This is a genomic window from Gemmobacter serpentinus (assembly GCF_008973825.1).
GTDB lineage: Bacteria > Pseudomonadota > Alphaproteobacteria > Rhodobacterales > Rhodobacteraceae > Gemmobacter > Gemmobacter serpentinus.
Window position 1 is genome coordinate 56468 of record NZ_WCHR01000007.1, and the last position, 57671, is coordinate 114138.

Annotated in this window: 48 protein-coding genes (2 of these 48 running past the window's edge); 18 read left to right on the plus strand and 30 right to left on the minus strand. The window is 64.9% G+C overall.

Annotated elements, in window-relative coordinates:
- From GBJ34_RS04960 to GBJ34_RS04970, 3 genes are all read right to left on the minus strand, one after another.
- A protein-coding gene (locus GBJ34_RS04960; RefSeq protein ID WP_151718166.1) for a tripartite tricarboxylate transporter substrate-binding protein crosses the window boundary here: on the minus strand, positions 1 to 813 show its 5' portion. 174 nt of this gene lie to the left of the window's left edge; only the first 813 of its 987 coding nucleotides appear in the window; it begins with the start codon at positions 811 to 813; the stop codon falls past the left edge of the window.
- 194 nt (positions 814 to 1007) lie between these two features.
- On the minus strand, positions 1008 to 2357 hold the full coding sequence (locus GBJ34_RS04965) for a sigma-54-dependent transcriptional regulator (RefSeq protein ID WP_151718357.1): 1350 nt from the start codon (positions 2355 to 2357) through the stop codon (positions 1008 to 1010).
- Positions 2358 to 2368: 11 nt separating this feature from the next.
- Positions 2369 to 4258 (minus strand): sensor histidine kinase, encoded by a 1890-nt coding sequence (locus GBJ34_RS04970; protein ID WP_151718167.1) that lies wholly within the window; start codon positions 4256 to 4258, stop codon positions 2369 to 2371.
- Positions 4259 to 4350: 92 nt separating this feature from the next.
- Between GBJ34_RS04970 and arfB the strand changes: the two genes are divergently transcribed.
- Positions 4351 to 4770 carry an alternative ribosome rescue aminoacyl-tRNA hydrolase ArfB gene (gene arfB / locus GBJ34_RS04975; RefSeq protein WP_151718168.1) on the plus strand — a complete coding sequence of 140 codons (420 nt, stop codon included), beginning with the start codon at positions 4351 to 4353 and terminating at the stop codon, positions 4768 to 4770.
- Complete coding sequence (locus GBJ34_RS04980; RefSeq protein WP_151718169.1) at positions 4767 to 5708, plus strand: phosphotransferase enzyme family protein; 942 nt, start codon at positions 4767 to 4769, stop codon at positions 5706 to 5708. Before arfB ends, GBJ34_RS04980 begins: the two co-directional genes overlap by 4 nt.
- A 4-nt stretch (positions 5709 to 5712) precedes the next feature.
- Here GBJ34_RS04980 and pncB read toward each other — a convergent pair whose 3' ends face one another.
- From pncB to pncA, 3 genes are all read right to left on the minus strand, one after another.
- On the minus strand, positions 5713 to 7002 hold the full coding sequence (pncB, locus tag GBJ34_RS04985) for a nicotinate phosphoribosyltransferase (protein ID WP_151718170.1): 1290 nt from the start codon (positions 7000 to 7002) through the stop codon (positions 5713 to 5715).
- Positions 6936 to 9371 (minus strand): hybrid sensor histidine kinase/response regulator, encoded by a 2436-nt coding sequence (locus GBJ34_RS04990; protein WP_151718171.1) that lies wholly within the window; start codon positions 9369 to 9371, stop codon positions 6936 to 6938. The genes pncB and GBJ34_RS04990 overlap by 67 nt, the downstream gene beginning before the upstream one ends.
- 119 nt (positions 9372 to 9490) lie before the next feature.
- Positions 9491 to 10096: a bifunctional nicotinamidase/pyrazinamidase gene (gene pncA, locus GBJ34_RS04995; RefSeq protein WP_151718172.1), complete on the minus strand. Its 606-nt coding sequence runs from the start codon at positions 10094 to 10096 to the stop codon at positions 9491 to 9493.
- A 97-nt stretch (positions 10097 to 10193) separates the two neighbouring features.
- Here pncA and trhO point away from each other — a divergent pair, with 97 nt between their 5' ends.
- Positions 10194 to 11096, plus strand: a complete 903-nt coding sequence (trhO, locus tag GBJ34_RS05000) for an oxygen-dependent tRNA uridine(34) hydroxylase TrhO (RefSeq protein ID WP_151718173.1) — start codon at positions 10194 to 10196, stop codon at positions 11094 to 11096.
- A 12-nt stretch (positions 11097 to 11108) separates the two neighbouring features.
- Here trhO and GBJ34_RS05005 read toward each other — a convergent pair whose 3' ends face one another.
- The 3 genes from GBJ34_RS05005 to GBJ34_RS05015 form a co-directional block, all read right to left on the minus strand.
- Positions 11109 to 11981 (minus strand): DMT family transporter, encoded by an 873-nt coding sequence (locus GBJ34_RS05005; RefSeq protein WP_151718174.1) that lies wholly within the window; start codon positions 11979 to 11981, stop codon positions 11109 to 11111.
- Positions 11982 to 12108: 127 nt separating this feature from the next.
- Entirely contained in the window at positions 12109 to 12396 is a 288-nt protein-coding gene (locus GBJ34_RS05010; protein WP_151718175.1) for an HU family DNA-binding protein, read from the minus strand.
- Between the two features lie 158 nt (positions 12397 to 12554).
- Positions 12555 to 14033 (minus strand): AMP nucleosidase, encoded by a 1479-nt coding sequence (locus tag GBJ34_RS05015; RefSeq protein ID WP_151718176.1) that lies wholly within the window; start codon positions 14031 to 14033, stop codon positions 12555 to 12557.
- Between the two features lie 176 nt (positions 14034 to 14209).
- On the opposite strand from GBJ34_RS05015, the gene GBJ34_RS05020 reads away from it, so the two are divergent.
- Both GBJ34_RS05020 and GBJ34_RS05025 read left to right on the plus strand, forming a co-directional pair.
- Positions 14210 to 15058 carry an SDR family oxidoreductase gene (locus GBJ34_RS05020; RefSeq protein ID WP_151718177.1) on the plus strand — a complete coding sequence of 283 codons (849 nt, stop codon included), beginning with the start codon at positions 14210 to 14212 and terminating at the stop codon, positions 15056 to 15058.
- A 198-nt stretch (positions 15059 to 15256) separates the two neighbouring features.
- A complete protein-coding gene (locus GBJ34_RS05025) occupies positions 15257 to 15916 on the plus strand; it encodes an exopolysaccharide biosynthesis protein (protein WP_151718178.1) in 660 nt (219 codons plus the stop codon).
- A 133-nt stretch (positions 15917 to 16049) separates the two neighbouring features.
- On the opposite strand, the gene dxs is transcribed toward GBJ34_RS05025, so the two are convergent.
- The 5 genes from dxs to GBJ34_RS05050 all read right to left on the minus strand — a co-directional run bounded on the left by dxs (position 16050) and on the right by GBJ34_RS05050 (position 20905).
- Entirely contained in the window at positions 16050 to 17978 is a 1929-nt protein-coding gene (dxs, locus tag GBJ34_RS05030) for a 1-deoxy-D-xylulose-5-phosphate synthase (protein WP_151718179.1), read from the minus strand.
- A 20-nt stretch (positions 17979 to 17998) separates the two neighbouring features.
- Complete coding sequence (locus GBJ34_RS05035; protein ID WP_151718180.1) at positions 17999 to 18868, minus strand: polyprenyl synthetase family protein; 870 nt, start codon at positions 18866 to 18868, stop codon at positions 17999 to 18001.
- Entirely contained in the window at positions 18865 to 19104 is a 240-nt protein-coding gene (locus GBJ34_RS05040) for an exodeoxyribonuclease VII small subunit (protein WP_151718181.1), read from the minus strand. The genes GBJ34_RS05035 and GBJ34_RS05040 overlap by 4 nt, the downstream gene beginning before the upstream one ends.
- 85 nt (positions 19105 to 19189) lie before the next feature.
- Positions 19190 to 20287, minus strand: coding sequence for a CobW family GTP-binding protein (locus GBJ34_RS05045; RefSeq protein WP_151718182.1), 1098 nt, complete (start codon positions 20285 to 20287; stop codon positions 19190 to 19192).
- A 150-nt stretch (positions 20288 to 20437) separates the two neighbouring features.
- Positions 20438 to 20905 carry an RrF2 family transcriptional regulator gene (locus GBJ34_RS05050; RefSeq protein WP_151718183.1) on the minus strand — a complete coding sequence of 156 codons (468 nt, stop codon included), beginning with the start codon at positions 20903 to 20905 and terminating at the stop codon, positions 20438 to 20440.
- A gap of 293 nt (positions 20906 to 21198) precedes the next feature.
- Between GBJ34_RS05050 and GBJ34_RS05055 the strand changes: the two genes are divergently transcribed.
- The 9 genes from GBJ34_RS05055 (at position 21199) to GBJ34_RS05095 (ending at position 31327) form a co-directional block, all read left to right on the plus strand.
- Positions 21199 to 22626 carry a UbiA family prenyltransferase gene (locus tag GBJ34_RS05055; protein WP_151718184.1) on the plus strand — a complete coding sequence of 476 codons (1428 nt, stop codon included), beginning with the start codon at positions 21199 to 21201 and terminating at the stop codon, positions 22624 to 22626.
- Positions 22623 to 23879 carry a glycosyltransferase family 39 protein gene (locus GBJ34_RS05060; RefSeq protein WP_151718185.1) on the plus strand — a complete coding sequence of 419 codons (1257 nt, stop codon included), beginning with the start codon at positions 22623 to 22625 and terminating at the stop codon, positions 23877 to 23879. The genes GBJ34_RS05055 and GBJ34_RS05060 overlap by 4 nt, the downstream gene beginning before the upstream one ends.
- On the plus strand, positions 23876 to 24229 hold the full coding sequence (locus tag GBJ34_RS05065; RefSeq protein WP_151718186.1) for a hypothetical protein: 354 nt from the start codon (positions 23876 to 23878) through the stop codon (positions 24227 to 24229). Before GBJ34_RS05060 ends, GBJ34_RS05065 begins: the two co-directional genes overlap by 4 nt.
- A 303-nt stretch (positions 24230 to 24532) precedes the next feature.
- Positions 24533 to 26827, plus strand: a complete 2295-nt coding sequence (locus tag GBJ34_RS05070) for an O-linked N-acetylglucosamine transferase family protein (protein ID WP_151718187.1) — start codon at positions 24533 to 24535, stop codon at positions 26825 to 26827.
- Entirely contained in the window at positions 26824 to 27594 is a 771-nt protein-coding gene (rfbF, locus tag GBJ34_RS05075; protein WP_151718188.1) for a glucose-1-phosphate cytidylyltransferase, read from the plus strand. The genes GBJ34_RS05070 and rfbF overlap by 4 nt, the downstream gene beginning before the upstream one ends.
- The gene (gene rfbG, locus GBJ34_RS05080; protein ID WP_226341061.1) at positions 27588 to 28667 is read left to right on the plus strand and encodes a CDP-glucose 4,6-dehydratase; all 1080 of its coding nucleotides are present in this window, start codon (positions 27588 to 27590) and stop codon (positions 28665 to 28667) included. Before rfbF ends, rfbG begins: the two co-directional genes overlap by 7 nt.
- Complete coding sequence (locus GBJ34_RS05085; RefSeq protein WP_151718189.1) at positions 28664 to 29896, plus strand: class I SAM-dependent methyltransferase; 1233 nt, start codon at positions 28664 to 28666, stop codon at positions 29894 to 29896. The genes rfbG and GBJ34_RS05085 overlap by 4 nt, the downstream gene beginning before the upstream one ends.
- A complete protein-coding gene (locus GBJ34_RS05090; protein WP_151718190.1) occupies positions 29896 to 30441 on the plus strand; it encodes a dTDP-4-dehydrorhamnose 3,5-epimerase family protein in 546 nt (181 codons plus the stop codon). Before GBJ34_RS05085 ends, GBJ34_RS05090 begins: the two co-directional genes overlap by 1 nt.
- On the plus strand, positions 30434 to 31327 hold the full coding sequence (locus tag GBJ34_RS05095) for an NAD-dependent epimerase/dehydratase family protein (protein ID WP_151718191.1): 894 nt from the start codon (positions 30434 to 30436) through the stop codon (positions 31325 to 31327). Before GBJ34_RS05090 ends, GBJ34_RS05095 begins: the two co-directional genes overlap by 8 nt.
- Here the strand turns inward: GBJ34_RS05095 and trmD are convergent.
- From trmD to GBJ34_RS05145, 10 genes are all read right to left on the minus strand, one after another.
- Complete coding sequence (gene trmD / locus GBJ34_RS05100; RefSeq protein ID WP_226341062.1) at positions 31306 to 32040, minus strand: tRNA (guanosine(37)-N1)-methyltransferase TrmD; 735 nt, start codon at positions 32038 to 32040, stop codon at positions 31306 to 31308. The genes GBJ34_RS05095 and trmD overlap by 22 nt on opposite strands.
- A gap of 165 nt (positions 32041 to 32205) precedes the next feature.
- On the minus strand, positions 32206 to 32988 hold the full coding sequence (locus GBJ34_RS05105; protein ID WP_151718192.1) for a hypothetical protein: 783 nt from the start codon (positions 32986 to 32988) through the stop codon (positions 32206 to 32208).
- Between the two features lie 7 nt (positions 32989 to 32995).
- Entirely contained in the window at positions 32996 to 33910 is a 915-nt protein-coding gene (locus GBJ34_RS05110) for a hypothetical protein (RefSeq protein ID WP_151718193.1), read from the minus strand.
- Positions 33911 to 33975: 65 nt separating this feature from the next.
- On the minus strand, positions 33976 to 34482 hold the full coding sequence (gene rimM / locus GBJ34_RS05115; protein WP_151718194.1) for a ribosome maturation factor RimM: 507 nt from the start codon (positions 34480 to 34482) through the stop codon (positions 33976 to 33978).
- A gap of 180 nt (positions 34483 to 34662) precedes the next feature.
- A complete protein-coding gene (gene rpsP / locus GBJ34_RS05120) occupies positions 34663 to 35016 on the minus strand; it encodes a 30S ribosomal protein S16 (RefSeq protein WP_151718195.1) in 354 nt (117 codons plus the stop codon).
- Positions 35017 to 35115: 99 nt separating this feature from the next.
- A complete protein-coding gene (locus tag GBJ34_RS05125; RefSeq protein ID WP_151718196.1) occupies positions 35116 to 35412 on the minus strand; it encodes a chorismate mutase in 297 nt (98 codons plus the stop codon).
- A complete protein-coding gene (locus GBJ34_RS05130) occupies positions 35409 to 35987 on the minus strand; it encodes a GNAT family N-acetyltransferase (protein ID WP_226341047.1) in 579 nt (192 codons plus the stop codon). The genes GBJ34_RS05125 and GBJ34_RS05130 overlap by 4 nt, the downstream gene beginning before the upstream one ends.
- Positions 35984 to 37492: a signal recognition particle protein gene (gene ffh / locus GBJ34_RS05135; protein WP_151718197.1), complete on the minus strand. Its 1509-nt coding sequence runs from the start codon at positions 37490 to 37492 to the stop codon at positions 35984 to 35986. The genes GBJ34_RS05130 and ffh overlap by 4 nt, the downstream gene beginning before the upstream one ends.
- A 189-nt stretch (positions 37493 to 37681) precedes the next feature.
- Entirely contained in the window at positions 37682 to 39352 is a 1671-nt protein-coding gene (locus tag GBJ34_RS05140; RefSeq protein ID WP_151718198.1) for an alpha/beta hydrolase, read from the minus strand.
- 161 nt (positions 39353 to 39513) lie between these two features.
- Positions 39514 to 40020, minus strand: a complete 507-nt coding sequence (locus GBJ34_RS05145; protein WP_151718199.1) for a hypothetical protein — start codon at positions 40018 to 40020, stop codon at positions 39514 to 39516.
- 487 nt (positions 40021 to 40507) lie between these two features.
- Here GBJ34_RS05145 and GBJ34_RS05150 point away from each other — a divergent pair, with 487 nt between their 5' ends.
- Positions 40508 to 41248: a metallophosphoesterase gene (locus GBJ34_RS05150; RefSeq protein ID WP_151718200.1), complete on the plus strand. Its 741-nt coding sequence runs from the start codon at positions 40508 to 40510 to the stop codon at positions 41246 to 41248.
- A 94-nt stretch (positions 41249 to 41342) separates the two neighbouring features.
- Positions 41343 to 41903, plus strand: a complete 561-nt coding sequence (locus tag GBJ34_RS05155; protein WP_151718201.1) for a DUF2585 domain-containing protein — start codon at positions 41343 to 41345, stop codon at positions 41901 to 41903.
- A gap of 17 nt (positions 41904 to 41920) precedes the next feature.
- Here GBJ34_RS05155 and GBJ34_RS05160 read toward each other — a convergent pair whose 3' ends face one another.
- Complete coding sequence (locus GBJ34_RS05160) at positions 41921 to 43042, minus strand: MFS transporter (protein WP_192931114.1); 1122 nt, start codon at positions 43040 to 43042, stop codon at positions 41921 to 41923.
- 177 nt (positions 43043 to 43219) lie between these two features.
- Here GBJ34_RS05160 and bktB point away from each other — a divergent pair, with 177 nt between their 5' ends.
- Positions 43220 to 44395 (plus strand): beta-ketothiolase BktB, encoded by a 1176-nt coding sequence (bktB, locus tag GBJ34_RS05165; RefSeq protein WP_151718203.1) that lies wholly within the window; start codon positions 43220 to 43222, stop codon positions 44393 to 44395.
- Positions 44396 to 44513: 118 nt separating this feature from the next.
- Here bktB and pbpC read toward each other — a convergent pair whose 3' ends face one another.
- Positions 44514 to 46550 (minus strand): penicillin-binding protein 1C, encoded by a 2037-nt coding sequence (gene pbpC / locus GBJ34_RS05170; RefSeq protein WP_192931119.1) that lies wholly within the window; start codon positions 46548 to 46550, stop codon positions 44514 to 44516.
- A gap of 12 nt (positions 46551 to 46562) precedes the next feature.
- Entirely contained in the window at positions 46563 to 51998 is a 5436-nt protein-coding gene (locus tag GBJ34_RS05175) for an alpha-2-macroglobulin family protein (protein ID WP_151718205.1), read from the minus strand.
- Between the two features lie 162 nt (positions 51999 to 52160).
- Here GBJ34_RS05175 and GBJ34_RS05180 point away from each other — a divergent pair, with 162 nt between their 5' ends.
- Positions 52161 to 54743 (plus strand): response regulator, encoded by a 2583-nt coding sequence (locus tag GBJ34_RS05180; protein WP_151718206.1) that lies wholly within the window; start codon positions 52161 to 52163, stop codon positions 54741 to 54743.
- Here the strand turns inward: GBJ34_RS05180 and yaaA are convergent.
- The 3 genes in view from yaaA to GBJ34_RS05195 are tightly spaced (at most 33 nt apart) and all read right to left on the minus strand, a layout consistent with a single transcriptional unit that may run on beyond the window.
- Positions 54719 to 55504, minus strand: a complete 786-nt coding sequence (yaaA, locus tag GBJ34_RS05185) for a peroxide stress protein YaaA (protein ID WP_151718207.1) — start codon at positions 55502 to 55504, stop codon at positions 54719 to 54721. The two genes, GBJ34_RS05180 and yaaA, sit on opposite strands and share 25 nt — an antisense overlap.
- 33 nt (positions 55505 to 55537) lie before the next feature.
- Entirely contained in the window at positions 55538 to 57595 is a 2058-nt protein-coding gene (gene recQ, locus GBJ34_RS05190; RefSeq protein ID WP_151718208.1) for a DNA helicase RecQ, read from the minus strand.
- Between the two features lie 3 nt (positions 57596 to 57598).
- Positions 57599 to 57671 carry the final stretch of a YggT family protein gene (locus GBJ34_RS05195; RefSeq protein ID WP_151718209.1) on the minus strand. 215 nt of this gene lie beyond the right edge of the window, so 73 of the gene's 288 nt are visible here — the last part of the coding sequence; its start codon lies beyond the right edge, outside the window — the gene reads right to left on this strand; its stop codon occupies positions 57599 to 57601.

Below are 57671 nucleotides of genomic sequence, written 5' to 3' on the forward strand. Positions count from 1 at the left end.
GGACAGGCGCGTGGTCACCTCTTCCGATGTGCCCTTGGGGGCGTAGATGCCGTGCCAGATGCCAACCTCCATCTGCGGCACACCGGCTTCGGCCACGGTCGGCAGATCGGGGAAGATCGCCAGACGTTCGGGCGAGGTTGCGGCATAGGCCTTTACCGTGCCGCCCGCGATCTGCTGGCTGGTATTGGTGGTCTGGTCACACATGAAATCGACCTGACCACCCAGCAGATCGGTCATCGCCGGGCCTGTGCCCTTGTAGGGCACGGTCACGAATTGGGTTTCAATCGCCGACTGAAACAACATGCCGCACAAATGGCTAGCCGCGCCGATCCCGGCATTGGCCATGGTGACGGTATCGGCATTCTCCTTCACATAGGCGATGAAGCCTGGGAAATCGACCGGCTCGAAATCCTTGCGCGCCACCATGACCATTGGCACTTCGGTCACAAGACCCACATATTCAAAGGCGTTGGTCGTGTCATAGGGCAGGCTGCGATACAGCGTGGCCGCCGTCGCCATACCGATATGGTGCAGAAGGATGGTGTAACCATCGGCATCCGCCTCGGCCACACGGCCAGCGCCCAGCGTGCCCCCCGCGCCGCCGACATTCTCGACAATGATCTGCTGCCCCAGATCGCCCGACATCTTTTCGGCGACCAGGCGCGCGACCGTATCGGTCGGCCCGCCCGCCGCAAAGGGCACCACCATGGTGATCTGGCGTTCAGGATAGCCCTGCGCGAAGCCTGCGCCCGTAAGCGCGCAAGACAGGACGGCCGCGGCGCTGACAGCGCCGAGAAGGTGACGGATGACCATGGTTTCCTCCCAGAAACGGATGTTGCCTACCCGCTCTCCCGTGCGGGCAGTTGATCCAATCAGAGCGGCTTGCCGGCAGTCACGCAAATGTCATGCAGCGGTCGGGATGATTTTCCCGAGGGCATTTTTGGTGCAATGGGCGGAAAGCGGAACATGCGGCGGTTTCGATGGGTGGATTTCCACCCATAGGCGACTCACCCGTCGTCGCCATCCCCTGCATCACGGATCAACCTTCGGTCGAGACCATGCTTCTGCATCTTCTCGTAAAGGGTCTTGCGGCTGATTCCCAAGGTCTCATAGACCGCTTTCAGCCGCCCGCCATGGGCCGAGATCGCGCCGGCGATCTGGCTGCGCTCGAACTCCGCCATCCGTTCGGCCAGACGGCTTTCCGGTGGGGATGGAGCGCCTTCGGCCATATCGAGCCCCAGCACGAAACGTTCGGCCTGATTGCGCAGCTCGCGCACATTGCCCGGCCAGTCGCGCGCCGCCAGCGCCGACAGATGCGCAGGCGGCACCTCACGTTCCGCCACGCCGTGACGGGCTGCAGATTCCCGCGCCAGATGCAGGAACAGCAGCGGAATATCCTCGCGCCGCGCCGAAAGCGGTGGCACATGCAGCACCGCAACATTCAGACGCCAATACAGATCCTCGCGGAAGGCCCCGCGCGCCACCGCCGCCGCAAGATCGGTCTTGGAGGTGGCGATGAAACGCAGGTTCAGCGGCACCGGCTCATTCGCGCCAAGCCGGGTGATCATCCGTTCTTGCAACACCCGCAGCAGCTTGGCCTGCAATTCCAGCGGCATCTGGCCGATTTCATCCAGCAAGATGGTGCCGCCGCGCGCATGTTCGAACTTGCCAAAGCGCGGCCGTAAAGCCCCGGGAAAGGCCCCCGCCTCATGGCCGAAAAGTTCGGATTCAATCAGTGCCTCGGGCAAGGCCGCGCAATTTATCGCAACGAAGGGCTTGCCCGCGCGGGGCGAGATGTCGTGCAAGGCCCGCGCCAGAACCTCTTTGCCCGCCCCGGTCGGACCGATCACCAGCGTATCCGCATCCGATGCCCCGATGGCGCGCAGCCGGTGGCGCAGATCGACCATGACCTGCGTGCGTCCGGGCATCCTCGCCTCGATATCGTCGCGCTTGCCCGCCACCGCACGCAAACGCCGATTCTCCACCACAAGGCCGCGATGGTCGACCGCGCGGCGCAGCACCGCCAGCAGATCCTGAACCACAAAGGGTTTCTCGATGAACTCATAGGCCCCACGCCGGATCGCGGCGACCGCCAGCGGCACATCGGCATGGCCGGTGACCAGGATCACCGGGATCTCGGCATCGATCTCGTGCAGGGCCGACAGCAGCGTCATCCCGTCCATCCCCGGCATCCGGATGTCGGAGATCACCGCCCCATTGAATCCTGGCGAGGCCAGCGCCAGCGCCGCCTCTGCTGAGGCAAAGGTCTCGACGCTGAACCCGGCAAGTTCCAACGCCTGTGCGGTGGAATGGCGCATCGTCTCATCATCATCGACCAGCAAGATGCGGGGCGGCATCTGGGGTGGTGTCATGCGGCGACCTCATGCGGGCGGGCAGCGGCAAGGGTCAGGTTGAATTCCGCCCCCGGATGCGCGTCGCGCAAGGTGATCTGCCCCCCAAAGTCGCGGATGATGTTATAGCTGATCGAAAGGCCAAGACCCAACCCGTTGCCGGCCGGTTTGGTGGTGAAGAACGGGTCAAAGATCCGCTCGGCAATCGCGCCAGGCACGCCCGGACCGCGGTCGCGGACGCGGATCACCACGCGCTCGCCCTGCTGGCTGGCCGATACGGTGATGCGGCGATCCTCGGTGCCTTCGACCGCATCGGCGGCATTGGTAATCAGGTTGACCAGCACCTGTTGCAGCCGCGTCGCACCGGCCCGCACCGGCGGCAAGCCGGGCGGCAGATCAATCTCCAGCCGTGCCCCCACCGCTGCCAGACGCCCGCCGACAATGATCCGGGTTTCCTCCAGCAGCGCGGGCAACTGGATCGCGGCCAGTTGCTCATTCGGCTTGCGCCCTGCATTGCGCAGATGCCGTCCGATCGCCGCCATCCGGTCAATCAGTGACAGGATATGGCCGATATTCTGCCGAGCCCGCCCGATATCGCCGCGTTCCAGCAGCACATCGGCACTATCGGCATAATTGCGGGCGGCGGCCAGCGGCTGATTGATCTCATGGCTCAGCGCCGCTGACATCTGCCCAAGCGCCGCCAGCTTGCCAACCTGCACCAGATTGGCCTGTGCCCGGCGCAGCTCCACTTCGGTGGCGCGGCGTTCGACAATCTCCTGCTCCAGATGGCTGTTCACGCGGGCCAGATCGGCGGTGCGTTCCTCCACCCGACGCTCCAGCTCGTCACGAGCGCGCGCCTCGATCGCCAGCCGCTCCGCGATGCGGGCGCGACGCTGGACCAGAACTGCCACGGCCGAAAGACCCGCGCAAAGCAGCAAGAAGACGGTGATCGTGACCACCCGCGCCTGCATCCGCGCCCCGGCAGTATCCAGCAGGACATGCACGGTCCAGCCCGCCTCATCCATCACCTGTTCGGCGATCAGGAACTGCCCACCCGCCGCCGCACCATCCCCCGAGGCACGACCAATAGCGGGCAGATGGACCTGCGCCACCCCGTCAATCTGCGCGCGCTGAAACGGCAGGTCATGCAGCGCCACATCGGCATAGCGGCGCGAGGCCTCGGTCCGGGCCACACGCTCTGCCGTGCGCGGCAGCGTGGCACCATAAAGCCAATGCGGCACCGAAGACATGAAGACGATCCCCTCAGGGTCGGTGACCAGCACGCGATATTCATTGCCACGCCAGGCCGCCTCGATCCGGTCCACCCCGATCTTCACAGCCAGCACCGCCGCAATCCGGCCCTGCATGTCACGCACCGGCGCCGAAAAGAAATAGCCGCGCAGCCCGGATGTGGTGCCCACCCCGTAGAACCGCGCCGGATGGCCCTGAAGCGCGTCGTGGAAATACGGCCGATAGCGGAAATTCTGCCCGACAAAAGTGCCCGGCTGACCCTGATTGGAGGCCGCGACCGTCTCGCCATCGGCGCGCATGATGTAGATATCCGACGATTGCAACATGGTGTTGCGCGCCAACATCAGCGCGTCGATCTGGCCGCGCCGCTGCGCATTGTCGGGCTCGCTGGCCAGATGGCGGATCGCATCCAGATCGGCCAGCAATTGCGGCACCACCTCATAGCGCGCCAGATCGCCTTCCAGCGCGTTGATGGTCAGCCGCATCGCGGTTTCGGCACGCGCCGCATCGGTTGCCAGATAATAGCGCAGCGCCAGCCGGTCGGCTTGCCAGACAGCAAGCCCGATGCCCAATCCGATGCCAAGCGCGGCAAATGCCGCTTTGCGATGAAACCGCAACGACAGGCTGATATCCCCCCGATCCTCTTCTGCGGGCATGATGGCAGGGCAAAGATCAATCTGAAAGGCATATTCTCCGCTTGCCCCGCCCGCCCCTTCCATGGCGGGGAAAATCCGCTAATCTTCGCCCCATGCTGCGCATCAACGACACGATCTCCATTGCCGATTGGGAACTGAGCGAGACTTTCTCGCGATCTTCCGGGCCGGGCGGGCAGAATGTGAACAAGGTCGAGACGGCGGTCGAGCTGCGGTTCGAGGCCGAACGCTCACCGCATCTCACACCCGCCGTGAAGGCGCGGCTGAAGCGGCTGGCCGGACGGCGCTGGACAACCGAGGGCGCGATTGTCATCCGCGCCGAGGAAACCCGCAGCCAGATCCGCAACCGTGCCCTGGCCGAAGAGCGGCTGGTGGAGATGATCCGTCAGGCGCTGATCGCGCCCAAGCGGCGCATTGCGACCAAGCCCACCCTTGGCAGCCAGCGGCGGCGGCTGGCTGCCAAGGCGGTGCGCGCGGAGGTCAAGTCGCTGCGCGGCAAGGTGGAGGACGAATGACCGAAGCAGAAGAGGCCGCAGGTTTCTGGGGCGCATCCCTCACCCAGACGCTGCGCAATCGCGAAAATGCGGTTCACGCGATCCGGCTACCCGATGGCCGCCCCGCGGCCTTGCGGCTGCACCGGCAGGGCTATCAGTCGGAGGCGGCGATCCGGTCAGAATTATGGTGGTGCGGTGCATTGGCCGAGGCCGGGCTGCCGGTGCCCGCGCCGATCCCGACGCGGGACGGGGTGCCGCTTGCACGACTGGCATCTGGGCGTCTCGCCTCAAGCCTCACCTGGATCGAGGGACATGCCTTGGGCGAGGCGGGCCATCCCCTGCCCGGCAGCCCCTCAGAACGCCATGCCCGCCATCATGCGCTTGGGGCCCTGCTGGCGCAGATCCATAACGCGACCGACCGCCTGACGCTGCCCGATGACTTCAATCGCCCCGCCTGGGATATTGCAGGTCTTGTGGGCGAGACCCCGTTCTGGGGGCGGTTCTGGGACCATCCGCTGCTGACACCGGCAGAGCAGGATCTGTTGATCGCCGCACGCGCGCATTTGCGGGACCGGCTTGTCGCCCATGCCAAGGATCACCCGCTGGGTCCGATCCATGCCGATGTGCTGCGCGAGAATGTCATGGTGAGGCCGGATGGTGGCCTCGCCCTGATCGATTTCGACGATAGCGGCATCGGCTTTCGGCATTACGATCTGGGCACGGTGCTGTCGCAGGATCTCTACGAGCCCGACCGCCCGGCATTGCAGGCAGCATTGATCGCGGGCTATGGCGCGCATCGCCCGATCGATCCTGCCATGGTGCCGGTCTTCACGCTGGCGCGGGTGCTGGCCTCGGTCGGGTGGGTGATGACCCGGCTGCCGCTGGATCATCCCGTTCACAAATCCCATATCGCCCGTGCCACGATGTGGGCGCGGCATGTGCTATCGGATGGCCGTTAGGCTATCACACCACGATCTCCTGCGCGACCTGATCGCCGATGCCGAAAACGCGCTTGTACCGCGCGATTTCATCCTTTGGCCCCATTGCCTTGTTCGGATTGTCCGACAGTTTCACCGTCGGGCGGCCATTGGCGCTGATCGCCTTGCAGACCAGGCTGAAGGGTGCCAGCCGGTCGCCCGCAAGCCCGCGGAAATCATTGGTCAGCATGGTGCCCCAGCCGAAGGAAACCTTCACCCGGCCAGCAAAACGGGCCTGCAATTCCTCGATCTTGTCGACATCCAGCCCGTCCGAGAAGATCACCAGCTTTTCACGCGGATCCTCGCCGCGCGCCTGCCACCAGCGGATCGCGGTTTCCGCCCCCGCCGCCGGATCGCCACTGTCGATGCGGATGCCGGTCCATTTCGACAGCCAGTCCGGCGCACGGGCCAGGAAACCCTCGGTGCCATAGGTATCGGGCAGGATCATCCGCAGATTGCCGTCGTGTTCTTCGTGCCAATCGGCCAGAACGCGGTAAGGCGCCTCGGCCAGTTCGGCATCACTATTGGCGAGCGCCGCATAGACCATGGGCAGCTCATGCGCATTGGTGCCGATGGCCTCAATATCGCGCTTCATCGCGATGGCACAGTTCGAGGTGCCGGTGAATGCATCCCCCAGCCCCTCCTGCATCGCCTGCACGCACCAGTCCTGCCAGAGATAGCTGTGGCGGCGACGGGTGCCGAAATCGGCGATCTTCAACCCGTCGATGCGGCGCAGGCGTTCGATCTTTTCCCAAAGCCGCGACATCGCCCGGGCGTAAAGGATCTGCAGCTCGAATTTGCCCATGTCGCGCAGCACCGCGCGCGAGCGCAGCTCCATCAGCACGGTCAGCACCGGGATCTCCCACAGCATGACCTCTGGCCAGCGGCCTTCAAAGGTCAGCTCGTATTGGCCATCGCGCTTTTCCAGATGGTAATCAGGCAGGCGGACCTGTTCGAACCATTCCATGAAATCGGGGCGGAACATCTGGCGCTTGCCGTAAAAGGTATTGCCGCGCAACCAGGTGCTTTCGCCGCGCGACAGGCCAAGGCTGCGCACATGATCCAACTGTTCGCGCAATTCACCCTCGTCCACCAAATCCGCAAGACGGATCGAGGAGGATCGATTGATCAGGCTGAACGCCACCGTCGTATCCGGCTTGTTTCGGAAAATCGACTGACACATCAACAGCTTGTAAAAATCCGTATCGATCAGCGACCGGACGATCGGGTCGATCTTCCAGTTGTGGTTGTAGACGCGCGTTGCGATGTCGGCCATTTCTGGTCCTCCCTTGCCCCCTTCTCTAAGGCATTCGGGGCAGGAAGGTCAAAAGCACTCATGCCGGAACCTGACGATTTTGCTTCGCCAGCTGCGGCCCCGACTTTTCCCGCGACGTCGCAACCGTCATCAGCCGCGGTTTGCGTTGCGTTTTCTGCATCCGCTGCGCCGGACGGGCGGAGCCCGCCCGCAAAGGCGCGCAGCACCGCATAAAGCTCTGCCCGGACGACAGGCTTGGAAAGGGCACCATCCATTCCCGCCGCCGCAAAAGTCGCCATATGTTCATCCGACGAAAAGGCCGTAAGCGCGAAGATCGGCACATGTGGTGCGTCAGCTGCGGCTTCTGCCGCGCGGATCATGCGGGCGGCTGTCAACCCGTCCATCCCCGGCATGGAAATGTCCATCAAGACAAGGTCGGGCCGGTGTTGCGACCACAGCGCGAAAGCCTGCTCTCCATCCGCAGCCTGCCAAAGCATCGCCGTGCAAGGCTCCAGCAACCGCTGGACAATCAGCCGATTGGTGCGGTTGTCTTCCGCCGCCAGCACGCGCAATGCGGTGCGCGGTGCCTGCAACCCGGGATTTGCGCCGCCTGCAACCGCTGCGGTGACTGTAGGGGGCAGTTTGACGGTGAAGACCGATCCTTCGCCGGGACTGGACCGGATGGTGATATCCCCCCCCATCGCGCGGGCAATCTCGCGGGAGATGGTCAGGCCAAGTCCGGTGCCACCGAAGCGGCGGGCGATGGAATTGTCCTCTTGTGCGAAGCTGTCAAAGATCGCGGCCTGCCGCTCTGGCGCGATCCCGATCCCGGTGTCGGAAATGCGGATCGCCGTCTGTTTCCCGTCCCGGTCCAGATCCAGTGCCACCGTCACGCCGCCGGTTTCGGTGAATTTCACCGCATTTCCGATCAGGTTCAGCAGGATCTGGCGCAGACGTCCGGGATCGCCCAGAAAATCCGGCGCGCCATCGGGCAGGTCAGCCGTCAGCGTCAGGCCCTTGCGCTGCGCGACCGGGCGCAACAGATCCAGGCTACGCGCAATCAGATCCGCAAGCGAAAAGCGTTCCTGAACCAGTGTCAGTTTGCCCGCATCCAGCTTTGCCAGGTCCAGCACGTCATTGATGATGGTCAGAAGCGCCCGGCCCGATTCCTCGACCAGACTGACATAATGGCGCTGCGTCGCGTCCAGCACGGTTTCCGACAGCAGTTCCGCCACGCCGATCACGCCGTTCAAGGGCGTGCGGATCTCATGACTCATGGTGGCCAGAAACTGGGCCTTGGCCTGCATCGCGGCCTCGGCACTCTGGCGGGCGGCGGCAAGCTCGGCCTGTTGGCGCCGCGCCTCGGTCACGTCACGCTCCAGCGCGATGAAGACATCCAGCCGGCCATCGGCGGCAAAGACCGGGCTCATGTTGATATCCATCCAGATCAGCGCGCCCGCCTTGGTGCGATTTTGCAATTGCACGCGGCAAGGGGTCCCGGTGCGCACCGCGTTGCGCAGCGTGGCCAGCGTGCGCGGCGAGGTTTCAGGCGCATCCAGAATATCGCTGGGAAAGCGCCCGATCGCCTCATCGAACGAATAGCCGGTGATCCGACTGAAGGCCGCATTCACCCATTCGATCCGGCCATCGGGTGTGGTGAAGATGATGCTGTCACCGGCATGACGCGCAGCAAGCGCAAGGCGTTCCGACCTGCGCGCGGTCACCTCCAGCTCTGCGCGCGACAGGCTGAGCGCGTGTTGCTTGTCGAGAAGTGCGCGTTCAAACTGATAGCGTGTGCGATGGCTTTGCATCACCGTTTTCAGGAACAGGCTGACCGCATAGCCCAGCGTCAGGATGGCCAGAATGAAGAACATCGTGCCGCGATGCGCGCCCTCCAAAATCAGGCTGACCAGAAGGCCAAGCGCCGACAGGCCATAGATCCAGAGACGCAGTTGCGTGCCTTCGGGGAAATGTCGCCCGGCAAGGCCCGCATTGGTGACCGCCGACATCAGAAAGACCACAGCAAAAAATCGCGCCTCGATCAGCGGCACGAAGAACCAGCACAGGCCGATGCTGGCCGCAACCATCAGCGCCTGCAGCCCGGCGGCCAGCATGGCGATGCCCCGGACGACCGGACCGGGGTCACCGCCCCGCCACAGAAGCCAGCGCAGCGTCAAGGCCTCGACCAGCTCGCCCCCCAGCACGAACGCCACCGCCACCGGCCCAAGCCATGGCGCGCCAAGCAGCGCCAGCGCCAGCGCCCCCGCCACCGTCATGGTCTGACGCAGCACAAAGCCACGCAGCCGCCCCCGCGCATAGCGCAGCAGCAGACCCGACGGGCTGTTGCGCCGGAAGAAATCTTCCCGCGCTTCGGCGCTGACTGATGGCATCCTGCTCCTCACAACCAGATCCGGTTGCGGTCAGCTTAGGCGGAGCGCGTTAACGAAGTCTGAGCGGGATCCGGCCGCGGATCCGCAGGCCCCAGATCCGCGGCCCAGATCAGCCCACCTCAGATCAGATCAACCCCGGCCTGCATCATCTGCTGACAGGCGGCAGCAAGTGAGCCATCCAGATCGATGGCGCGGCAGGCACTCATCTTCACCGCGACGCGGAAACCCAGTCGCGCGGCATCCAGCGCGGAATAGGTCACGCAGAAATCGGTGGCGAGGCCCACAAGCATCACCGCCTCAACGCCGCGCGAGCGTAGATAGCCCTCAAGCCCGGTTGGCGTCACACGGTCATTTTCGAAAAACGCCGAATAGCTGTCGATGGCAGAGCGAAAGCCCTTGCGGATCACCAGATCGCCGGGATCGGTTTCCAGCCTTGGGTGGAAGGCCGCGCCTTCGGTGCCTTGCACACAATGGACAGGCCACAGGACCTGCGGGCCATAGGGCATCTCGGTCAGCGAAAACGGCGCGGCACCGGGATGGTTGGCGGCAAAACTTTTATGGTCGGCCGGGTGCCAGTCCTGCGTCAGCACGCGCACCGCATATTGCCGCAACATCGCGTTGATCTCGGGGATGATGGCATCGCCCCCGGCCACCGCAAGCAAGCCCCCGGGGCAGAAATCATTCTGCACATCGACGACGATCAGGGCCTCGTTTTCTGGATGCATGACAATTTCCCGCTGGTTTCCCCTTGGCTAAGGCTGTGGGGCCCATGCGTCAATGCCGCGCTTGCAATATGGCGCGTGAAGGCGCAGATGCAGGATCATGATCACCATCGCCGCCCTTTATCACTTTACCCGCTTTTCCGAGCCTGCCGCCTTGCAGGCCCCCTTGCAGGCCCTGTGCAATGCGCGGGGTGTGAAGGGCTCGCTTCTGCTGGCGCAAGAGGGGGTGAACGGCACCATCGCAGGCACGCGCGAGGGGGTTGACGCCGTGCTGGCGCATCTGCGCGCCCTGCCCGGCTGCGCCGATCTTGAACACAAGGAAAGCTACAGCCCCGAAATGCCCTTCGGCCGCATGAAGGTGAAGCTGAAGCGCGAGATCGTGACCATGGGCCAGCCTGATATCGACCCGCGCGCCCGTGTCGGGCATTACGTCGCGGCCGAGGACTGGAACGCGCTGATCTCGGAACCCGATGTCGTGGTGATCGACACCCGCAATGACTATGAGGTGGCGATCGGCACCTTTGAGGGCGCGATTGATCCCGGCACAGCAAGCTTTCGCGAGTTTCCGGCCTGGTGGGAGGCAAACCGCGCGCGCTTTCACAACAAGCGGGTTGCGATGTTCTGCACCGGCGGCATCCGCTGCGAGAAATCCACCAATTTCCTGCTGGGTCAGGGGGTGGAGGATGTCTATCACCTCAAGGGCGGCATCCTTAAGTATCTGGAAGAGGTCCCCGAGGATCGCAGCCTGTGGAACGGGCAATGCTATGTCTTTGACCAGCGCGTCAGCGTGGGGCATGGGCTGGTGCCGGGCGATTATGACAGTTGCCATGCCTGCCGCCGCCCGGTCAGTGCCGCAGACAAGGCGCATCCGGCATGGGAGGAAGGCGTCTGCTGCCCGGCCTGCGTCGATGAATATGATGCCGATGACCGGGCGCGCTTTCGCGAGCGGATGAAGCAGATCGCGCTGGCGGGCCAACGCGGCAAGCGCCATTTCGGCGGCTGATCAGCGCGCCGCTCAGCTCTGCGAGGCCTGACGCGACAGTTGCACCGCCAGAATGCCCGCCATCACCACCGCAACCCCGATGATATCGCTCAGCCGGATGGCCTCGCCCAACAGAAGGGCCGCAATGGCCACGCCGAAGAACGGGTTGAGGAAATGGAAGGTTGCAGCCTTCACCGCCCCGATCCGGCGCACCAGCGCGAACCACAGCGCGGTGGCAAGGATCCCCGGCATCAGGATCTGATAGGCCATCGCAAGCGCCCATTGCGGCGTCAGGTTCAGGCGCAGCGGCTCCACCGCCAGTGTCACCAGCCAAAGGATCGCGGCCCCCACCCACATCTGATAGCCGACGACCACCATCAGATTGCCGCCTGAACTTGCGTTGCGCAGCATCAGGGTCGCGGTGGCGAGTGCGAGTGCCGCGATCAGGCACAGCACGACGCCGACCGGATCAGCCCCGCCGCCCAGACGCGACAGCATGATCAGGCCAACCCCGGCAAAGCCGGTGACCAGACCCGCAACCCCCAAAGGCGGCAGGCGCTGCCCCAGCAGCGCCCAACCCAGCCCCGCGACGATCAGCGGCATGGTGGAGGCGATGATTGCAGCCAAAGAGGCCTCGATCCACTGCATGGCGACGAAATTCAGCCCCAGATAAATGGCGTTCTGGCACAGACCGAAGACCAGCGTGGCCCGCCATTGCGCCCGCGTCAGGCGCAGGCTTTGCCCAAGCGCCGCGCCGATCCCGACCGCCATCGCCCCCGAGAGGCTGAACCGGATCGCCAGCGACAAAAGCGGCCCGGCATCCACCACGATCAGCCGTGCTGTCGCGTAGGCCGAACTCCAGATCAGGGCAAAAACCAGCCCCATCGCCAATGCACGCAGATCCATTGCCACTTTCCTTCGCTCATGAGCCAGCTGTGAAAGCGCCAAGCCCGTGATGGTCTTTTCGCAAAAAGAAGGCCGCCCCGAAAGGGCGGCCACAATCTTCGCATCAAGGTCACAAGACCCGGACGGATCAGGCGTTCACGCTGTCCTTCAGCGCCTTGGCGATGGTGAATTTCACCTGCTTGTCAGCCGGCTTGGTCACGGTTTCGCCAGTGGCGGGGTTGCGGACCTGACGCTCGGGACGCTCTTTGCAGACCACTTTGCCGAGGCCCGGCAGGGTCACGGCACCGCCAGCGGCAACCTCGCGCGCGATAACCGCCGCGATGGCGTCAAGCGCAGTACCGGCAACTTTCTTGTCGGCACCCATGGCGTCGGCCAGCGCGGCAACCAGCTGCGTCTTGGTCATCGGTTTGGACATCTTGTCATCCTTGTCGTTTCTTACGCCCAACGGGGCGATGTCTTGTCTGCCGGGCAAGCCCGAATGGATGTGTTCCTACACAGGTTTTCAGCATGAAGTGCAAGCGAAGATTGCCGAAAAGACCCAATATAGGCTTGGTTTCGCCAGTTACCTAAGTGTCAGAGGAAGGCGGTTTCTTCGAAACTGCGCAGTTTGCGACTATGGATCCGCTCCACCGGCATTTCTCGGATCAGTTCCATCGCGTGAATACCGATCAGAAGATGGCGCGAGACCTGCGTGCGATAGAAATCCGACGCCATGCCCGGCAGCTTCAACTCGCCATGCAGCGGCTTGTCCGACACGCAAAGCAACGTGCCATACGGCACCCGGAAGCGGAAGCCGTTGGCGGCGATGGTGGCGCTTTCCATATCCAGCGCGATGGCGCGCGATTGCGACAGGCGCTTCACCGGGCCGGACTGATCCCGCAGTTCCCAATTGCGGTTGTCGATGGTGGCCACAGTGCCGGTGCGCATGATGCGTTTCAGCTCATAGCCCTCCAACTGGGTCACCGCCTCGACCGCGTCTTCCAACGCGATCTGTATCTCGGCCAAGGCCGGGATCGGCACCCAGATCGGCAGATCATCGTCCAGAACGTGATCTTCGCGCAAGTAAGCATGGGCCAGACAGAAGTCCCCCAGCGATTGCGAATTGCGCAGGCCCGCGCAATGGCCAACCATCAGCCAGGCATGCGGGCGCAGGACGGCGATATGGTCAGTCGCGGTCTTCGCATTTGATGGCCCCACCCCGATATTCACCAGCGTGATGCCCTGACCATCGGCGCGTTTCAGGTGATAGGTCGGCATTTGTGGCATCTTGGTGGGCAGGTTCAGCACCCCGTCCGGCGTGGTGATGATCTGGTTGCCCGTCGCCACAAATGCCACATAGCCCGAGGCCGGATCGCCAAGCACCTTGCGGGCATAGGCCTCGAACTCATCGACATAGAACTGATAGTTGGTGAACAGAACATGGTTCTGGAAATGCACCGGGTCGGTCGCGGTATAATGCGAAAGCCGGGCCAGACTGTAATCCACGCGCTGCGCGGTAAAGGGTGCCAGCGGCCGGGCCCCATCGGCATATTCGATCAGCACACCATTGACGATATCGTCATTGGTGGTCGCAAGATCCGGCACATCGAACACATCGCGCAGCGGGAAATCCAGCGCCCCTTCCTGCGGGATCACCACGCCGGGGTGATTGGCCACCGCGAAATGCACCGGGATCGGCGTCTCGGACGGGCCGATCTGCACCGGAACCCCGTGGTTCTGGATCAGCAACTCGATCTGCTGGATCAGGTAGTTGCGGAACAGGTCGGGCCGGGTCACCGTGGTCACATAGGTGCCGGGCTGTGCGACATGGCCAAAGGACAGCCGGGAATCGGTCTTGGCAAAGCTGGTGGTGGTAAAGCGGATCTCGGGATACCAGGCCCGCACCCGCGCCGCAGGGCGCTCACCCGCGATCACCGCATTGAACTGCGCGGTCAGGAAATCCACCGCCTGGATGTAAAGCTCCTCCAGCCGGGCCACCGCCTTGGCCGGATCCTCGAAACTTTCATGCACCGCATCGGACGGCGCGATATAGGTCTGTGAAATCTGGGTCACGTCTCATTGTCCATTTTTTGATCGTTCTTTCTGCACCCTGCAAAGGGAGGAAATCAAGCATTGCCTGCAGCAATGCCGACAATGCGTCACGTCGCGATGACGTGGCCCCGATCTAGCGGCATTTCCCGCGCCGCATCGGCTTGCAGCCGCGCCGCGCCCGGCGCAGGATGGCCGCCATGACAGGCACGCTTCTCTCCCTCGGCCACGGTTATTCGGCACAGGCCCTCGCGGCGCGGCTTTTGCCGCAGGGCTGGCGCATCATCGGCACAACACGCAGCGCGGAAAACGCGGAATTGTTGCGCCATACCGGGGTGGAGGCCGTGGTCTGGCCCGGCACGCCCCTGGCCCCGCTGTTGGCGCAGGCCACCCACCTGCTCAGCTCCATCGCGCCCGGTGCGGGGCAAGATCCGGTGATTGCCGCCGAGGCCGAGGCCCTCCGTGCTGCCCCCCTGCAATGGGCAGGCTATCTTTCGACCACCGCCGTCTATGGCGATCATAACGGGGCATGGGTCGATGAGGATACCGCCCTGACCCCCGGCACCCAACGCGGGCACCAGCGCGTGCAGGCCGAAGCAGATTGGCAGGCGCTTGACCTGCCGCTGCATATCTTCCGGCTGGCCGGGATCTATGGCCCCGGGCGCGGCCCCTTTGCCAAGGTGCGCGCAGGCAGCGCCCGGCGGATCATCAAGCCCGATCAGGTTTTCTCGCGCATCCATGTCGAGGATATCGCCCAGGCGCTGGAGGCCTCGATCCGCCGCCCCGATCCGGGGCTGATCTGTAATCTTTGCGACGATGATCCCGCCCCGCCCGAGGCTGTGATCGCCCATGCCGCCCGCCTGCTTGGTCTGCCACAACCCCCGGCCGAGGATTACCGCACGGCCGACATGACGCCGCTTGCCCGCAGTTTCTATGCCGAGAACAAGCGGGTGCGGAACGGACGGATGAAGGATCGGCTGGGCGTGAAGCTGCGCTATCCGAGCTATCGTGAGGGCCTCGCTGCCCTGCTGGACGCCGAGCAGGGCTGAGCCCGCGCGCAGGACCGGCACCGCCACGATAACAAAGCCGCCAGATGATCTTGTGCAGGCCACTAGCCCCGCCTACCTGCCAAGAGGAACGCAGCCCTTGCAAGTTGCCCCCGGCCTGATGGCTGCCCCCCGACCGCCACGCCCCCGACGCGCCGCAAGGCCCGCAAGCCCCGAAGCCATAGCCCGAGACGCCTGAAAATGAGCCCCTACGACCCCGATCCCGAGCTTGGCACCGCCGCCACGCGTCCGGCCATGCGGCAACGGTTTTCCGAACTGCTGCAACAGGTTGCCGAAACCCATAGCGAAGACCGGATCTCCATCGCGGATCTGTTGCAGGCGATGAAGGGCCGCGCGATTGCCGCCCTTCTGTTTCTGTTCGCCTTCCCCAATATCCTGCCCACGCCCCCCGGCCTTGCCGCGGTGCTGGGCCTGCCGCTGATCTATCTGTCCTCGCAGCTGATGCTGGGGCGCCAGCCCTGGCTGCCGGGCTTCATCGCGCATCGCTCGATGACGCGCGACACCTTCCGCAATATCGTGGCGAAGGCCGCGCCGGTGCTGAACCGGGCGGAAAAGATGCTGCGGCAACGCTGGTGGCCGCTGGTCAGCCCGGGGGCAGAACGGGTGCTTGGCTTCGTCTGCCTTGCACTGGCGGTGCTGCTGTCGCTGCCGATCCCCTTGGGCAACCTTCTGCCCGCCGCCGCGATCTGCGTGATCGCGCTCGCGCTGCTGGAACGCGACGGGCTATGGGTGATCGTCGGGCTTCTCGCCACCATCGCCGCCTTCGCCTGGGTCGGTGGCATGGGCTATGCGCTGGTGAAATCCGCGATCTTCGTGGTGGTCAACGCATTTGGGGCGTAAGGAAAAGCGGGCCAGCGGCCCGTTTTTCGTTTGCAGACCGCAGGCCATTTCTGGCAGCGACGACACGGGCCTGAGGCCCGTTCCCCCGTGATGAAAGCCGGCCAGTGGTCCGGCCGCCAAGGTATAGCAGGCCTCAGGCCCGCAGGCCGACCACAGCGATGCCCAGCGTTTCCAGAACCTTGGCCTCGATCTGCGGGGCGTTCATGCCGGCGACCGCATACATCGCCTCGGGGCTGGCCTGATCGATGAAGGTATCGGGCAGCACCATGGAACGGTATTTCAGGCCGTGGTCGAACACGCCCTCATCGGCCAGAAGCTGCGCGACATGGCTGCCGAAGCCACCCACGGCACCCTCTTCCACCGTAATCAGTGCCTCGTGATGGCGCGCCAGTTGCAGGATCAGGTCGCGGTCCAGCGGCTTGGCAAAGCGGGCATCGGCCACCGTGCATTTCACGCCACGCGCGGCCAAGGCCTCGGAGGCCACCAGCACCTCGCCCAGACGGGTGCCAAAGGACAGGATCGCCACGCGCCCGCCCTCACGCATCAGACGGCCCTTGCCGATCTCCAGCACGCATCCGCGTTCGGGCATCTCAACGCCGATGCCATCGCCGCGCGGATAGCGGAAGGCGCTTGGGCCCTCATCATAGGCGGCGGCGGTGGCCACCATATGGACCAGCTCCGCCTCATCGGCGGCGGCCATCACCACCATGCCCGGCAGATTGGCCATGAAGGCCACGTCAAACGATCCGGCATGGGTCGCGCCATCAGCCCCCACCAGCCCCGCGCGATCAATGGCGAACCGCACCGGCAGGCGCTGGATCGCCACGTCATGCACGACCTGATCATAACCGCGCTGCAAGAAGGTCGAATAGATCGCACAGAACGGCTTCAACCCGCCCGCCGCCAGCCCGGCACTGAAGGTCACCGCGTGTTGTTCTGCAATGCCCACATCGAAGCAACGGCGCGGAAAGCGTTCGGCAAACAGGTTCAGCCCGGTGCCATCCGGCATCGCTGCCGTTACCGCCACAATCTTGTCATCGCGGCTGGCCTCATCGATCAGGCTTTGCGCGAAGACCTTGGTATAGCTGGGCGCGTTGGACTTGGCCTTTTGCTGCACTCCGGTCAGCACATCGAACTTGGCCGTCGCATGGCCCTTGTCCATCGCGGCTTCGGCCGGGGCATAGCCCTTGCCTTTCTTGGTGATCACATGAATCAGGGTCGGCCCGGTGGCACGCGCATGGGCGGTGCGCAGCACGGGCAGCAACTGGTCCAGATCATGGCCGTCGACCGGGCCGACATAGGAAAAGCCCAGTTCCTCGAACAGCGTGCCGCCGACGGTCATGCCTTTCAGCATTTCCTTGGCCCGGCGCGCGCCCTCCTGGAACGGCCCCGGCAGCAGGCTGACCATGCCCTTGGCGGCCTGTTTCAGATCCTGAAGCGGTGCCTCGGCATAAAGGCGGGACAGATAGCTTGACAGCGCACCGACCGGCGGCGCGATGGACATTTCATTGTCATTGAGGATGACGAACAGCCGCTTGCCCAGATGGCCCGCATTGTTCATCGCCTCGAACGCCATGCCCGCGCTCATCGATCCGTCACCGATCACCGCAATGGCATCGCCCGGATCGCCGCCCAGATCTGCCGCCGCCTTGAAACCAAGCGCGGCGGAGATGGAGGTGGAGCTATGCGCCGCCCCGAAAGGATCATAGGGGCTTTCCGACCGTTTGGTGAACCCCGAAAGGCCGCCTTCGGTGCGCAGGGTGCGGATGCGGTCGCGCCGCCCGGTCAGGATCTTGTGGGGATAGCACTGGTGACCGACATCCCAGATCAGCTTGTCGCGCGGCGTGTCGAACACCGCATGGATTGCGACCGTCAGCTCCACCACGCCCAGACCCGCGCCCAGATGCCCGCCGGTCACCGAGACCGCACTGATCGTCTCGGCGCGCAACTCATCCGCCAGTTGCCGCAACTCGCGGTCCGACAACGCCTTCATGTCTGAAGGCAGCGTCACGCGGTCCAGCATCGGGGTTTTCGGGTGCGCGGGTTTCAGGTCTTCGGTCATGGCTCCCCCTCCTCGGGGTGTCAGCTTTGCCGCGAGATAACGAAGCGCGCAGCCGCGATCAAGCCGGAGGCCCGCTCACCATAGGGTGAAAGCGCGGCCTCGGCCTCGGAAATCAGGGATCTTGCGCGGATCTTCGCGCCTTCCAGCCCCAGAAGCGAAACGAAAGTGGCCTTGCCCGCTTCGGCATCCTTGCCGACACGCTTGCCGATCGCGGCCTCGTCGCCCTCGACATCCAGAATGTCATCGGCAATCTGGAAAGCAAGGCCAAGCGCATGGGCATAAGCGCGCAGGGGGGTGGTGTCCGCGCCCGCAAGGATCGCGCCCGCCTCGGCCGAAAAGGCGATCAGCGCGCCGGTCTTGCCCGCCTGAAGGGCCGTGATCTGATCGAGTGTCAGCGGTGCGGGCGCGGTCTCGGCCGCGATATCCAGCGCCTGCCCCAGCACCATGCCTTCAGCGCCCGAGGCACGGGCCAACCCCGCCACCAGCGCCAGCCGCCGGTCCGCCGCGCCAAGCGCCGGATCACAGAGCAGTTCGAACGCCAGGGTTTGCAGCGCGTCGCCGGCCAGCACGGCGGTCGCCTCATCCCATTTCACATGGATGGTGGGCAGACCCCGGCGCAGGTCATCATCATCCATGCAGGGCAGATCGTCATGCACAAGGCTATAGGCATGGAGCGCCTCGACCGCCGCCGCGGCAGAAACCGCAGCATCCGCCGCAATGCCATGCAGACGCGCGGATTCCAGCACCAGAAAAGCGCGCAACCGCTTGCCGCCCTGCACGGCATAGCGCATGGCCTGCACCACCGGCAGATCGCCCTGACGGGCCAGGGCGGCATCAAGCCGCGCCTGCACCAGCGCGGCATCGGCCTGCAGACGGGCGGGGAATGTCACAGCCCCTCCACCGGGGTGGTGCCGACGGCGCGGCCTTCTTGCGCGCGGATCAGTTCGACCTTTTCCTCGGCCGCTTTCAGCTTGGCGGCGCAATGGCGCTTCAGCGCCTCGCCACGCTCGTAAAAGGCGATGGATTGTTCCAGCGCGACATCGCCGCGTTCCAGCTTGCCGACCACGGCCTCAAGCTCCGCCATGGCCTCTTCAAAGCTCATTTCGGCAATCGGTTTCTCGGTCATCGACCCCTCCGCAACATCCCATGGTCTGGCACCGCGATCATAGCGCCGCCGCAAGACGGATACCACCCGCCACAATGCCGCGCATTCAGCGCAGCGTGTCCGCCGGGCTGTTCAGGAAGGCCAGCGATTCCTCCAACACGCCCTCGGCAATGTCACGCCCAATGATGACGATGCGCGATTTGCGATCCCCCTTGGGCGCGCGGGCCAGCTTCACCGGCGGATCGAAGACATGCTGCACGCCATGGATGGCATAGGGCTCATTCTCGCCCTCCAGCCAGATCAGCGCCTTGAAACGCAGGATATCGGGGCCGCGTAGCTGGATCAGCGTGTCGATCCAGATGTTGAACAGGCCCGGATGGATCGGATTGTCGAGCGTGGCCGAGACCGAGCGGATGCGGTCATCATGCCTGGCCGCCACCGGCGGTGCTGCCGTGAAAGACGGCCCGAATAGCCCGTGCTGCGAGCCAAACTGCGTCAGCGGCGGCAGGGCCTTCGGCGTGGCAGCGGCATTCACCCAGGCCTCGGCCTGTTCAGGCTGCGCCAGCTCCTTGGGCACGCCAAGGCCGAACAGCGCGCCGGGCGGCACCTTGCCGTGATCTGCCACGATCTGCCGCGCGGTGGGCGAGATGGTGCGCAGCCGCTTCTGGAAATCGGCAAGGGCCGCTGGCGTCACCAAATCGGATTTGGTGACCACGATCAGATCGGCCATGGCGACCTGCGCCACCGCCTCGAACCCCTTGTCCAGCGTGCCGGGCCCATGCGCCGCATCGGCCAGCGTCACCACGCCATCCATCCGCAAATATTGCGACAGGACATGTTCCACCAGCAGCGTGTGCAGGATCGGGCCGGGATCGGCGAGGCCCGAGGTCTCGATCACGATGCGGTCAAAGGCGGACTTGCCCTCGGCCCGTTTGGCCAGCAGATCGTTCAGCGCCCGGGTCAGATCGCCCCGCACCGCACAGCACATGCAGCCCGATTCCAGCAGCACCATTTCCTCGGTGGTCTCGACGATCATGTCGTGATCCAGCCCGACATCGCCAAATTCGTTGATCAGCACCGCAGCCTTGCCCATGGCCGGATCGGTCAGAAGCGCATTCAGCAGCGTGGTCTTGCCCGCGCCAAGATAGCCGGTGATCAGGGTGACAGGCAGACGCTGGATGGTCTTGGCGGATTTGGGTGGCATCAGACGGGCTCCTCGGTTCGCGCAAGGAACCTAGACGGCGCGACCGGGAATGACCATGGGGTCACAGCCCTGCGACGGGTTCAGCGCATCCGCAAAGATGCTGCCCGAAATGCTGGTGCGCCGGGCCTGCCCTTTGCGTTGCATTTCGGCCTATTCGCCGGGCTCTGTCTCGCGCAGCACCGCCGATGTGACCTCGGCCGATTTCAGCATGTCTTCCAGCGTCAGCGACTCGATGATCAGCAGATAGGACCAGAACACCTCGGCAAAGATCTTGCGGATGCGGCAGCTGGCCTCATCGGTGCAATCCTCGCAGCGTTGGTAGGACCGGCGCGACAGACAGGGCAAGGGCGCAATCGGCCCGTCAATCAGGCGCAGCAGTTCCGAGATGGAAATGTCGCGCGGTGCCTTGATCAGGCTGTAGCCGCCCGACCGCCCCCGGGTGGAGGCGATGGTGCCCGCATTGCGCACCTCCAGCAGAATATGTTCCAGAAACCGTTTCGGTGTTCCCGAACGGCGCGCGATCTCCTCGATCGTCAGGGCCTGCGGCACCGGCTTTGCGGCCTCATCGGCCAATGCCAGCAGGGCTTTCAGCGCATATTTCATCTTCTGCGTGATCATAGAAATTCCGTATGCGGAAAGCGGGGGGGAATCAATCGGATGCAGGGCGGGGACGGCGTTTTCCCTTCATCCGTGCCCCGCAGTCCACGCCCCCGGAAATGGGCGGCAATGGGCGGCGACAAAAGACTGCGGCCAGCAACCCAAGGGGTAGGACGCGCCCCGCAGGTCTGGCCATAAGCCCCGGCCATCGATCCGGTGTTCCCATTTGGTGATCGGATCGTTTCCGCCCTAGTGCTTTGGAAATGGTCCGAAACGGGCTATGACCGATGGGAATTTGCAATTTTCGGACAATTATGACGGCAGCTTCGCAACCACCAGCCTCGCTTCCGCTGGTCGTCGACCTCGACGGCACGCTGTGCCGCAGCGATTCGCTGCATGAGGCACTGGTGCGGCTGGCGCTGCATAAGCCGATGCGTTTTCTCCGACTTGTGCCCGTGCTGGCGCAAGGGCGCGCCGCCTTCAAACAGGCGGTGGCCGCGCAGGGCATCGCGCCTGCCGACACCCTGCCCTATGATGAGACGGTGCTGGCCACCATCGCCACCGCCCGCGCCGAGGGTCGCCCGGTCTGGCTGGTTTCCGCTGCCGATGCGCGGCAGGTCGAGGCCGTGGCGCGGCATCTGGGCCTTTTCGACGGCTGGCAAGGCACAGAGGTTGGCGGGCCGAACCTGAAAGGTGCCGCCAAGGCCGACTGGCTGGTCGCAAAATTCGGCGCAAAGGGCTTTGACTATATCGGTGACAGCCGGGCCGATCTGCCGGTCTGGGCGGCCGCGCGGACCGGGCTGGCGGTCAGGCCGGCGGCGGGCGTGCCCACCACCGGCCTGACCGTGCTGGAACCACGGCAAAGCCCGGCCCGCGCCCTGCTGCGCGCCATGCGCCCGCATCAATGGCTGAAGAACCTGCTGGTGCTGATGCCGGTTCTGGCCGCCCTCGATCTTGCTGCCCTGCCTGCCGCCCTTCTGGGGATGGTCTGCTTCTGCCTTGCGGCCTCGGGGGTCTATCTGATCAACGATCTGGCTGATCTGGATGCCGACCGCCATCACCCGCGCAAAAGCCGCCGCCCCTTTGCCAGTGGCGCGGCCCCGCTGCTGCCGGGCGTCGCGCTGGCCGGGTTGCTGTTCCCGCTGGCATTGCTGATCGCGCTGCTGACGCTGCCGCCTGCCTTTACACTGACATTGCTGGTCTATGTCGTCGCGACCTTCCTGTATTCCTTCTGGATCAAGCGCAAGATCATGGCCGATGTGGTGGGGCTTGCCGCCCTTTACACCCTTCGGGTCTGGGCCGGGGCCATGGCCACCGGCATCGCCCTGTCGCCCTGGCTGCTGATCTTCAGCATGTTCCTGTTCTTCGCCCTCGCTGCCATGAAACGTCAGGCCGAACTGGAAGATCTGGCGCAGCAAGGCCGTCTGGCCGCTTCGGGCCGCAACCTCAAGGTCGTGGACCTGCCCGCCATCCAGGGCATGTCCATCGCCGGGGGGCAGGCCGCGGTGCTGGTCTTTGCGCTTTACGCGATGGATCCCGATATCCGCATCCAGCATATCCATCCCGAAATCCTGCTGCTGAACTGCCCGGTGCTGCTGTTCTGGCTGGGCCGCTTGCAGATCCTCACGCGGCGCGGCTTCATGACCGATGATCCCATCGTCTTTGCGGTGCGGGATCGGGTCAGCGTGCTGGCCGCAGTGGTGATGGTGCTGGTCTTCATCCTGTCCGGGAGCGTGACATGACCCTGTCCACCAAGACCAGCCTCTTGCTGATCCTTGCCCTTGCCCTTGCGCTGCGGCTGATCTGGGGGCTTCTGGTGGCGGTGGATCCGGTCTCCGATCAGGGGGCCTATGACACTTTCGCACGCACGCTGTTGACCGCTGGCGTCCATGGCTGGAGCGCGTCCGAGCCCAGCGCCTATTGGGCGGCGGGCACGGCGTTCCTTTACGCCGGGGCCTACTGGATCTTCGGTGCGGGCGGCACGGCAGTGTTGGCCACCAATCTGGTGCTGACCGCAATCATCATCCCGGCCGGGTTTCGGCTGGCCGCCAACTGGTTCGGCGCGCGGGCCGGATTGACGGCGGCATTGCTGCTGGCGCTGTGGCCGACGCTGATCTTCTTTACCACCACCATCAACAGCGAACTGCCCTTCATCGCATTGTGCTTTGCGGGCCTGTGCCTGTGGGACGGGCAGGCGCGCCACCGCATGGCCTGGCCGCTGACCGGGCTGATCTGGGGGGCTGCCCTCATGGTGCGGCCGGTGATCCTGCTGCTGCCGATCGGGCTGGCCTTCGCACGCGTGATGCGGCAGGGCCTGCGCGGCTGGCCCGGCGTGCCACAGACGCTGGTCCTTATGTTCCTGATGCTGGCGGTGACCGAGCCATGGGCCAACCGCAATGAGGTTGTGATGGGATCCGACGCCCGGATCTCCACCAATTTCGGGCCCAACCTGTGGATGGGCAACAATCCCGACAGCACCGGCGGCTATATGGAACTGCCCGCCGATGTCCATGACATGACCGAGGCCGAGCGGGATCGCACGCTGAAGGATCGCGCCTATGCCTATATGCGCAGCGACCCGCTGGTCACCGCAAAACGCACCGCCGCGAAGTTCCTGCAACTGCATGAGCGCGAGACCATCGGCATCGCCTGGAACGAGAACAGCATCCGCAGCACCTTTGGCGCGGCGGCGATAACGCCGCTGAAGCTGCTGGCGACTGGCTATTGGTTTCTGCTGATGGGGGGCGCGCTGGCGGGCTTTGTCATGCTGTGCTTCCGCGACGGACCATGGCGCGCGCTCTGGCATCCGTCGCTGGCCTGTTGGGGCTATTTCTCGTTGCTGCACGCGGTGGTAGTGGTCGAGGATCGCTATCACCTGCCAGGTGGCGTGTTTTTCGCGCTGCTGGCCGCCTGCTTTTTCGAGGCGCTGTTCCGAAGGGCACCGCTGACACGGGCGATCCCGGAGGATCGCCGCAATGGGGCGGATATGCCATGATGCAATATGTGCTGATCGGGCTGGCCGCGATCTCCAATGTGGCGCTGAATCTCAGCCTCAAGGAACTGAGCCGGGGGCTGGAGACCGGATCGGTCGCGCGCCTTGCCGCGACCACGCTGCTGTCACCCTGGTTCTGGGCGGCGGGGATCAGCGGGGTGCTGCTGATCGGGCTTTTCATGGCGGCGATCCGGCAAGGATCGGTGGCTGTCACCTATATCGGGGTGACTGCCATGGCGATGGTGCTGCTGACCATCGCTGCGGCGGTGCTGCATGGGGATGTGCCAGGCCTGTGGCGCATCGCCGGGCTGGGTCTGATCGTGGTCGGGCTGGGCCTTACGCTGGCGGGCTGACACGGGCCAGTTGAGACCGGCCATTTGAGACGCGGCTTTTCAGGCGGGGCAGGCCAATCAGGGTCAGCTGGCCGGGGCAAATTCGCCGGTGCGGCCCAAAGCCTCCGTAAAATTGTTAAATTTTTCCTACCCTGCGCGGGATGATCCCGCCCGCCTTGCCGTATACGCGGTATGGGCAAGAGGCGTTCCGCTCCCCTGATGCATCCTGATGCGGGCGAAAGCCGCATCGGCACGCCGTTTTGGCGTGGCTGCATCAACCTGCCCTGCCCCCGCCATTTTGATGATCTACACGCATAGGACCCCATGGCATCCGTCCGTCTCACCCCGGCCGAAGAGGCATTGGCCGCCGCGCAATACGCCCTTGTCGCAGGCGACAAAGCGCGCGCCGCCACGACCTTCGCCGAGGCCCGCCGCCTTGGCGCACCGCTGAAGCTGCTGGCAAGGCCCTATGCGCTCTGCCTGTCAGATCTTGACCGCCACGCCGAGGCCATCGAGGCCCTGCGCCCCTGGTTTGAAAAAAACCGCAAGGATCCGGCGACCGTCAATCTGATGGGCGTTCTGCTGAAACGCGCGGGCCGGTTGACCAAGGCGCGCGAGGTGCTGGAACTGGCACGCAAGCTGCGCCCACAGGATCTGTCCCCTTGGCAGAACCTTGGCAATGTCCATGAGATGCTGGGCGATCATGCGAAGGCAGCTGCATCCTTCCAAGGTGCGCTGAAAATCGACCCGAAATCGGCAGAACTCTGGCGCCTGCTGGCGCGTCAGCACCTGTCGCTCGGCAATCCCGATGCCGCGATTGACGCGCTGCGCCGCGCCCTGACGCTGGCCCCCGGAAATGTCATGATCGCGGCGCTTCTAGTGCAAAGCCTGCAACGCGCGGGCCGCATCAACGAGGCGCAGGATCTGGTCACCCGGCTGCGCCAGACCATGCCCGACAATGTGGAATTTGCCGTGATCGAGGCGCGGCTTGCCTACCGCAGCGGCGATGCCGCACGGGCCGAGACGCTGCTGGAACAGGTGCTGGCGGATCACCCCGCCCATCTGAATGCGAGCCTGCAAATGGCGACCGTTCTGGGGGATGGTGACCGGCGCCGGGTGAACGCCGTGCTCAGCGCCGCCGTCGCCGCCCATCCCGACAATGCCGTGGTGCTGGAGCGGTTGATGGAAAGCCTGTCGCGCAGCCGCTATGACAGCGAGGCCGCGCATATCGAAACCTCCTACACCCTCGCCAAGCGGTTGATGGATCGCTTTCCGTCCTTCGTTCCCGAGGCCGCGCGCAGCCTGCGCACCATCCTGATGCGGGTGCTGGACGAGGACCGCATGGCCAAGACCGGCAGCTTGCAGGATCTGTTGCAGCTTTGGCGCAGCGATGCGCCGCATTCGGCGATGCATTACGAATTGGGACAGGCCGAAACGCTGGAAGACCGGCTGCGTCTTGTGGACTGGCATCGCGACTGGGGGCGGCGCGCCAGCCGCAACATAACGCCCGTGGCCCTGCCCGCCGCGCCTGCGCAGCATCTGGCGCGCAAGCTGCGCATCGGCTTCATGTCCTCCGATCTGCGCCATCACCCGATCACCTATTTCACCCTGCCGCTGCTGGAAGGCTATGATCGCGACCGGGTAGAGGTGTTTTGTTATTCCTTCTGTGAACGCCCGGCGGATCAGGTGCAGCAGATGCTGACCGAAAAGGTCACAGGCTTCCGCCACTGGCTGCACCGGCCCGATGCGCAGATCGCCGAAGGAATCGCGGCGGACAATCTTGATATCCTGTTCGAGCTGGGTGGATCGACCGCGATGAACCGGCTGGAGGTGATGGCGCATCGCCCGGCCCGGCTGGGCGCAAGCTGGCTGGGCTATCCGCATTCAGCCGGGCTGGAACAGATCGACCTGATCCTGACCGATCCCTATATCCGCCCCGAGGACCCGCGCTTGCTGATCGAACGCCCGTTCGAGATGCCGCAGACATGGGTCGCGCTGTCGCGGATGTTTGCGGGCCATCAGATCGCGGAGGGCACACCGCAGGCGCGCAAGGGCCATCTGACCTTCGGCACCGCGAACAATCCCTATAAATACACCGCCGCCTGTCTGGATGCCTGGGCCGCTGTGCTGCGCGCGGTGCCGGGATCGCGCTTTGTGTTCCTGCGGCCTGAAGGATCCGTAGACAGTTTCGTGACCAACAGCCGCGCGGCTTTTGCGCGCCGCGATGTCGATCCAGACCGCCTCGATTTCATCGGGGTGCGCGGCGATCACATGCGCCATTACAACGAGATCGACATCGCCCTGGACAGCCTGCCCCATGTCGGTGGCACCACAACCTGCGAGGCGCTGTGGATGGGGGTGCCCACGATCAGCCTTGTCGGCCCGGGCTTTCCCGAACGTCTCAGCTATTCCAACCTGTCCAATGCGGGCCTGGGCGATCTCGCGGTGTTCACGGTTGCGGATTATGTGGCCAAGGCCGCCGAGCTTGCAGCCGATCCGGCCCGCCGTCTGGCGCTGCGCCACGGCCTGCGCGCGCAGATCGCCGCGCATCCGCTGGGCCAGCCGGAACGGTTCACTGCGGATTTCTATGATCTTGCAGCAAAGGTGGCGGCACAATGAAGGCGGTCATTCTGGCGGGCGGACGCGGCACGAGGCTGTCCGAGGAAACCGGGCTGCGCCCCAAACCCATGGTCGAGATCGGCGGGCGGCCGATCCTGTGGCATATCATGAAGTTGTATCATGCCCATGGAATCCGGGATTTTGTCATCTGCCTTGGCTATCGCGGCTGGCAGATCAAGGAATATTTCCTGAACTATGGCCAGCTTTCCTCAGATCTGACGGTTGATCTGGCTTCGGGCCAGGTCGAGGTGCTGCGCCCCGCGCCAGAGCCATGGCGGGTGACGCTGATCGATACCGGCGAAGATACCCAGACCGGCGGGCGACTGGCGCGCGTCGCGCATTTGCTGCGCGGCGATGAGGCGTTCTGCCTGACCTATGGCGACGGGGTTGGGGATGTCGATATCGCGGGATCCATCGCATTTCACCGCGCGCATGGGCGGCAGGCCACCGTCACCGCCGTGGTGCCGCCGGGGCGCTTTGGCGCCTTGCAGCGCGAGGGCGATCAGGTCGCGGCCTTTACCGAGAAACCCGCAGGCGATGGCAGCATGATCAATGGCGGATTCTTCGTGCTGTCGCCCGCCGTGCTGGACCGGATCGAGGGCGACACGACCCTGTGGGAGCAAGAGCCGCTGCGCGGTCTGGCCCGCGATGGTGAACTGATGGCCTTCAACCATCACGGCTTCTGGCAGCCGATGGATACGCTGCGCGACCGGAACGAATTGCAGGCCCTGTGGGACAGCGGGAGGGCACCTTGGAAGCAGTGGTGACGCGGGTGGCAAGCCCAGTGCGGCACCCCGATCCCGGCTTCTGGGCGGGCAAGCGCGTGCTTCTGACCGGGCAGACCGGCTTCAAGGGGGCCTGGGCCGCACGGATGCTGGCCACCCTTGGGGCACGGGTGACGGGCTTTGCCCGCGCGGTGCAGCCCGGCCCCTCGGCCTGGGCGTCCTTGCGGGTGAGCGACGGGTTATCGCGCGAAATGACGGGGGACCTATGTGACACGGCATCGCTGCGCGACGTGGTGCAGGGGCAGGATATCGTCCTGCATCTGGCCGCACAGGCCATTGTCAGCGAAGGTCTGCGCGATCCGGCGGGCACATGGGCCAGCAACCTGACGGGCACGCTGAACCTGCTGCAAGCCCTGCGCGGCACGCCTGTTCAGGCTGCGGTCATCGTGACGTCCGACAAGGTCTATGCCAATCCAGCCAATGGCGCGGTGCGGCCCTTTGTCGAGGGCGATCCATTGGGCGGTGATGATCCCTATTCGGCCTCCAAGGCCGGATGCGAGATTGCCGTGGCAAGTCACCGTGCTAGTTTTGCCGATCTGCCGCCCCTGGCCACCGCGCGGGCGGGCAATGTGATCGGCGGCGGAGATTTCGGGCGCGACCGCCTGATCCCTGATTTGGTGCGGGCGATGCAGGCAGGCCAGCCGCTGATGTTGCGCAACCCGGCCGCCACCCGGCCCTTCCAGCATGTGCTGGATGTGGTCGCGGCCTATCTGATCCTTGCGGAAGACCTGGCGGCAGGCACCGCACCGCCTGCGGTGAATTTCGGCCCTGCCGGGGCAGAGCTTTCCGTCAGCGCCCTGCTGGATCTATGGCAAGAGGCCAGCCCCGACATGCCGAAGCGCCAGCTTTCCGACCAACCACCGATGCCGGAAAAGCCACGTCTTGCGTTGAACAGCCAGCTTGCCGAAACGCAGCTTGGCTGGCGGGCGCGGCTTGATGCAGGCCAGGCCATCCAACAGACCGCCAGCTGGTATGCCGCATGGGCCAAGGGCCATGACATGCGCGACGCCAGTGACGCCTCCCTTCACGATTATCTCGCAGGACCAATAGCATGAGCGCCAGCCGCCCCCTTCACCGCTGCCGCGCCTGTGATGCGGCATTCGGCCCGGTCTTTTGCGATCTGGGCGAGATGGCGGTTGCCAATTCCTACCTGCCGCCCGGTGCCAATCTTGAGGCGGAACCCCGCTATCCGCTGCGTGCGGTGGTTTGTTCCGACTGTCGCATGGTGCAACTGGATCATGTCGTCGATGCCGAAGGGATCTTTCGCGACTACGCCTATTTTTCGTCAACCTCGTCCTCATGGCTCGATCACGCGCGCGCCTTCTGCACCGCGATGACGGCGCGGCTGACGCTTGGCCCGACATCAAGGGTGATCGAGGTGGCCTCAAATGATGGCTACCTGCTGCGCAATTTTGTGGAGGCGGGCATTCCCTGCCTTGGCATCGAACCGGCGGCCAATGTCGCGGCACATGCCATCGCCGTGGGTGTGCCGACCGAGGTGGCATTCCTGACACCGGAGACGGCGGAGGACATCGTCGCCCGCCAAGGCCCCGCCGATCTGGTGGTGGCCAATAACGTGCTGGCCCATGTGCCCGATATCAACGGCTTTACCGCAGGTCTTGCGCATCTGCTTGCCCCGCAAGGCGTGCTGTCGGTCGAGGCACCGCATCTGCTGGCGCAGGTCGATGGCGTGCAGTTCGACACGATCTATCACGAACATTACGCCTATTGGTCGCTGCTGGCGGTGGAGCGGCTGTTTGCCCGCCACGGGCTGCATGTCTTCGATGTCGAACATCTGCCCACCCATGGCGGCAGCCTGCGCATTCTGGCCGCGCGTGATCCGCGGGCGCCTTCGGCCGCCGTGATCGCGCTGCGGCAGAATGAGGCCGCGCGCGGGCTGGATACCGATGCCTTCTATCAGGGTTTCAACGCGCGCGTCGGCAAGGTGCTGACCGATTTCCGCGCCTGGCATTGCGCGCAGCAAGATCAGGGGCGCCGGATCGCAGGCTATGGCGCGGCGGCCAAGGGCAATACTTTCCTCAATGCCGCGAAGATGCGGGTGGGCGACTTTCTGGCGGTCGCCGATCTGGCGCAGGCCAAGCAGGGAACACGCTTGCCTGGCAGCCATATCCCGGTGCTGTCGCCCGATGCGATGCTGGCGTTGAACCCGGACGAGATCCTGATCCTGCCCTGGAACATCGCGCCCGAGGTGACGGCGCAACTGCGCAAGGCAGGCTTTGCCGGCGGCATCTGGACCGCCATCCCCGAAATGCGGAGGCTGTGATGCGGCTGCACCTGACCCGACTGCCCATGGTTTTCGAAGTGGAAACCCATCCGCATGAAGATGCGCGCGGTGGCTTTCGCCGTGTCTGGTGCGCTGAGAGCTTTGCCCGGGCGCGGATCGATTTCGCGCCGGTTCAGGCCAGCACCTCCAGCAATATCCGGGCGCATACGCTGCGGGGCCTGCATTGGCAGGCCGACCCCCATGGCGAACAAAAGCTGGTGCGCTGCATCGCAGGCGCGATCTGGGACGTGGCGCTGGACCTGCGGCCAGACAGCCCATCCTATCTGAGCTGGCACGCGGCGAAACTTTCAGCCGAAAATGACCGGGCGCTGTTTCTGCCTAAAGGCGTGGCGCATGGCTTCCTGACCCTGACGCCGGGCGCAGTGGTGGAATATCTGATCGATGCGCCGCATCACCCCGAAGCCGCACGCGGCGCACGCTGGAACGATCCGGCCTTCGGCATCGACTGGCCCGCCATGCCCAAGATGCTGTCGGACAGGGATCGCGACTGGCCCGATTTCGCGCAAGTGCCCGTCCATGGCTGAGGCGGTGCTGCTGACCGGCGCACGCGGCTTTGTCGGGCGGGCTGTGCTGGCGGAACTGGTCGCGCAAGGACTGCCGGTTCATGCTGTCTCACGCCAGGGGCACGGCCCGGCCCTGCCCGGCGTGACCTGGCATCAGGCAGATCTGTTGCAGGCCGATGACCGCGCGGCGCTGATCCGGGCCGCCCCTGCCCCCCGGCTGATCCATTGCGCATGGTATGTGGAGCATGGCCGCTTCTGGACCGCGCCGGAAAATCGCGACTGGCATCTGGCATCGGTCGATCTGGTGCGGCTGTTTCGCGCCCGTGGCGGCGGCAGGGTGATCGGACTTGGCACCTGCGCCGAATATGACGCGCTGTCGGAGGTGCCGTGGGATGAAAGCCGCCCCCTTGCCCCGGCCACGCCCTATGGGCAGGCCAAGGCCGCATTGTATGACGATCTGTCGGCAATCTGTGGGCAGGATCTGGTCTGGGCGCGGCTGTTTCATCTGTTCGGACCGGGCGAGGACCCGCGCCGCCTGATCCCCGGCCTGATCGCCGATCTGCGCGAAGGCCGTGTGGCCGAGGTGCGGGCAGCGGGCCTGCTGCGCGATTATGCCTCGACCCACCATATTGCGCGCAGCCTTGTGGCCTTGCTGGACAGCCCTGCCTCTGGCCCTGTCGATCTCGGGGCGGGGCAGCCCCGCAGCCTTGGCCAATTGGCCCAGACCCTGGGCGATCTGCTGGGACGACCAGAGCTGGTCCGCCTGTCGCACAATCCCGGCCCCGCCGATCCGCCCGCGATGACCCCACGGCTGACCAAGCTCCATGCCGCTATCGGCCCGGTCACCGAACAGCCGGAACAGGCGCTGGCGCGGCTGCTGCTGGATCAGCCTTTGCGGGCGCGATAGACCGCCCAAAGGTCTGGGCGGCGCGCCTCGGTCAGTTTCTCGGCCTCGGCCCGGCGCCAGCGCGCGATCTCGCCATGATGACCGGAGTTCAAAACCGCCGGGATCTCGCGTCCCTCCCAGACCTGCGGACGGGTATATTGCGGATGCTCCAACAGGCCATCGGCAAAACTTTCCTCCTCGGTCGAGGCATGGTTGCCAAGGACGCCGGGGATCAGGCGCACGGTCGCGTCGATCATCGCCTGCGCTGCGATCTCGCCGCCGGTCATGACGAAATCGCCAAGGCTGACCTCTTCGATCTCATGGGCATCGATCACGCGCTGATCCACGCCCTCGAACCGGCCACACAGCAGCGTCATGCCCTCGGCACCCGCCCAGGCCTGTGCCCGTTCCTGGGTGAAGGGCTTGCCACGCGGCGACAGAAACACGATGGGCCAGCGCGCGCGATCCTTGGGCGCGCCCTCGCCCGCCTGTGCCAAGGCGCGCGCCACGACATCGGCGCGCAGCACCATGCCCGCGCCGCCGCCTGCGGGCGTGTCATCGACATTGCGGTGCTTGCCCTCGCCAAAGGGACGCAGATCGATGGTTTCCAGCGACCACAAGCCTTGCGCCAAGGCCTTGCCGGTCAGCGACAGGCCCAAGGTGCCGGGAAACGCCTCGGGAAAGAGCGTGATGATCTTGGCGCACCACGCGCCCTTCACCCGCTGCGGCGCCATCAGATCGCGCGGTTGCAGACTTGCCGAGATGCGCAACCTGCCATGGCTTTTCGCGGCCATGGGGGCCGCGGGCAGATCGCCAGATGCGGGGGGCGGGATGTCATCAGTCATGCTCTGGCTTCTAGGCCAAAGCCGCCCCCTGCGCAAAGCGGGAATCGTGGTGGATCACCCGGCAAGCAGGGTGCGCTTGGCCTGCGTCAGCGCCTCTGGGGCAAGGCCCTGACGGTTCAGCGCCACCAGCGCCTCGGCCAGCTCCGGGCTGCCGCCGCCATTGGCGCGCGGCACAGGGACCAGCCCCGTGCGGATCGCATCCGGCAGGCCGATCAGATCATAGAGCCCCTCAACCGGGCCAAGCCTGCGCGGCCCGTGACGCTCCAGCGCCATCGCCACCACCGGGACAGCGCATTCACCACCGACCTGCGAAAGCAGTGCGGTGAAGTCTGCCGCGGGCGCAAGGCGTGCCGCGAAATCCTCAAGGCTTTCGGTCAGATGCGGATGCTGCGCCTGCTGCCAATGCACGGATTGCAACCAGGGCCCGGGCGCGCGGGTGCCATAGGCCAGCCAGATCTCGGTCCCCGGAAAGCGTTCCGCCAGCATATTCACCGCAATCGCCGCAAGGCGTGGTGCCTTCTGATAGGCCTCGATCCCCGGATGGCCGGGCATATGGCCCGCCAGATCCTCACAGGACAGGATCAGCCGCTGCCCGTCCGACAGATCAATCGGGGCCAGCCATGCGGCAAAGGCGCGACGGAACAGGCGACGACTTGGCACACCGGGCTGGCGCGACAAAAGGCGCGCGGCCTCCATCATCGTGCGGCCGGCGATCCCATCGGCCAGCTGTACCTGACAATGTGGCGCAAGCTGCGCGGCATGGGCGCGCAAAGCCGCCTGAACCGAACTGCTGCCGGTCTTGTGAAAACCCGCATGAAGCAGAATACGCGGCGGCATCCTGCCCTCAGGCCAGCGGAGCCAGCGCCCGGTTGCGCGCGATCAACCCGCTCAGGGCCTCGGCCACCGGGGCATTGGCGGCATGGGTGGCGCGCAAGGCTTCCAGTGCGCCATCATTTGGGCAATCGCCCCAGGCATCGGCATGTTCATCCAGCAGCTCAGTGCAGCGCCGCGCAAACAGCGCCAACAGTTCCGGATCATCGCCCGCGACTTGCAGCGCCTTCACCGGCGCAGCCCGGCCCGGACAGGCCTCCACCGTCACGGGGGCCGTGGCCTGCAGGATGAAGGCCCGGCGCAACGCGCGCCCGGCCGTCGGGCTGGCCAGCCGGTCATGCAGCGCGTCCAGCAGCGTGTCGGGGGCCAGATGCGATTGCAGGGCTGCCAGATGCGCCTCGATCTCTGCTTGCGGCGTCGCGTCGCGCAGCCCCGACAGCGGCTCGGTCAGGCGCGCCGCAAACAGCCGCATCTCGGCCTGTTTCTCGGCGTCCTGCCCCGGCATCGCAGCCAGTTCGATGCGGCTGGCGGCATCTTCCAGAAACGCATCCAGTTCTGCCGCGCGCTGCGGAGGCCAGGCCAGCCGCGCAATCGGGATCGACAGCAGCGACAGCATGATCGGCCCCATGAAGGGCAGATGGAGGTTCAGCCCCGCCACCCGCGTCAGCCCCATGCCGATGCCAAAACAGACCGAGACCAGCAGGATCTGCATCACCACCTGGGTCAGAAAGGCAAGCCAGCTATCCGGCTGCGCCCATTCCGCCAAATCCTGCGGCCAGTCCTGTGGACGCAGCACGATCTGCCACAGCAGGAAGATCGCAACGAACACCGGCACCACCAGCCAGCCATATCCCCCGACCCCGGCCAATAAAGGGCCGAGATAAAGGCAAACCGTCGCGATTTGCAGTATACGCAGTCTGATGCCCATGGATCGCCTCTGCAGCGTGGCTTTTTGCCATTCTCTTGGGCAGCAGAGTGACGCCAGATGCGATTTTAGTCCAGCCCTTCCGGCGGATCGGCAACGATGATCCCGGCGGAAATGTCGACCATCGGCACATTGGCCTGCGTGAAGGGCAGCAGCATCGCCGTCTTCAGGCCCGGGCCGTTGATCTCCAGAATATCGCCCGCCCCATGATTGTGAACGGCGATGACCCGACCCAAGGTGGCCCCGCCCGGATCGCGGACTTCCAGCCCGATCAGGTCATTATAGTAATATTCGTCATCGGGCAGTTTCGGCAGGCGGGTGCGATCGGCATAAAGGTTGGTGCCCTTCAGCGCATCGGCCTCTTCCTTGGTGGCGACGCCCGACAGGCGCGCGCCAAGCCCTCCGGCCAATGGCCGGGTCAGCCGCAGCTTGAAACTGCGGGTGCCGTCTTCGGTATAAAGCGGGCCATAATCGGCAATCGCCGCCGGTTCGGCGCAAAAACTTTTCAGCCGCACCTCGCCCAGCACCCCGAATGCGCCTGCAATGGCACCCACGCAAATGCGGTTTTCGGACATGGTGATCTCTCCCCCTCTGGCGGCTTTCGCGACACATAGCCGGTTGCGCGGGCCTTGTCAGCGTGGCGCATCTTGAAAAACACGCAGCGTTGCTGACCCCGAAGGGCATCAGCCCGCCTTGAAATGAAAAAGGCAGCGGCACGGGGCCGCTGCCTGCGCGTCACGCAAAAGCGTGGGCGATCACTCTTCCGCGGGGGCAGCCGAACGGGCGGCTTTCTTGGCGGCGCGGGCAGCCATGGCTTTGCCCGGCACAGCGGCTTTCGGGTTGTTGCGGGCCTTCTTCTCGGTCAGGCCGGCAGCTTCCAGGAAGCGGGCGACGCGGTCGGTCGCCTGTGCGCCCTGGCCGAGCCAGTATTGCACGCGCTCGACGTTCAGTTTCACACGGTCTTCGGCGTCTTTGGCCAGAAGCGGGTTATAGGTGCCCAGCTTCTCCAGGAAACGGCCATCGCGCGGCATCCGCGAGTCGGTCGCAACGATGGCGTAGAACGGGCGCTTTTTGGAACCGCCACGGGCGAGACGGATTTTCATGGACATGGGTGTTCTCCTTTAAGTCCGGTTTGGCGGGAACCCCGCCGTTTGATGGAGACGGGCGAGCCCGCCATTCGTAAGGGGCGGGCAAGCCCGCCGGATAGGCTATTTCTGCAGTTTCTCGTGATGCCTGATGACTTCGGAAATGATGAAGTTCAGGAATTTCTTGGCAAAATCCGGGTCAAGATCCGCCTCTTGTGCCAGCCGCTCCAACCGTTCGATCTGGCGTTGTTCGCGGGCCGGATCCGAAGGGGGCAACTCGTGTTCGGCCTTCAGCCGACCCACCGCCTGTGTGCGCTTGAAGCGTTCGGCCAAGGTATAGACAAGGATCGCATCCAGCCGGTCGATGCTTTCGCGGTGGTCTTTCAGGATCGCGCTGGCGCGGATGGCGTCGGTGCTCATGACTGGGCCTCGGGATTGCGGCGGATCGGTGCGGGATGGCGGTAGACAAGGCAGGGCGGCGTGCCGAGGCTTTGCGCCTGCGGATCGATCACCGCGCCCAGACGTTCGGCAAGGGCGCGCGATCGGGTGTTTTCCGGCATCACATAGGACACGGCCGTCTCCCATCCCAGCACGTCAAAGGCGAAGCGGCGCACAGCCGTGGCCGCCTCAAAGGCCAGCCCCTTGCCCTCAACTGACGGCTCCCAGACGGCCCAACCGATCTCGCGCTCCGGCCAGGTGGCCGGGAACCAGGGGCCTGTCATGCCCAGGGGCGTTGCATCCCCCTTGGCCTGCCAGACGAACATGCCAAAGCCCTGCAAAACCCAATGGCCGATCATATGGCCAAAGCTGCGCCAGGTATTGGACAGGTCATAATCGCCGGTGCGCAGGAACCGCGCGCGGTCGGATTGCTGCATCGCATGGAAACCCGGCCAGTCCGATGCCTGCGGCGCGCGCAGGATCAGCCGTTCGGTTTCCAGAACCGGCACACCAGACAGCGATGGCACAGGCGAAAGACCCATTGGCGACAGGCTCATTTCTTCTTCATCAGCCCCGAAAGACCAGCGGGCAGGCCCATGCCGCCGCCAAGGCCGCGCGGCATCATGCCGCCCAGACCGCCACCCATGCCCGATTTCATCGCGCGCGCGGCCTCTTCCAGCTGCGCCGGGTCCATGTTCTTCAGATCGGGCAGGCTGCTTCCCCGGCCCATCATGGCCTTGGCAACCTGTTTCATCATGCCGCCCTTGCCCATTTTCTTCATCATGTCGGCCATCTGCTTGTGCTGTTTCAGCAGACGGTTCAGTTCCGACACTTCCAGACCGGCACCTTGCGCGATGCGCTTCTTGCGGCTGGCCTGCAACAGATCTGGATTGGCGCGTTCCTTCTTGGTCATGGAGCCGATCAGCGCGATCTGGCGGCGCAACATGCGGTCGTCAAACCCCGCCTCCTCCGCCATCTTCGCCGTCTTGCCCATGCCCGGCAGCATCCCCATCACGCCCTGCATACCGCCCATCTTGAGCATCTGCTCCAGCTGCATCTTCAGGTCGTTCATGTTGAACAGACCCTTGGCAAAGCGTTTGGCCATGCGTTCGGCCTGTTCGGCCTCGAAAGTCTCGCGCGCCTTCTCGACCAGGGCGACAATGTCGCCCATGCCAAGGATGCGGCCCGCAACCCGCTCCGGCTCGAACGCGTCCAGCGCGTCCATTTTCTCGCCCAGACCCACAAAGCGGATCGGCTTGCCGGTCACGGCACGCATCGACAGCGCGGCACCGCCGCGCCCATCGCCATCCATCCGGGTCAGCACGACGCCGGAAATGCCGACCTTTGCGTTGAACTCGGTCGCGACATTCACCGCGTCCTGGCCCGTCAGACCATCGACGACCAGCAGCGTCTCACGCGGCTGCGCGATGTCACGCACCGCCTGAACCTCGTCCATCAGCACTTCGTCGATATGCAGACGGCCCGCAGTATCGAGGAACAGCACGTCATAGCCGCCCAGCGTCGCCTGCGTCTTGGCGCGCTTGGCGATCTGCACCGCCGATTCGCCCTTCACGATGGGCAGGCTGTCGGCACCGATCTGACCAGCGAGGATCTGCAACTGCTCCATCGCTGCCGGGCGTTGGGTGTCAAGCGAGGCCAGCAAAACCTTCTTGCCCTGCTTTTCCTTCAGCCGCTTGGCCAGTTTCGCGGTGGTCGTGGTTTTACCCGAGCCTTGCAGACCGACCATCAGGATCGTCGCAGGCGGGTTGTCGATCTTCAGCGCCTCGGCCGGGCCATCGCCCGACAGCACGCGCACCAACTCGTCATGAACGATCTTCACGACCTGCTGGCCCGGCGTCACCGATTTGGTGACGGCTTGGCCGGTGGCCTTGACCTTCACCGCCTTGACGAAATCGCGCGCAACGGCCAGCGAAACGTCAGCCTCCAACAGCGCGACACGCACCTCGCGCAGCGCGGTTTCGACATCGGCCTCGGACAGCGCACCCTGTTTGGTCAGCCGGTCGAAGACACCGCCAAGGCGTTCGGAAAGCGATTCGAACATGCGTCTTCTCCTCAGGGCGCGGGCGGTAACCCGGTGTTTCCAAGCGGTTTCGCACCCGTGGGCGCAACGCGCTGACGGATGGCGATCCCCGCATAAGCGATGGGACCGGAAGCACAAGCCTCCGGGGATTTGGGGCGTGGGATAGGCGATTGCGGGGGCAGAGTCAACTCCGCCCCCCCAGGCACAGGGTCAAAGCCCCTGTTTGGCCAATGCCGATTGCAGATCCAACAGCGACTGCCCCTCCCAGCCGGTTTCGCCCAAAACGGCGCGCCAGCCTGCAAGATAATCCTTCGCGGCATAGACATGGCCATGCCCGACCGGGGTGGAGGTCGCGGTCATCATGTCAAAGACAAGCTGCAGGCCGCTGACGCCCGGCACCCATGTCAGCGAGGGAGAGACGTCAGGCCCGCGCGGGATCTGCACCCAGTCGGGGCGACGCCAGAAACTTTCGGCGCGGAACATCACAATCGGATCCGAGGCATATTGCAGATAAACGATGCGCACCGCCCCCCAGGGGGCCTCGGCAAGATCTGTGGTGTCTTTCTGGCTGGTGAAGCGGATGATCCGCCCGTCCCGAAAGCGCGGTGCCCAGACCGGCGTGCCCGCATTGCGCCCCGCGACCACATTCAGGAAGGATCGCGTGGTGAAGGGCGGGCCGGCCCAAAGTGCCCCCTGATAGGGATCGGTCAGGATATCGTAGAAATCTGCCGCCAGATCGCCATTCATCGCGCCCAGAGACAGCCCGAACAGGTAGAGCTTTGGGCGGCGATCCTTCGGCATTTCCGTCCAATGGCCATAGACCTTCTGGAACACCGCCCGTGCGGTCTCGGCCCCATATTCCGGCTCGGCCAGCAGCGACAGCCAGCTGGGCAGATAGGAATATTGCACCCCCACCGTCGCCACATCGCCATCCAGCAGATATTCCAGCGGTGCCATGGCTGCCGGATCGACCCATCCGGTGCCGGTGGGGAAGGTGATGACCAGAACGCTGCGGTCGAAGGCCCCGACCCGCAGCATCTCGCGCAGCGCCAGATCGGCGCGGGCCGCCGGATCGGGGGCATTGTTCAGGCCGACATAGACACGCAGCGGGTCCTGCGCCGGGCGCCCCGACAGGGCGGAGATCGCGGCGGCATCCGGACCGGCCGCGATACGATCCCGCCCCTTGGCCCCCAGCCCCTCCCAGCTGACCAGCGATTGCGCGCTGCCCGAGCGCCGTGGATCGGCGGGGCGGGCGAAATCGGGCGGGTCGAAAGCGTCGATCTTGGCATAGATCCGGTCCATCGCGGCCAGGCCCCAATGGCTGACAATGCCGGTGCCCAGGGTCCAGAAAATCCACAACACGGCGGCAAAGCCGATCAGCAGCGCAATCCGCTCTGGCAGAAAAGCCGCGACCCGGCGCGCAACCAGCCGCAGCAACAACCGGAAGACTCGCCCCAGAACCAGCAAGACCAGCGCCACCGCGAAAGCCACCGCCCCGATCAGCAGAGGCCGCGTGCTTTCCACCGGCTCCATCTGCATCACGTTGCGAATATCGTTCTGCCAGGCAGTCGCCAGCCAGAGCGCGCCCATGATCGGCACGATCGCAAACAGCATCGCCATCTTGCTGCGCCGGACCAGGCGGGCGCGGGCAACGAACTTTGGCTGCACCGCCCAGGCCCAGATCTCGACCGCGATGAATCCGATGAAATAGCCGATGCCAAAGGCAAGCCCTGCCAATGCCCCCTGCACCACACCGCTGCGCGGAATCAGGCTGGGCCAAAGGGCGGCTGCGAAGGCCAGCGCGCCGATCACCACACCCGCAGGCGACACGCGCCCGAAAAAAGTGCCATCGCTTGCAGCGGTCTGTCCGCCCTGCCCCATCCGCATCACCGATCACCCCGCCGCAAAACCCTTGCGCCAAGTTCGGCGGTTTCGCCTCGACAGGCAAGCCCACAACCGGCTTTGCAAGGGGTGCCCCGAAACGCAGACAGGGCGGGCCTTGCGGCCCACCCTGTATACAATTCCCGATGCGGGAAAGACGATCAGCTGTCGGATTGCGGCAGCTTGGCCACGAGTTCGGCCAGCGTGTATTGCGACGGGTCAAGATGCAGCTGGGCCGCGATCTGGGCCTTGCCTGCATTCACCGATGCCGGGTCGGTCGCAGCATTGCGGGCACCCGACAGGATATAGGCTTCGGCTTCGCGATCGCCGTCCCGACGGGCCTGGGTCAGCTGGCTCAGTTCAGCGGAGGTGAAACGACCGGCTTCGACGCGAAGCTGCGCTTCGATCTGGGCCTTGCCGGCACCCGAGAAGCCAGCTTCATTCTTGGTCGAGGCGCTGGTGCCCGAGCCAAGGATCTGTGCGATGGCCTGGACGTCATTTTCGCGTTTGGCTTCTTGCAGCTGCACCAGCTCGGTCAGGCTGTAACGGCCCGGCTCGACGCCGAGTTGTGCAGCCAGCTGGGCGGTGCCGGGGTTGATCGACTGGGCAGAAGCGGCACCTGCAACGGTCACCAGAGCCAGAGCGGCGATCACGGTTTTCACGGACATGATATTCTCCTTCGTCCTTGTTTTCGGCCTGCGCCCTTTGCGCCTGGCCTCTCGATCTGCGGCGCCGTTTCGGCCTGCCGCTTTCGATGAGACAGAGTTAGCTTCGGAAATTTTCTTTTGTAATATCAGAAGATTGACCACTTGATGTGCAAGCGTGCACAACAAAAATAAGTTACCCATCAATCATGAACAGTTGATCGAACCACCCCTTGTGACGACCTATGGGCCGCCTATCCGCGCAGGGTGCAAAGACGGATCCCGGGTGGCGCCTCGGGCCAGAACCGCCAAAAATTCGGACGCCTGACGCAAAGCAGACCTGCATTTCCGTGTGGCCTGCCCTGAAAAGTCTGCTGCGTGCGACATATTCCGGGAGACCCGGCCCGCTGTGTCCGCCCGGGCCATAGGCGCCGCCGGCAAACTGCCGCCGGATGCGCTTGCCATTCCGGCGCAAGCGGGCCATTCCTGTGCCGACACAGCGGAGGCGATCATGCGGGCCTATGCCATCGGCGATATCCACGGACATCTGGATCTGCTCAAGACCGCGCATGACCTGATCGCGGATGATAGCGCGCGTGAGGGGGTGGCCCCCGTCATTCATGTCGGCGATCTGATTGATCGCGGCCCCGACAGCCGGGGTGTGGTCGACTATCTGATGCAGGGCCAGACTGCCGGGCAGGACTGGATCGTGCTGAAAGGTAATCACGACCGCATGATGGAATTGTTCCTGCGCGATCCGCAGGCGCAGGATCCCGGGCTGAAATCTGTGCTGTCCTGGCTGCATCCGCGTCTGGGTGGCGGTGCGACTCTGGCATCTTATGGCGTTCACGCACCCAGCGACCGACCGCTGGCGCCGGTGCATACCGACGCATTGGCCGCCGTGCCGCGGGCGCATCGCGACTGGCTGATGGCGCGCCCGACCCAATATCCCTTGGGTGACTGCCTGTTCGTCCATGCCGGGATCCGCCCCGGCGCGGGTTTCGCCGATCAGGTGGAGGATGATCTGGTCTGGATCCGCGAGCCATTCCTGTCCGACCCGCGCGAGCATGGCGCGCTGATCGTGCATGGCCATACTGCATTGGATGCCGCAACCCATTACGGCAACCGGCTGAACCTTGACAGCGGCGCGGCCTATGGTGGCCCCCTGTCCGCCGTGGTGATCGAGGGCCGCGAAGCCTGGCTACTGACGCCTGCGGGACGCAAGCCGCTGCTGCCCGTGACGCCAGGCTGAGCCGGGTCAAGCTGCCCGTCTTGCGGCCCGGTGCAAGGCCCCTAGGCGGCGGCGGTTTTTTCGCTCATCTTGCGAAAAATCCTCAGGATATCCCATGACCCAGCGTGCCGTTCCCTTTCTTGTGACGATTGCCATCATCATCGCAGCCGCCCTGTGGCTTTTGCAGGTTGGCCGCGTGCCATGGTGTGAATGCGGCTATATCAAGTTCTGGCATGGGCAGGTCGTCAGCTCTGAAAATTCGCAGCATATCTCGGATTGGTATACCTTCTCGCATATCATCCATGGCTTCCTGTTCTATGCCCTGCTCTGGCTGGTGGCGCGACGCCTGCCCATTGGCTGGCGGCTGGTGATCGCCACATTGGTCGAGGCGGCATGGGAGATCCTTGAAAACTCCGATGCGGTGATCGAACGCTATCGCGCGGTGACCATCTCGCTGGATTATTACGGCGACAGCGTGCTGAACTCGGTCTCGGACATTCTGGCAATGATCCTCGGCTTCTGGCTCGCGTCCAGGCTGCCGGTCTGGCTGACCGTCGCCCTTATGATCGGGTTCGAGGCCATGACGATCTGGCTGATCCGTGACGGGCTGGCGCTGAATGTGCTGATGCTGGTCTATCCGCTGGATGCGGTGAAGGCATGGCAGGCTGCGCTGTAAGGCGCGTCGTCCGTGGGTCAGGGCCGCAGCCCGGCGCGCCGGGTGGCGGCGCGCTCTGACAGCATCGCGGCTAGTGCGACAAGGCTGACCAGCACCGCAAGCACCGCCATGATCTGGAAGAAACCGCGCGGCCCCATGGTTTCGGTGACATGGGCAAGGATGAAGGGCAGGCTGATGCCACCGACCAACCCACCAGCGATGATCAGCGGCGAGACGCGCGGATTTTGCCCCATGCGCTGACTGCCCGCCACGAAATAGCTTGGGAAAACAATGCCCGCGAAGGCCCCCGACAGCGCAAACAGCCAATAGGGCGGGATCACGGTCGCAAGGATCATGCAGATTGCGATCCCGCTGGTCGCCAGCAGATAGACGGTAAAGGGCCGGATGGCATGGGCCACAAGGGTCAGCGCCATGCGCCCGATCAGGAAGGCCAGAAAAAACGCGCTCATCGCTTCGGCACCCTGCACTTCGGTCGCGCCGCTGCGCACCAATGCGGCGGGCCCCAGCCCGATCAGCGACGCCTCCATGCCAACACCGCAAGCCCCGAAAGCAAGGATCACCCAGTCGGCACGCAACGGTCCTGCCGCCTCGTGCCGGGCAATGCGCCCCTCATCGCGCGCCCCGATGGCCAGCAACACAAGGCCCGCCGCCACCGCCAGAAAGACCAGGCCATAGGCCCCGCCAACCAACACAAGCGCCATGGGCGCAAGAATCGCACCCGCGCCGAAAATCGCGTTGATCAGGCTCAGCATGGCAGGGCCGCGCGGGCCAAAGGCCGCAAGCAGGCGCGGATTGAACACCACCGCGCCGCAGCCCTGACCAAAGCCCGCAAGCGTGGCCCCCACAAGCGTCATCGGCCAGCCAAGCCCCGCGCCGAGCAGCCCGGCCCCCAGGGCAAGGAGCACGACCACCATGCGCGGCGTCACCCGGTCGCCCTGCACGAACATGGCGGCCACACCAAGGGCCGAGCCGATCCAGTGCACGGTGAACAAGATCGACACATCGGCGACAGCGCGGCCGGTCTCACGCGCAAGCATGGGCAAGGCGGGGCCGTAAAGCGACTGGATCCCCCCCATCAGAAAGAAGGAGGCAAACCCTACCCATAGCAACAGCAACCGGCCCTTCGCCGCTTCGGTCATGATGTTTCCCCAAGGCCGCATCGACCTGCGATGCGCCAACCCAATGCCCGCGCCTCATCGGGTGCGGCCCGTGCAAAGTCAACGGGGCTTGAGAAAACTCCTGACGCAACGTCACACTCGCGCCGCACCGAGGCGCGCGACACTGTGGTGCCGATCTTGCAGCGAAAGGCCAAAGCCATGACCGATATCGTCATCCTCTCGGGGGCCCGCACCGCCATTGGCGGCTTTGGCGGCAGCCTTGCCGGGGTCTCGCCGATCGCGCTTGCAACCCATGTGGCAAAGGCCGCCATCGCCCGCGCCGGGATCGAGGCAGGCCGGATCGGCACCACCGTCTTCGGCCATGTCATCAATACCGAGCCGCGCGACATGTATCTGAGTCGGGTCGCCGCCGTCGAGGCTGGGGTGCCGGACAGCGCCCCCGCGATGAACGTGAACCGGCTGTGCGGATCGGGGGCGCAGGCCATCGTCTCGGCCGCGCAGGCGCTGATGCTGGGGGACGCCGATTTCGCCCTTGCCGGCGGGGCGGAAAGCATGAGCCGCGCGCCCTATGCGCTGACTTCGGCCCGCTGGGGCCAGAAGATGGGCGACACCAAGGCGCTGGATATGATGACCGGCGCGCTGACCTGCCCCTTTGGCACCGGACATATGGGCATCACCGCCGAGAATGTCGCAAGCGAATATGCGATCACCCGCGCCGATCAGGATGCGTTTGCGCTGGAAAGCCAGGCCCGCGCGGCCCGCGCCATTGCCGCAGGTTACTTCCAGGATCAGATCGCCCCGTTCGAGATCGCCGGGCGCAGGGGCACGGTGATCTTTGACACCGATGAACACCCCAAGCCCAGCACCGCCGAGGCGCTGGCGGGTCTGCGCCCGGCCTTCCAGAAGGATGGCACGGTAACGGCGGGCAATGCGTCGGGCATCAATGACGGGGCGGCGGCGCTGGTTCTGGCCCGGGCCGATGCGGCCAAGGCTGCGGGTCTTGCGCCGCGGGCACGGATCCTTGGCTATTCGGTGTCGGGCGTGCGGCCGCAGGTGATGGGGCTTGGCCCGATCCTGGCAGTTCGGCAGTTGCTGGATCGCACCGGCCTGACCCTTGCCGATTTCGACCTGATCGAATCGAATGAGGCCTTTGCGGCACAGGCGTTGGCGGTGTCGCAAGAGCTCGGGCTGGATCCGGCCAAGGTGAACCCCAATGGCGGTGCCATCGCGCTTGGCCATCCGGTGGGGGCGACGGGAGCAATCCTCACCGTGAAAGCAATCCACGAGTTGGAGCGGATGAAGGGCAAGCGCGCCATTGTCACCATGTGCATCGGCGGCGGTCAGGGCATCGCCATCGCGTTGGAGCGGGTTTGAGTCCCCGCGCAGGAGCGTCACGTTAATCCGTGCCGGGGCGCGCCCGTTTCATGATGCAGGAACAGAATTGAGGTGTGCCTTCCTGCCCCCCTGATCGCGCCCGAAGGCGCGATCCTGATCACTTCAACATGACCCGCACGCGCGAGGATCGGCCTTCCGCGTCAATCACGCTCAGCGTCACAAAGCCTGCGCCGGGCATGGGCAGCATCGCCTCACGCCCGCGCAGGCCGGTGCGCAGCGGGACGCCATCGGCCAGCAGGGTCAGCGGCAGGGTGCCGCCGCGCAGCTTGACCAGCAACTGGCCATCCAGCCGCTCCACCTCTGCGCCCTCCGGGGGAAAGGTCACTTGCGGGGCATCCGCCATCAGATCGAAGGCGGCAATGCGCGAACGGAAGCGGCGCAGGGGTTGCGGCAGCTGCGCGTTGGAGACCAGCAACGTGGCCTTGGGCGCGGGCGGCAGCGGCGTCAGGCTGCGACTGATCCGGCCCATGGCCTGAAACAGCACCGGGGCGGCACTGTCGGCACCAAAGGCCCCGGGCACCGGCGTGCCGTCAGCCCGGCCCATCCAGACCCCCACCACATAGCGCCCGTCAAAGCCGATGGCCCAGGCATCGCGATGCCCGTAAGAGGTGCCGGTCTTGTAGGCCAGCCGGTTTTCCGGCGCGCCGGGCGGCGGCGGCAGGCCCGACAGGATGTCGGAGACCTGCCATGCAGCGACCGCCGACAGGACACGCGCGCCTTCAGCCCCCTCGCCACGATAGCGCAAGGGCAGCGCCACGCCGCCGCGCGCAATCGCCGCGTAAAGCTGCACCATATCGGTTAGCGTCACGCCCACGCCGCCAAGGCTGATGGCAAGGCCAGGCTCATCGCCCTTCACCACCGGCTTCATGCCCGCGCGCTGCATGGCTGCGATCACCTTGGCGGGGCCAAGCGCATCGGTCAGCAGCACGACAGGGATATTCAGCGACAGCTGCAACGCCTCGCGCAAGCGGATCGTGCCGCGCCATGTCTTGTCGAAATTGCGCGGTGCATAGGTGCCGAACTGCACCGGCTTGTCATCGATCATGGTTTCGGGATGGGCAAGGCCCTCATCGAAGGCCAGGCCATAGACCAGTGGCTTCAGCGTGCTGCCGGGTGAACGCAGCGCCTGCGTCATATCGACAAAGCCCTGCCGCCGGTCGGCCAGAAACCCGGCCGAGCCGACCGAGGCGAGGATCTCGCCCGAACGGTGATCGGCGGCCAGAATGGCAATCTGCAACTGATCGCCTTTGCCGTCGACCGTGGCGCGGGCCAGATCCTCAAGGCTGCGTTGCAGGCCTGCCTCCAGCGTCAGCCGATGCCGGGTGTTGCCCGGATCCTCGCGCAGCGCCCTATCCGCCAGATGCGGTGCCAGCATCGGAACCGGCCTGCGGGCATCCGGCACCACCTCACCCGCGGTCTGGCGCGCCTGTTCCTCGGACACCAACCCGTCGCGCAAGGCACGTTCCAGCACCCGCCCCCGCGCCTCGGCCGCGCGGCCGGGATGACGGTCGGGGCGGCGCGATTCCGGGGCCTGCGGGATCGCCACCAAAAGTGCGGCCTCGGCCGGGGTCAGGCGCTTGGGCTCCTTGCCGAAATAGGACAGCGAGGCGGCGCGCAGCCCCTCCAGATTGCCACCATAGGGGGCGAGCAGCAAATATAGCTGCAGGATCTGATCCTTGCTCAGCCGCCGTTCCAGCGCCAGTGCCAGCCGCATCTGCCGCAGCTTGCCGCCCATCTTGCCGGTGCCGCTTTCCTCCAGCAGCCGCGCGACCTGCATGGTCAGCGTCGATCCGCCCGAGACCACGCGCCCATTGGTCAGCGCCTGCCAGCCTGCCCGCAGCACCGAGCGCCAGTCGACGCCCGCATGGCTGTAGAACCGCTTGTCCTCGTAATTGACCAGCATCGCCAGATAGGCAGGGTCGACATCGCCCGTCTCCACCGCCATGCGCCAGCGGCCATCTGCCACCGTATAGGCCCGCAACAGGATGCCGTTGCGATCCACCACCTCGACCGAGGTCGGCAGCGACAAGGGCGGGATCTCGGTCGCGGCCACCCAGTCGCGCCCCAGATCAAGCGCGAAGGCCGTCACCGCAAGGGCGACGGCCAAGGCAAAAGGCGTGCGGGCGCGCATCAGACCATCACATCATCATTGCGCGATGCTGATCCGGCCCGTGCCACTTTGGGCGCGGAAGCTCGGGCGATACATATCCTCGACCGAGGCTGCCGGATGGGTGAAGGTCCCGGGCGATACCGCGCGCACGATATAGGCCAGCCGGAAGGGCGCATTGTCATGGCGATCCACCGCCGTGATGAAGCGATCCTGCCGGAACTCGCTGTGTTCGGCATCGGTCTCCAGACCCAGCCAATCCAGGCTCGACACCGCGCCGCCGCTGATCAGGTTGGGATTGTCGATCTCAAAGCCCGCAGGCAGCGGATCATTGACGATCAGCCGCGCCTCGCCGCGATCAAAGGGCGTGACCTCCAGCACCGTCACCAGACGGGTGCCAACCTTCAGATCGTCCAACGAGGCCGCCTCACCCTCCAGCGTGTAATAGCTGCGGGTGATGGCATAGCCATTGCCCGCAGCTGTCAGCGGCTCTGACGGAACGCCATAGGCGGTGACGGTCAGGAAGGTGTCAGATCCGTTGTTGCGCACCACGGTCGGGGCCGTGCCATCCGACATTACCCGGACCAGCGGGCCGGTCACAGCCTCTCCATTCATGGTGATATCGGCCCCTGCCCCGTCGATCAGCGCGTTGGAGGCCAGCAGCGTCCAGACGCTTTCCTGTGTCGACATCGCGCCATTGGTGCTGATGCGGCTGATGAGCGCGTCGCGGTTCACCGCCTGCGACCCTGCCTCCACCGCCAGCGTCAGCACCGCCGCGCTGTCGCGCAGATCGGTGCCATAATCCGCCCGGTAGATCTGCGCGGTTTCCGGTTTGGCGGCATCAAGCCGATCCATCGCCTTGCGGAACATCGCATCAGCCCGGGTCGGATCGCCGTATGAGGCCAGCGCCGCCCCGATCTGCGCCTGCGACAGCGCGGTCGAGAAGGCATCGCCCTTCACATCGGCATAGTAGCGCAGATCGCCGACAGCCGCCGCACCTTCACGCGCCAGAACCAGCAGCGCATAGGCCAGATCCTGCCCGCCATTGTCGAAATCGCTGTAGTAATTCACCTGATTGCGCAGGTTGTCCAAAGCGTTGCGGAAGGCCAGATCCGGCACCTTGTAGCCCTGCGCCCGCGCCCGCGACAGGAAGTCGGTGACATAGGCATCCAGCCACAGGTCATTGCCAGAGGATTCCGGTGCCTGCCACAGACCAAACGCCCCTTCGGAGTTCTGGTTTTGCAGGATCTCGGTCACCGATTGCTCGATGCGCAGGCTGATATTCTCGGCCCCCTTCAACTGCATCACCTGCGCCACCTGATCGAAATAGACCAGCGGCAGCGCGCGCGATGTCATCTGTTCGGTGCAACCATAGGGATAACGGTCCAGTGCCTCCAGCAGACCCGGCACATTCAGCCGCGCGATGGGGCCCACGGCCATCGTGGCCTTGGACGTGCCCGGCATGAAACCGTCGAACACATTGGCGTCAAAGGTGAACTCTTGCCCCTTGGCCAGATCAAAGCGCGAGATGCGCGCGATTTCAGGCTCACCCGATTGCACGGGCAGCATCAGGGTCTTCACCAGATCCTTTCCATCAGGCGTGGTCAGGGTGACGGTGATCTTGCCCAGCCCCGCCTGATCGGCATGAACCGGCACGGTCAGCACCTGTTTCTGCTTTTCGCCCAGATCGATCTCGCCCGGCATCTCGCCCAGGGCAATGCCGCCCTCGCTTTGAGCTCCCAGTTTCATCCGGCCTGCGGGGCCTGTGGCATGAACCACCTCCAGCAGCAGGCGGCTGTCATCGCCGGGAGCCATGAACCGCGGCAGCGAGGCGGTGACCACGACCGGATCGCGCACCAGGATTTCGGCATCGGCCTGACCCACGGATTTACCAGACCAGGCCACGGCCATCACCTTCACCGTGCCATTGAACGCCGGCAGATCGAAGCTGACTTTCGCCAGACCATCGGCACCGACCTCAACGGGCCCGGTGAAATAGGCCACGAGTTCTTCGGTGGGTGGTGGCGCTTGCAGACGCGCCTGCGCCCCCGCATCGCCACCGGAGCGCACCTGACCTTCGGCCCCGTTCAGCCCGTCGATCAGGCGCCCGTAAACATCGCGGATCCCCATGCCCAGCTTGCGCTGGCCAAAGTAATAGCCCGCAGGATCGGGGGATTTGAACCCGGTCAGATTCAGGATGCCCACATCCACAGCGGCCACGGTGACATAGGCGGTATCGCCCATGGCGACGCCATCCACCTTGATCGCCACATCCAGCGGCGCGCGTGGCGCGGACTCCGCCGGGGCCTGCACAGCAACGGCAAGTTTCGCCTCGCCCGGATCGATAGCGGCATGGGCCAGCCCAAGTGCCCGGGCCGGATTGCGGCCCGCCGCCACATCCATCGGCCGCAGGACCGATGCGGTGACATAGACGCCTGCGCCCCAGTCATCGGTGACGGGCAGATCAATCAGGTTCTCGCCCTCAGACACCTCGACTGCCTGCATGGAGACCAGACGATCCGCCATGACCATCACCAGTGCCGTGCCCGCCGCGCGCGGCACGACACGGAGCTTCGCGGTTTCCCCCGGACGATAGGCCGGTTTGTCGAGCGACAGTTCCAGCGTGTCGGGCGTCGCGGTCGCATCCGCAGGCGCATACCACCCCGCATAGAAGCTGGTCGAAGTTTCCGCAGGCGTGCCGTCGATCCGGCTCACCGCCAGCTCATACTGGCCCCACTGCACCGGCGCGCCTACCTCAACGGGGCTGGTGCCCAGATCTGCTTCGCCATTGGCGATGCGGGTGCGCGTGGTCACCGGCTCCCAGTTCCAGTTGCCGGAATAGGAATACCATTGGTAATCGGTCTGAACGCGGGTCAGCTCCCACGCGACCTTCATCGGCTCTGGCGCGAGGTCTGGACCAATGCCTTGCAGCGCGAAACGGGCCTCGCCGTTCTCGGGCACCTCGCCATCGAACAGCGACTTCACCCCGATCATCGCGCGCGAGGGGGACAGCACCTTTTCAATGCGGCGCTCAACCGGACGGCCCGACCCTTCCGCAATGCGCAGGGTGATGCGCGCCTCGAGCGGGCGGCCAGGGTCATCCACCTCTGGCAGCACCGCCCCGACATTGGCCTTGCCCGCAGCGTCGGTTGTCCCGCCGCTGAACGAGTCCATCCTTGCATCAAAGGGCTGATCGTGCCGACCAAAGACATAGCCCGGCAGCCCGGGCAGTTCCTTGGCGGCGCGCAGCAGCACATCGCCCTCGATCGCCAGATCGCCGCCCGGCGCGCCAAACAGGTATTTCGCCTCAACGTCCAATTCAGCAATATCGCCAAGACGCAGCGGCGTGTCCGGCAATTCCATGGTGAAATCGATACGCTCGGGCAGGAAATCTTCGACAAGGAAGGTCTGGCTGGTCAGCGGATTGGCCTGCAGATCGGCGAAGACCTCCATCCGCCAGACACCGCGCGGCGCGCTGCCTGCAATGGATTGGGCAAAGACATGGCCGCCCTTGCCGGCATCATTGGCCTGCTGGCGGGCATATTCCACGCCATCGGGACGCTTGAAGATCGCGGTCAGCGGCAGCCCCTCGATCGCATTGGCCTGCGGATCGCGGGTCAGCGCGGTGGCATAGACGGTTTCGCCCGCGCGGTATGCGCCACGGTCAGTGGTCAGGAAGACGTCAATCGGCCCTGCGGCCTCGCGCCCCTCCACGCCCCGGTCGGACAGATCAAATTCAGGGTCGGTCAGCGACAGGAATGCCAGATCGCCCTCACCCTGTTTCGCGACCAGCATGGCGGGCGCACCGCCGCCGGTGCCGCGCGTCAGACCGGCGTCGAACCGGGCATAGCCCTTGTCATCCGTGACCGCCGTGCCCAGCACATTGTTGGTGCGGCTGAGAAGTTCGACCGTCACCCCCTCTTTCGCATCCGCGCTGGACAGGCTGCGCACGATGACGTGCAGCCCGTCAGTGCCCGACAGCGAAGTGACCCCCAGATCAGAGACCACGAACCATTGCCAAGCCGCAGGGACTGCATAGGGATCAACGCCGGGCACCGAGGCCTTCACGGCATAGATCCCGGCCTGCAACCCGTTCAGCGCCTCGCCCATCGGCAGGCGCGTGGTGACATCCTTGTTCACCTCTTGCGCGACGGTTGCGGTGCCGGTCCACAGGCGTTCACCGATATCATCGGTAAAGCCCGATTCCTGATATTCGGCAATCGGCCAACTCAGGTAGCCATTCTGAACCGCACGCAAGATGCTGCGGTCTGAGACGCGGAACAACGCAAGATCCAGCGTTTCGGTGTTCACCGTCACCACCGGCAGCGCCGCCGCATCGGTCTTGGGCAACACATAGGCCCGGCCCGAGAAACGCACGCCGGGCTGGCGGTCACGCACATAGGCACTGATCTGCACCGATTTCGCCAGTTCCTGCCCATCCGCCGAGGGCAGACCCTCGCGGAAGGTGAACTGGTAACGCTTGCCGTGCTGCACGCCCTCGATGCAGAGCTGACGCCAGCCGCCCGGCTGCACGGTCAGCCCGGTCTCGGCCAGTTGCACGAAGGGCGTGTAATCCAGGCCCGATTCCACCAGATCTTCCGACACATTCACGCAGACGCGCGGGCGGGCGGTATCGCTCTGGATATCGGTTTCCAGAATGCGGAAGCCGTATTTCCCGGCATAGTCATCCAGCAGCGCCGCGGTGTCGTCGCGCGGCTGCAATTGCTGGGCCAGACGCAGGGCCTTCACCGCATCGGCGCCCCGGCCATAGGCCTCCATCGCGCGGGCCATCAGCACCAGCGCATTGTGGCGCACCGCCTTGTTGGAGGCGCGCAGATAGGCGTTGGTTGACGCCTGAATGGCGCGGTAACGCAGATCCGAGGGGCTGTCCGACCGCTGCGCTGCATCGATCAGCAGGCGGGCATATTCCAGCCAGACTTCGGGCTTGTCCGAGGCATTGACGGCAGCCCCCGCAAAATTCACCGCCGAACCCAGATCGCCCTGCGCCTCGCGCTCGGCGGCAGTCGCCAGATGTTCGGCATCTGTCCAGCTGCCGCTGGTATGACGATTGGCCAGGTCCACCGCCTGATTGCGGGCATCCAGAATCTCGCCATCGCTGAGGAATTTCAGCTCTGCCCGACGCTCGGTCGCCGCAGCCACAACCTGCGGATCATTGGCGACCAGCCGGCCCGAGAAGGCACCCTGATAGAAGGCATCCTCGCCCGGGGATTGCTTGGTGAAGCACGATCCATTGCGGCTGTTGAAGGTGAAATCGGTGCAACGCTGATCGGCCATGCAGGCGCGTTCGCAAGCCTCGATCGTGGTGTCGAGCAGCGTCGACAGATCGCCACCCGGGCGGTCCGCATCCTGCGTCAGCACGAAGCGTTTCGGCGGCACGAAGTCTTCGGCGACGACCGGCGGCGCGATCAGGGTCATCAGCAGCGAAAGCAACGCAAGCGGGCGACGGATCTGCATGAAATGGCTCCTCGAAATCTGGCGTGATGCTGGCAGAACATCGCCCGGCTTTCAATCCGCCTCCACGCGGCTGAACGGAAACGCGCCTGTTAAGTTTTGTTTCACGATGTTGCGGCAGCTTGCGAGAACGGTGGGAATCGGGCGCGCCAGGGCGGGAAACGCATGGATCTGACAGACAGGCTGGCACAGGAAAGGCGGGCGCGGCTGGCGGCGGAACGCCTGCTGGAACACAAAAGCCGCGAGCTTTTCGCCGCCAATGAAAAACTTGCGCTTCATGCCCGCGCCTTGTCGGAACAGATCGTGGAACAGCGGCAGGTGGTAAAGACCGCCCTGTCGGAAGCCGAGGCGTTGAAGGGGCAGAATCTGCGCTTTCTGCATGACCTGGAACGCGCCCATACCAGCGCCGTCATGGCAGAGCGGCGGCTGTGGGATTCCATCGACACGATTCGCGACGGCTTCGCGGTCTTTGATGCACGCAATCGCCTGATCGCCGCCAATCAGGCATTCCGCACCCTGTTTGAATGCGAAACCATCGGTCCGGGGCGCGAATATCTGTCGATTCTCGAGGAAATGGCGGAGAATGGCGTCGTTTGTATCGGCCAGGAAAAGCCAAGCCATTGGGCCGCCCGCATGTATGCAAGATGGGAGGGCGACACGCTTGATCCGCTGGTGTTGCAACTCAGCTCCGGCCTCTGGGTCCGGATGGTCGACCGGCGCGCCCGCGATGGTGATATGGTCAGCGTCGCGGTCGATATCACCGAACAGATGCGCATCTGGGCCGCGATCGAGGCGATCCCGGATGGGTTCGTGCTGTTTGACCGCGAAGACCGGCTAATGGTCTGCAACCAGCGATATCGCGATCTATACGCCGACAGTGCCGCGGCCATGCAGCCGGGGGCCAGTTTCGAATCGATCCTGCGCTTTGGCTTGCAGCAGGGGCTGTATCTGGATGCAATCGGCCGCGAGGAGGACTGGCTGCGCGACCGGCTGGATCTGCGCGACACCAAAAGCGTGGAGTTTGAGCACCGCGTCGCGGGCGACCGCTGGATGCGGGTGATCGACAAGGAAACCCCCGATGGCGGCAAAGTCGGGTTGCGCATCGACATCACCGAAAGCCGCGCCCAGCAACAAGCACTTGAAGCCGCGCGCGAAGAGGCCGAGGCGGCGGTGCGGGCCAAATCCGCTTTCCTCGCCAATATGAGCCACGAGATCCGCACGCCGATGAACGGTGTCGTCGGCATGGCGGAACTGCTGGCTGACACGCCGCTGACGGATGAGCAACGCCTGTTCGTGGACACCATCCGATCATCTGGCGAGGCGCTTCTCGTCATCATCAACGACATTCTGGACTATTCCAAGATCGAGGCTGACCGGCTGGTCCTGCACCCCGAAGCCTTTGATCTGGAACGGATGATCCATGAGGTGGCGATCCTTTTGCAGCCCAAGGCCTGGCCGCGCGGGGTGGATCTGCTGATCGATTTCGACATGTTCCTGCCGACACGATACATCGGGGATCCAGGGCGGCTCAGGCAGGTGTTGACCAATCTGATGGGCAATGCGGTGAAGTTCACCGAGGCCGGGCATGTGCTTGTGCGGGTCGTCGGCCTCGAGACCGCCGAGGGGCAGCAGCAGTTGCATATCACGATCGAGGATACCGGGATCGGCATCGCGCCGGAAAACCTCGATCACATCTTCGGCGAGTTCAATCAGGTGGAGACCGCATCGAACCGCAAGTTCGAGGGCACAGGGCTGGGCCTTGCCATCACCCAGCGGCTGATCCGCCACATGGGCGGCGCGGTCTGGGTTGACAGCGAACCGGGGCGCGGCTCCTGCTTTGGCTTCAGCCTGTCGCTGCCGATGGCGGAGACTGGAAACAGCATCGACCTGCCGGCACCTCTCAATCTGTTCCGCGCGCTGGTGATCGACGACCAGGTGATCAACCGCACCATTCTGGAACGTCAGCTTTCCACCTGCGGCATCGCGGTCACGCTTTGCCGCTCTCTCCAGGAGGCCGAGGCGGCGCTCCGCAGCGATCAGGGCTATGACCTTGTGGTTGCCGAACAGTCGCTGCCTGAAGGCGATGGGATCGAATTTGCCAGAAACCTGCGATCGGCGGGGCTGGATCTGCCGGTGCTGATCCTGTCGGACAATCCGGCTGCGGCGCAACAATTGCCTCAGGCGGATACGGTCGCGGGCTTCCTGCAAAAGCCCCTGCTGCGCGCCGATCTCTATCGTCGTCTCACCGCGATCTCCGCTGCGCCCGCCCCCGCACCGGCGGTCGAACCCGCCGGAACAGACGCCGAACCGCGCCCGTCACGACAGTTGCGTGTTCTGGCCGCCGAGGACAATCGCACCAATCAACTGGTCTTCCGCAAGATGGTGAAAGACATGGATCTGGAACTGGTCTTTGCTGGCAATGGCCGCGAAGCGGTGGCGCTTTTCCAATCCTTCCGGCCAGACATCATCTTCATGGATATTTCCATGCCGGAGATGGACGGGCGCGAGGCGGCCTCGGCCATCCGTGAATTGGAGGCGCTGGCCCCGGACCCGTCCCATGTCCCGATCATCGCGTTGACTGCCCATGCGATGGAGGGCGATGAAGGCCCGATCCTAGCCGCCGGGATCGACCGCTATCTGACGAAGCCGCTGCGCAAAACCGCAATATCAGAAGTCTTTCGAACCCTGGCACCGCCCGGCACACGCCCGGCCATCCCGGTGGATCAGGATGCCACCAGCGCGGCCTGACCCTCGCGGCGGAACACCAGGCGACCCGGCTCTGACGCGGCGGGCTGGAAGCGATAGCCGCCCAGATCAAAATCGCACAGATCGGCGGGATCGGTGATGCGGTTTTCCATCACGAAACGCGCCATGGCCCCACGCGCCTTCTTGGCCCAGAAGCTGATGACCTTTGCCGCCCCCTCCTGCCCTTCCAGAAAAATCGGCGTGACCATCGGCAGGCGCAAGGCCGCCGGATCGACCGCCGAGACATATTCGATGGAGGCGCAATTGAGCAGATAGCGCGCGCCTACCTCTTCGGCCTGCCGGTTCAGCGCATGGGCCAGATCGCTGCCCCAATAATCATAAAGCGACTTCCCGCGTGGATTGGCCAGACGCGAGCCCATCTCCAGCCGGTAGGGCTCGATCAGGTCAGTCGGGCGCAATAGGCCGTAAAGGCCGGACAGGATACGCAGGTGCAGCCCGGCCCAACGCCAAGCATCGGCTGACAGGCCTGCCGCCTCAAGCCCGGCATAGGTGTCGCCCGCGAAGATCAGCGCCGCAGGGACACGGGTCTGGCCGCCAAAGGCCGCAAACCGGGCGCGGTTCAGATCGGAAAGCGCGGGTGAAATGTCCATCAATTTGCCCAGTTCGGCCGGGCTGAGACGCGCGGCGACGCCCGCCAGTTCGCGCGCGGCATCGGCAAAGGTGGGCTCGGTCGCGGTGATCCCTTCGGGCAAGGCCTTCGCGCCTTCATCCAGACGCTTGGCGGGCGAAATCACGGTCAACATGGCATATCCTTTCCGATCCCGGCCCCGACCAGGTCAGGCATCGTTGCAAATCTCGAGAAAGGCCGCGCCGAAGCGATCCAGCCGCGCAGATCCCAGATCGCCCGCACGATCCAGATCGGCCAGCGTCTGCGGCCGTGCCTCGGCGATGCGGCGCAGCGTGGTCTGCGACAGTGTCATCGGCTTGCCGATGCCGTCTTCGCCGCGCATCAGCCGCAACTGTGCCTCGGCCAGACGGTCAAACAGTTCTGCCGCAGGCTTGCCCGCCAGCCGCATCCGCGCCGGATGCAGGCTTTCGCCCGCGCCGGTGATGACCGCCAGAAAGGCACCGCCATAGCTTTCCAGCTTTTTGGCCCCGACCCCGCTGACCCGTGCCATCTCATCCAGCGTGGCGGGCCGCTTTTCGGCCATTTCAGCCAAGGTGCGGTCGGGAAAGATCACATAGGCGGGCACGCGTGCCGCCTCGGCCAGCGCACGGCGCTTGGCCTTCAGGGCGGACAAAAGCGGCGCATCTTCCTCGGAAACCAGCGCCTTGACCGGCGCGCGGGTCGCGGCCGCCTGCACGGTATCCTTGCGCAAGGTCACGCTTTCCTCACCACGCAGGATCGGGCGCGCGGCCTCGGTCATGCGCAGCGCGCCGAAGCGTTCGGGATCGGGGCGCAGCAGATCGCGCCCCATCATCTGACGGAACACGGCACCCCAGCCGGTCTTGCCCATCTCGCGGCCAATGCCGAAAGTGGGCAACTGGTCATGGCCCTTTTCGCGCACCTTTTGCGTCGCGTTGCCGGTCAGGATATCAATCAAATGGCCGGTGCCGAACCATTCGCCGGTGCGCAGCACCGCTGAAAGGGCCTTGCGCACAGCATCGGTTGCATCAAACAGCATCGCGGGCCGGTCGCAGAGATCGCAATTGCCGCAAGGCGCGCTGGTCTCGCCGAAATATCCCAGTAGAACCTGACGCCGACAGCCCGTCGCCTCCGCCAGACCGAGCAGGGCATTGAGCCGCCCATGGTCGGCTTCCTTACGTTCCAGCGGGGCGGGACTTTCGTCTATCTGCGACCGGCGCAGGCGGATATCATCGGGGCCATAAAGCGTCAGCGTCTCGGCGGGTGCCCCATCACGACCGGCGCGGCCGATCTCCTGATAATAGGCCTCGATCGATTTCGACAGATCCGCATGGGCGACCCAGCGGATATCGGGCTTGTCGATGCCCATCCCAAAGGCGATGGTCGCGCAGACAATCAGCCCGTCTTCCTGCTGAAAACGGGTCTCGACATGGCGGCGCGCGTCCGCCTCCATGGCACCGTGATAATGACAGGCGGAATGCCCGGCCTCGCGCAGAGCCTGCGCCAGCACCTCGGTCTTGGACCGCGTGGCGCAATAGACGATGCCGGATTGCCCTTTGCGCGCTCCCGCAAAATCAAGGATCTGGCGACGCGGGCTGTCCTTGACCGCAAAGGCGAGGTGGATATTGGGCCGGTCAAAGCCGCGCAGGAAGATTTCGGGGGCCTGACCATCAAACAGCCGGGCAACGATCTCGGCCCGGGTTTCCTCGTCTGCTGTCGCGGTAAAGGCCGCCAGCGGCACGCCCAGCGCGCGTTTCAATTCACCGATGCGCAGGTAATCCGGGCGGAAATCATGGCCCCATTGGCTGACGCAATGCGCCTCGTCGACCGCGATCAGATTGGTGTTCACCCGTCGCAACAGCGCGGTGGTCGCAGAGGAGGCCAGCCGTTCCGGCGCGATGTAAAGCAGCTTCAGCCGCCCTTCATCCAGGGCGCGAAATACCTCTTCGGTTTCCTGATCGGTATTGCCGGAGGTCAGGGCACCCGCCTCCACCCCCGCTTCGCGCAGGGCGCGCACCTGATCGCGCATCAATGCGATCAGCGGTGAAATGACCACGGTCACCCCGTCCCGGCACAATGCCGGCAGCTGGAAACACAGGGATTTTCCGCCACCCGTCGGCATGATGGCCAGCGTGTCACGCCCGGCCAGCACGGCCTCCACGATCTCTTCCTGACCGGGGCGGAAGGCCGCATAACCAAAGACCGAGGCCAAAAGCGCGCGGGCCGGAAGCGCGCGGGACTGCTGCATGGATCAGTAGAACAGTTGGGCGTTGTTGATCAGCAGGCGCTGCAGGGCATAGATCGCGATCAGCACGATCAGCGGG

Bases quoted from the DNA above. Each gene is read 5' to 3' on its own strand.
- GBJ34_RS05070 (WP_151718187.1), top strand. From the start codon at position 24,533: ATGGCATCCGTCCGTCTCACCCCGGCCGAAGAGGCATTGGCCGCCGCG.
- GBJ34_RS05055 (WP_151718184.1), top strand. From the start codon at position 21,199: ATGACGGCAGCTTCGCAACCACCAGCCTCGCTTCCGCTGGTCGTCGAC.
- GBJ34_RS05110 (WP_151718193.1), bottom strand. From the start codon at position 33,910: ATGGGCATCAGACTGCGTATACTGCAAATCGCGACGGTTTGCCTTTAT.
- rfbF (WP_151718188.1), top strand. From the start codon at position 26,824: ATGAAGGCGGTCATTCTGGCGGGCGGACGCGGCACGAGGCTGTCCGAG.
- GBJ34_RS05065 (WP_151718186.1), top strand. From the start codon at position 23,876: ATGATGCAATATGTGCTGATCGGGCTGGCCGCGATCTCCAATGTGGCG.
- GBJ34_RS05050 (WP_151718183.1), bottom strand. From the start codon at position 20,905: ATGATCACGCAGAAGATGAAATATGCGCTGAAAGCCCTGCTGGCATTG.
- GBJ34_RS04990 (WP_151718171.1), bottom strand. From the start codon at position 9,371: ATGCCATCAGTCAGCGCCGAAGCGCGGGAAGATTTCTTCCGGCGCAAC.
- GBJ34_RS05060 (WP_151718185.1), top strand. From the start codon at position 22,623: ATGACCCTGTCCACCAAGACCAGCCTCTTGCTGATCCTTGCCCTTGCC.
- GBJ34_RS05175 (WP_151718205.1), bottom strand. From the start codon at position 51,998: ATGCAGATCCGTCGCCCGCTTGCGTTGCTTTCGCTGCTGATGACCCTG.
- rpsP (WP_151718195.1), bottom strand. From the start codon at position 35,016: ATGTCCATGAAAATCCGTCTCGCCCGTGGCGGTTCCAAAAAGCGCCCG.
- GBJ34_RS05010 (WP_151718175.1), bottom strand. From the start codon at position 12,396: ATGTCCAAACCGATGACCAAGACGCAGCTGGTTGCCGCGCTGGCCGAC.
- GBJ34_RS05045 (WP_151718182.1), bottom strand. From the start codon at position 20,287: ATGCCACCCAAATCCGCCAAGACCATCCAGCGTCTGCCTGTCACCCTG.
- rimM (WP_151718194.1), bottom strand. From the start codon at position 34,482: ATGTCCGAAAACCGCATTTGCGTGGGTGCCATTGCAGGCGCATTCGGG.
- GBJ34_RS05095 (WP_151718191.1), top strand. From the start codon at position 30,434: ATGGCTGAGGCGGTGCTGCTGACCGGCGCACGCGGCTTTGTCGGGCGG.
- GBJ34_RS05005 (WP_151718174.1), bottom strand. From the start codon at position 11,981: ATGGATCTGCGTGCATTGGCGATGGGGCTGGTTTTTGCCCTGATCTGG.
- GBJ34_RS04965 (WP_151718357.1), bottom strand. From the start codon at position 2,357: ATGCCGCCCCGCATCTTGCTGGTCGATGATGATGAGACGATGCGCCAT.
- GBJ34_RS05025 (WP_151718178.1), top strand. From the start codon at position 15,257: ATGAGCCCCTACGACCCCGATCCCGAGCTTGGCACCGCCGCCACGCGT.
- ffh (WP_151718197.1), bottom strand. From the start codon at position 37,492: ATGTTCGAATCGCTTTCCGAACGCCTTGGCGGTGTCTTCGACCGGCTG.
- pncB (WP_151718170.1), bottom strand. From the start codon at position 7,002: ATGGCCGACATCGCAACGCGCGTCTACAACCACAACTGGAAGATCGAC.
- GBJ34_RS05125 (WP_151718196.1), bottom strand. From the start codon at position 35,412: ATGAGCACCGACGCCATCCGCGCCAGCGCGATCCTGAAAGACCACCGC.
- arfB (WP_151718168.1), top strand. From the start codon at position 4,351: ATGCTGCGCATCAACGACACGATCTCCATTGCCGATTGGGAACTGAGC.
- trhO (WP_151718173.1), top strand. From the start codon at position 10,194: ATGATCACCATCGCCGCCCTTTATCACTTTACCCGCTTTTCCGAGCCT.
- bktB (WP_151718203.1), top strand. From the start codon at position 43,220: ATGACCGATATCGTCATCCTCTCGGGGGCCCGCACCGCCATTGGCGGC.
- recQ (WP_151718208.1), bottom strand. From the start codon at position 57,595: ATGCAGCAGTCCCGCGCGCTTCCGGCCCGCGCGCTTTTGGCCTCGGTC.
- GBJ34_RS05040 (WP_151718181.1), bottom strand. From the start codon at position 19,104: ATGACCGAGAAACCGATTGCCGAAATGAGCTTTGAAGAGGCCATGGCG.
- GBJ34_RS05090 (WP_151718190.1), top strand. From the start codon at position 29,896: ATGCGGCTGCACCTGACCCGACTGCCCATGGTTTTCGAAGTGGAAACC.
- GBJ34_RS05155 (WP_151718201.1), top strand. From the start codon at position 41,343: ATGACCCAGCGTGCCGTTCCCTTTCTTGTGACGATTGCCATCATCATC.
- GBJ34_RS05105 (WP_151718192.1), bottom strand. From the start codon at position 32,988: ATGCCGCCGCGTATTCTGCTTCATGCGGGTTTTCACAAGACCGGCAGC.
- GBJ34_RS05150 (WP_151718200.1), top strand. From the start codon at position 40,508: ATGCGGGCCTATGCCATCGGCGATATCCACGGACATCTGGATCTGCTC.
- GBJ34_RS05160 (WP_192931114.1), bottom strand. From the start codon at position 43,042: ATGACCGAAGCGGCGAAGGGCCGGTTGCTGTTGCTATGGGTAGGGTTT.
- dxs (WP_151718179.1), bottom strand. From the start codon at position 17,978: ATGACCGAAGACCTGAAACCCGCGCACCCGAAAACCCCGATGCTGGAC.
- GBJ34_RS04980 (WP_151718169.1), top strand. From the start codon at position 4,767: ATGACCGAAGCAGAAGAGGCCGCAGGTTTCTGGGGCGCATCCCTCACC.
- GBJ34_RS05180 (WP_151718206.1), top strand. From the start codon at position 52,161: ATGGATCTGACAGACAGGCTGGCACAGGAAAGGCGGGCGCGGCTGGCG.
- trmD (WP_226341062.1), bottom strand. From the start codon at position 32,040: ATGGCGCCGCAGCGGGTGAAGGGCGCGTGGTGCGCCAAGATCATCACG.
- GBJ34_RS05140 (WP_151718198.1), bottom strand. From the start codon at position 39,352: ATGGGGCAGGGCGGACAGACCGCTGCAAGCGATGGCACTTTTTTCGGG.
- GBJ34_RS05085 (WP_151718189.1), top strand. From the start codon at position 28,664: ATGAGCGCCAGCCGCCCCCTTCACCGCTGCCGCGCCTGTGATGCGGCA.
- GBJ34_RS05130 (WP_226341047.1), bottom strand. From the start codon at position 35,987: ATGAGCCTGTCGCCAATGGGTCTTTCGCCTGTGCCATCGCTGTCTGGT.
- GBJ34_RS05145 (WP_151718199.1), bottom strand. From the start codon at position 40,020: ATGTCCGTGAAAACCGTGATCGCCGCTCTGGCTCTGGTGACCGTTGCA.
- yaaA (WP_151718207.1), bottom strand. From the start codon at position 55,504: ATGTTGACCGTGATTTCGCCCGCCAAGCGTCTGGATGAAGGCGCGAAG.
- GBJ34_RS04970 (WP_151718167.1), bottom strand. From the start codon at position 4,258: ATGCCCGCAGAAGAGGATCGGGGGGATATCAGCCTGTCGTTGCGGTTT.
- GBJ34_RS05020 (WP_151718177.1), top strand. From the start codon at position 14,210: ATGACAGGCACGCTTCTCTCCCTCGGCCACGGTTATTCGGCACAGGCC.
- pncA (WP_151718172.1), bottom strand. From the start codon at position 10,096: ATGCATCCAGAAAACGAGGCCCTGATCGTCGTCGATGTGCAGAATGAT.